Raw genomic sequence first — 55,823 nt, 5'->3', positions numbered from 1 at the left:
TCGCGGAGTTGGTGGCCGAGCTGGGGGACCTGGTGCGCGTGGTGGCGTGCGATGTCGCGGATCGTGAGGGGCTCGCGGCGCTCCTGGGGACGATTCCGGATCTGCGTACCGTGGTGCATGCGGCGGGTGTCCTCGACGACGGTGTGCTCGAATCGCTGACCCCGGAGCGGATCCGGGAGGTGATGCGGGTCAAGGCCGACGGCGCACGCCATCTTCACGAGTTGACCCGTGACACCGGCCTCGACGCCTTCGTGTTGTTCTCGTCGGCTGCGGGGACCGTGGGCAATGCGGGCCAGGGGAGCTATGCGGCGGCCAACGCCGTTCTGGACGGACTGGCCCAGCGGCGCCGGGCCGAGGGGCTGGTGGCCACATCGGTGGCCTGGGGCGCCTGGGTCGATTCCGGTATGGCCGCGGGAGTGGCGCGGTCGCAGGGCATGGATCCACAGTCGGCGCTCTCCGCCCTGGGGCTGGTGCTGGCGGCTGACGAGACCACCGTGATGGTGGCCGACATCGACTGGGCGACCTTCGGGGCGCGGCTCACCGTCTCACGGCCGAGCCCGCTGCTGAGTGAGTTGCTCAGGGACGTTTCCGTGCCGACCGGGTCGGCCGGCGGCGGGGCGGCCGACGCGTTCGCCACCCGCCTGGAGGCCATGGCCGAGCGGGATCGGACGGCCGCCGTGCTGGATCTCGTCCGCACGCATGTGGCCGCCGTACTGGGGCACGCGGCGTCCGCGGCGATCGACCCGGCCCGGCCCTTCCAGGAAATCGGCTTCGATTCGCTCACCGCGGTGGAGCTGCGGAACCGGCTCACCGCGGCCACCGGCGCACGCTTCCCGGCTTCCGTGATCTACGACTACCCGACCCCGGCGGCGCTCGCCGAGCATGTGTGCCGGGAGGCGCTGGGCCTCACCGGCCGGACACCGGTCCCGGTGGCGCCACGCCCGGTGGACGACGAACCGATCGCCATCATCGGGATGAGCTGTCGCTTCCCCGGCGGGGTGAGCTCGCCGGAGGACCTGTGGGGGCTGCTGGCCGACGGCCGCGACGCCGTGTCGGAGTTCCCGGCGGATCGTGGCTGGAACCTGGCCGCGCTGTACGACCCGGACCCCGACCACCCTGGCTCCTCCTACGTCCGGGCGGGCGGCTTCCTTGATGACGCGGCCGCGTTCGACCCCGGGTTCTTCGGGATCTCGCCGCGTGAGGCGATCGCCATGGATCCGCAGCAGCGGCTGCTGCTGGAGGTCGCCTGGGAGGCGTTCGAGCGCGCCCATATGTCCCCCGCCACGCTCAAGGGCAGCCGGACCGGCGTGTTCATCGGGACCAACGGCCAGGACTACGCCGCTCTGGCGAGCGGGGCCCCGGAGAGCGCGGAGGGCTATCTGGGCACGGGCAGCGCCGCCAGTGTCGCCTCGGGCCGGCTGGCGTACACCTTCGGCCTCGAGGGCCCGGCGGTCACCGTGGACACCGCCTGTTCGTCGTCGCTGGTCGCGCTGCATCTCGCCGCACAGGCCCTGCGCTCCGGCGAATGCTCCTTGGCCCTGGCCGGTGGTGCGACCGTCATGGCCACCCCGGCGGCCTTCCTGGAATTCTCCCGCCAGCGCGCACTGGCGGCCGATGGACGCTGCAAGGCGTTCGCGGCGGCGGCGGACGGCACCGGCTGGGGCGAAGGCGCCGGCATGCTCCTGGTGGAGCGGCTGTCCGACGCCGAGCGGAACGGCCACCGGGTGCTGGCGGTGGTGCGTGGTTCCGCCGTCAACCAGGACGGGGCCTCCAACGGACTGACGGCGCCGAACGGCCCGTCGCAGCAGCGGGTGATCCGCCAGGCGCTGGCGAACGCCCGCCTGTCCGCCGCCGACATCGACGTAGTGGAGGCGCACGGCACTGGCACCAGCCTCGGCGATCCGATCGAGGCACATGCGCTGCTCGCCACGTACGGTCAGGAACGGCCCGAGGACCAGCCACTGTGGCTCGGCTCGGTGAAGTCGAACATCGGGCACACCCAGGCGGCCGCCGGTGTGGCCGGTGTGATCAAGATGGTCATGGCCATGCGGCACGGCGTACTGCCGCGGACCCTGCATGTCGACGAGCCCTCGCCCCATGTGGACTGGACGGCGGGCCAGGTCGCGTTGCTCGTCGAAGCGAGGGAGTGGCCACGGGGCGGCGCTCCGCGCCGGGCGGGCGTGTCCTCGTTCGGGGTCAGCGGCACCAACGCCCATGTGATCGTCGAGCAGGGGCCGGTGGCGGCCCGGCCCGATGCGGTGGACGCGCGGGAGCCGGTGCCCGGGCTGTTGCCGGAGGTGGCGTCCGAGCTGTTGCCGGAGTCGGGGCCCGAGCCGCTGTCCGACCAGCACCGGAGGGCGCTGCCCCTGCCGTGGGTGCTGTCAGGCGCCGGCGAGGCCGGGCTGAGGGGCCAGGTCGAACGCCTCACGTCCTTCATCGATGCCCATCCGGGGCTGGATCCCGCCGATGTCGGATGGACGCTGGTGGCCGGCCGTTCGCTTCAGTCGCACCGTGCCGTGGTGGTGGGCGCGGACCTCGCGGAGCTACGACGGGGGCTGGACGCCGTCGAGACCGGCGGTGCCGCCCAGCCCGGTCGCGAGGTGGTGTTCGTCTTCCCGGGGCAGGGGTCGCAGTGGGCCGGGATGGCGTTGGAGTTGATGGAGTCCTCGCCGGTGTTCGCGGGGCGGATGGGCGAGTGCGCCGATGCACTGGCTCCGCTGGTGGAGTGGTCGCTGTTCGATGTGCTGGGTGATGAGGCGGCGCTGGCTCGTGTCGATGTGGTGCAGCCGGTGTTGTGGGCGGTGATGGTGTCCCTGGCCGAGCTGTGGCGTTCGTACGGTGTGGTGCCGTCGGCGGTGGTGGGTCACTCGCAGGGTGAGATCGCGGCGGCGTGTGTGGCGGGCGCTCTGTCCCTGGCGGACGGAGCGCGGGTCGTGGCCCTGCGGAGCAAGGCGCTGCTGGCTCTGTCGGGCCGGGGTGGGATGGTGTCCGTCCCGGTGTCTGCCGATCGGCTGCGGGATCGTCCGGGGTTGTCGGTGGCGGCGGTGAATGGTCCGGCGTCGACGGTGGTGTCCGGGTCGGTTGAGGTGCTGGACGCGGTGCTCGCGGAGTTCCCGAAGGCCAAGCGGGTCCCGGTGGACTATGCCTCGCACTCCCCACAGGTGGAGAAGATACGGGCGGAGTTGGCGGAGGCGCTGGCGCCGGTCCAGCCGGGCGTCGGGCAGATCGCGTTCCACTCGACGGTGACGGGACGGCTCACCGACCCCCGCGCACTCGACGCCGACTACTGGTACCGCAACCTTCGGCACACGGTGGAATTCCAGAGCACCCTCGAAGCCCTGATGGGCCAGGGCCACACCGTGTTCGTCGAGGTGAGCCCGCACCCCGTGCTGACCGTCGGCATCCAGGACACCGCCGACGCCGTCGACACCGACATCGTCGTGACCGGATCGCTGCGCCGCGACGACGGCGGTCCCGCCCGGTTTCTCACCGCCCTTGCCGACCTCCACACCCACGGCGTCGACGTGGACTGGCGTCCGCTCTTCGCGGGCGCCCGGACGGTCGACCTCCCCACCTACGCCTTCCAGCGGGAACGCTTCTGGCTCGAACCCGTGCGGGCGGTGACCCAGGCGTCCGGTCTGGGGCTCGGCGATATCGAGCACCCCCTGCTGGGCGCGGTGCTGCCGCTGCCCGGGACCGAAGGCGGTGTGCTGACCGGGCTGCTCTCCCTGGCCGGACAGCCCTGGCTGGCGGACCACAGGGTGCGGGGCACGGTGGTCTTCCCCGGCACGGGCTTCGTCGAGCTCGCCCTGCAGGCCGGTCAGCACTTCGGTCACCCGGTGGTGGAGGAACTGACCCTCCAGGCCCCGCTGGTGGTGCCGGATCAGGACGGCGTCCAGGTGCAGGTGGCCGTCTCCGCGGCGGACGAGTGGGGCCGCAGGCCGGTCACGGTGCACTCGTGCCGCGCCGGGGAGTGGCTGCTGCACGCCTCGGGCACCCTCGGCGTCACAGACGCCCGGGGGGCCGGCGAGCAGCCCACCGCGCCGGCCCGGTCCCTGGAGGTGTGGCCGCCCGAGGGCGCTCGGCCCGTCGATGTCTCGGGAATGTACGAGGCGATGGCGGAGCGCGGTCACGGATACGGCCCCGCTTTCCAAGGGCTGCGTGCCGCGTGGACACGCGACGACGAGGTCTACGCCGAGGTGACGTTGGAGCCGACGGCACAGGACGTGGCGGCGCGGTGCGGTGCGCATCCCGCCCTGCTCGACGCCGCCCTGCACGGAGTGGGGCTCGGCCGTTTCCTCACCGAACCCGGCCAGGCGTATCTGCCGTTCTCCTGGGGCAAAGTGGCGTTGCACGCGGTCGGTGCCTCCGCCATCCGCGTGGTGCTGTCCCCGGCCGGTCCGGACGCGGTGTCGCTGGAGGTGGCCGATCCGGCGGGCGCGCCGGTGTTGTCCGTGGCATCGCTGGCGCTGCGCCCGCTGTCCGGCCGGCAGATCGCGGACACCCGGGGCATGGACCAGGACGCGCTGTACCGCGTGGACTGGGCCGAGACGCCGCTGCCGACCGCCACGGCCGCCGAGGCGCCGGTGGACTTCGACGACCTGGGAGACGACCCGGGAGACGACCTGGGACCGGGCACCGCCGTGCCCGAGGTCGTGGTGCTGCCCTGCGAGTCGGCCGGTGACACGGTGTCCACCGTCGTCGGCCGGGTGCTGACGGCGATACGGCGGTGGCTCGCCGACGAGCGCTGCGCCCGGTCGCGGCTGGCCGTGCTGACACGCGGCGCGGTGTCGACCGCTCCCGGCGAGAACGTCGAAGACCTCGGCGCGGCGGCGGTCTGGGGCCTGCTCCGCAGCGCACAGGCTGAGCATCCGGACCGCTTCGTCCTCGTCGACCACGACGGTCACCAGGATTCCGGTACGGTGCTGGCCGCCGCGGTGGCAACCGGTCATCCGCATCTCGCGCTGCGCCGTGGCCGTGCCCTGACGCCACGGCTGGCTCCGCTCACCCCTTCCGTCACCACCCCGGCCCCCGGTGACGGGACGCCGTGGCGGATGGACGTCACCAGCCAGGGCACGCTGGAGAATCTGGCCGCCGTCCCCTGCCCGGAAGCCGCCGGTGCCCTCGGCGCCGGACAGGTGCGGGTGGCGATGCACGCGGCCGGGGTGAACTTCCGGGACGTCGTGGTCGCCCTCGGCATGATCCCCGGCCAGGACGTCATCGGCAGCGAGGGCGCCGGGGTGGTGCTCGACATCGGTCCCGGTGTGTCCGGCCTGACGCCCGGTGACCGGGTGATGGGCCTGTTCTCCGGCGCGTTCGGCCCCGTGGCGCTGACCGATCACCGGTTGCTCGCGCGGCTGCCGGAAAGCTGGTCGTTCACCGACGCGGCCGCCACGCCGGTGGTGTTCCTGACCGCCCTGTACGGGCTGATGGACCTGGCCGGTCTCCGGTCCGGTGAATCGGTGCTGGTGCACTCGGCCGCGGGCGGGGTGGGCATGGCCGCGACGCAGGTGGCCCGCTGGCTCGGCGCGGAGGTGTACGCCACCGCGAGCCCGGGGAAGTGGGACACACTGCGCGCCGGCCAAGTGGCCGACGACCGGATCGCCTCCTCCCGCACTCTGGAGTTCGCCGAACGCTTCGACCGGGTGGACGTGGTGCTGAACTCGCTCGCGGGTGAGTACGTGGACGCGTCGCTCGGTCTGCTCGCCGACGGCGGCCGGTTCCTGGAGATGGGGAAGACCGACATCCGCGACGGTGAGCGCGTCGCCGCCGAGCACGGGGTGCGCTATCAGGCGTTCGATCTCATGGACGCGGGCCCCGACCGGATCGGCGAACTGCTCCAGTTGCTGGTGCCGCTCTTCGAGCAGGGGGTCTTCACCGCGTTGCCGACCCGGTCCTGGGACGTCCGGCGGGCGGGCGACGCGCTGCGTTTCCTCTCTCAAGCACGCCACATCGGCAAGCTGGTGCTGTCCGTTCCGCAGCCGCTGCGGGAGCGGGACACCGTGCTCATCACGGGCGGCACCGGCACCCTGGGCGGGCTGGTCGCCCGTCACCTGGTCGAACGGCACGGGGTACGGGACGTCGTCCTGGCCGGACGGCGAGGGCCGGACGCCCCTGGCGCGGCCGAACTCACCGCCGCCCTGCGGGGATCGGGTGCCCAGGTGCGAGTGGTCGCCTGTGACGTGGCCGATCGGGACGAGCTGGCCCGGCTGCTGGACACCGTGCCCGAGCTGCGGATGGTGGTGCACACCGCGGGCGTGCTCGACGACGGGGTGGTGGAGTCGCTCACCCCGCAGCGGGTGCGCGAGGTCCTGCGGCCGAAGGCGGACGCCGCATGGCATCTGCATGAGCTGACGGCCGGTCGTGAGCTGACGGAATTCGTGGTGTTCTCCTCGGCCGCGGGTGTCCTGGGCAGCCCGGGACAGGGCGCCTACGCGGCGGCGAACGCCTGGCTGGACGCGCTGATGGCGCATCGCCGGGCCGCCGGGCTGCCGGGGGTCTCCGTGGCATGGGGACTGTGGGCCGAGCGCAGCGGGATGACCGGCCATCTGTCGGACCGGGATCTCGCCCGGATGGCCCGGGCCGGTGCCACGCCCCTCGCCACCGATCAGGGGCTCCGCCTCCTGGACAGCGCCAGGGCGGCCACCGAGGCGGTCGTGCTGGCGACACCGCTGGACGCCGCCGCGTTGCGGGCACAGGCCGATGCCGGTGCGCTGCCCGCGCTCTTCCACGGTCTGGTCCGCGCCCCGATCCGCCGCGCGACCGGAGCGGGTTCGGGCGAAGACGCGTCGTCACTGCGCGACCGGATGACCGTGATGCCGGTCGCCGAGCGCGAAGAGCATGTGCTCGACCTGGTCCGTACGCATGTGGCGACCGTGCTGGGGCACGGCACCCCCGCCGATGTCGGCATGGCGCGTACCTTCGCGGAGACCGGATTCGACTCGCTCACGGCCGTCGAGTTGCGCAACCGGCTGCGCACCGCCACCGGGGTCAGGCTGCCGGCCACCGCGATCTTCGACTACCCGACACCGGCGGTCCTGGCCGGTCATCTCCTGCGGGAACTGAACGGCACCGTCGACGAGGCCGTGCCGCCGCCCGCCACCCCGGCGGCCACCGGCCACGACCCCGTCGTGATCGTCGGGATGGCCTGCCGCTATCCGGGCGGGGTGACCTCGCCCGAGGAGCTGTGGGAACTGCTCGACACCGGGCGTGACGCGGTCTCGGATCTGCCCGACGACCGGGGCTGGGACCTGGACGGCCTGTACAGCGCCGATGCGGACAGCTCGGGCACCTCGTATGTCCGCGCCGGTGGCTTTGTGTACGACGCGGGGGAGTTCGACGCCGGGTTCTTCGGGATCTCACCGCGTGAGGCGCTCGCGATGGACCCCCAGCAGCGGCTGCTGCTGGAGGTGGCCTGGGAGGCGGTGGAGCGGGCCGGTATCCCGGCGGCGTCGCTGAAGGGAAGCCAGACCGGGGTGTTCGTCGGCGCCGCATCGCAGGGCTACGGCACGGGAGCCGGCCAGGCGGCCGAGGGGTCCGAGGGCTATTTCCTGACCGGTGGCGCCGGCAGCGTGGTCTCCGGCCGGCTCTCGTACACCTTCGGTCTGGAAGGGCCGGCGGTCACCGTGGACACCGCCTGCTCGTCGTCGCTGGTCGCGTTGCACCTGGCGGCTCAGGCCCTGCGGTCCGGCGAGTGCTCCCTCGCCCTGGCCGGCGGGGTGACGGTGATGGCGAACCCGGGCATCTTCGTGGAGTTCTCCCGGCAGCGCGGACTGGCCGCCGACGGGCGCTGCAAGGCGTTCGCCGACGCGGCGGACGGCACCGGCTGGGGCGAAGGCGTCGGTCTGCTGCTGCTGGAACGGCTGTCCGACGCCCGCCGCAACGGCCATCAAGTCCTGGCGGTCGTACGAGGCTCCGCCGTCAACCAGGACGGCGCCTCGAACGGCCTGACCGCGCCGAACGGACCCTCGCAGCAGCGAGTGATCCGGGCCGCGCTGGCCGGCGCCGGGCTGGCCGCCTCGGACGTGGACGCGGTGGAGGCACACGGCACCGGCACCAGCCTGGGCGACCCGATCGAGGCACAGGCGCTGCTGGCCACCTACGGGCAGGAGCGCGAACGCCCGCTGCTGCTGGGTTCGATCAAGTCGAACATCGGGCACACCCAGTCGGCCGCGGGGGTGGCCGGTGTGATCAAGATGGTGCTGGCGATGCGGCACGAGGTGCTGCCCCGGACCCTCCACCTGGACCAGCCGTCGACCCATGTGGACTGGTCGGCCGGTGCGGTGGAGCTGCTGACCGAGCCCGTGGAGTGGACGTCCCGCACCCGGCGGGCCGGGGTGTCCTCGTTCGGAGTGAGCGGGACCAACGCCCATGTGATCCTCGAACAGGCCCCCGCGGAGCCGGGGGCCGATCCGGAGCCGGCCCCCGAGCCCGCCCCGGCGGTGCTGCCATGGGTGCTGTCCGGCCGGGGCGAGCACGGACTGCGGGCACAGGCGGCCCGGTTGCGGTCCTTCCTGGCCGCGCACCCCGGACCCGTCCCGGTGGACGTGGGCTGGTCGCTGGCCACCACCCGTTCGGCGCTCTCGCACCGCGCCGCGGTGGTCGGCGCGGACCGGGCGGAGCTGCTGGACGGACTGGCCGCGCTGGCGGCCGGCGAGCCCACGCCGGGCGTGGTCCTGGGCAGCGCGGGCCCCGGCCGGGTGGGCCTGCTGTTCGCGGGCCAGGGTGCGCAACGGGCCGGTATGGGCCGTGAGTTGTACGAGACGTTCCCGGTGTTCGCGGCGGCGTGGGACGAGGTCTGCGCCGCGCTCGACCCGTATCTGGACCATCCGCTCGACGAGGTGGTGTCCGACCCCACCGGCGCGCTGGACGCCACCGCGTATGCGCAGGCGGGTCTGTTCGCCCTCGAGGTGGCGATGTTCCGGTTGGTGTCCTCCTGGGGTGTGCGCCCTGACTATCTGCTGGGGCACTCCGTCGGAGAGCTGGCCGCCGCGTATGTGGCCGGCCTCTGGTCGCTGGAGGACGCCGCCAAGGTGGTCGCGGCCCGGGGCCGGCTCATGGGCGCGCTGCCCCCGGGCGGCACGATGGTGGCCCTGGCCGTACCGGAGGACCAGGTACGGCCGTTCCTGACCGACCGGGTCGCCCTCGCGGCCGTGAACGGACCGTCGTCGGTCGTGGTGTCCGGGGACGAGGACGCGGTGAACGGTGTGGCCGACGCACTGGCCGACCGTGGGGTGAAGACGCGGCGGCTGCGGGTCAGCCACGCCTTCCACTCGCCGCTGATGGACGAGATGCTCACCGCGTTCGCCGAGGTGCTCGCCACCGTGGACTTCCGCACCCCGCGGATACCGGTGGTCTCGAACCTCACGGGTTCGGTGGCGGGGGAGGAGCTGTGTTCTCCCGCGTACTGGGTGCGGCAGGTGCGTGAGACGGTGCGGTTCTCCGACGGGCTGGACCGGCTGCGGAAGCTCGGCACCGGTACCTTCCTCGAACTCGGACCGGACGGCACCCTCACCGCCCTGGCGCAGGCCCAGGTCACCGGGGCCGACGCCGAGTTCATCCCCACCCTGCGCGCCGACCGGCCCGAGCCGGTCACGGTCACCACCGCCCTCGCCCAACTGCACACCCACGGCGTGGAGCTGGACTGGGCCGCCGTCTTCCCCGGCGCCCGGCGGATCGAGCTGCCGACCTACGCCTTCCAGCGCTCCCGCTACTGGCTGGAGCCCTCCCGTACCCCCGGCGACGTGGCCGGTCTCGGGCTCGGCACGCTGGACCATCCGCTGGTCGGTGCGACGGTGCCGCTGCCGGACGTGGACGGTGTCCTCCTCACCGGCCGTATCTCCGCCGACGCGCATTCCTCGTCGACCGGTCAGCGGGGTCTGGGCGTGCCCCTGTTCCCGGCGACCGGCTTCCTGGAGCTGGTGCTCCAGGCGGGGCTTCAGTTCGACTGCCGGACGGTGGACGAACTCACCCTCCATGAGCCACTTGTCCTCCCCGAACGGGGCGGGGCCGAGGTGCAGGTGTCCGTCCGTGACGCGGACGAGTCCGGCCGCCGCCCGGTCACCGTCTACTGCCGCCGGGACCAGCGGTGGGTCCGCCACGCCACTGCCGTCCTCGGCGCGGACCGGCCGCCCGCGCCGGTGCCGCACACCGAGACCTGGCCGCCCAGCGGCGCCCGCCCGCTGGAGTCCACCGGGACACCGGCGTGGCGCCGCGGCGACGAGATCTTCCTCGACATCGAGCTGCCCGAGACGTCCGGGGCCGAGGCCGGGCGGTGGACCCTGCACCCCGCCCTGCTCGACCGGGCCTTGTGCGCGGAGGCGCTGGCCGGGCTGGTCACCGAGCCCGAGCGGACCCATCTGCCGTTCTCCTGGACGGGGATCGCCCTGCACACGGCGGGCGCCACGAGACTGCGGGTCACCCTCGCGCCCACCGGCCCGGACACGGTCTCACTCCAGGCGGCCGACGCAGCCGGTGCGCCCGTGCTGTCGGTGGACTCGCTGGTGCTGCGCCCGGTGTCCGGGCAGCGGCTGCGGCAGGCCAACGCCTCGCTGTTCAGGACGGCGTGGGCGGTGTGCGCTACGCCGTCCGAACCGGACCTCGGCCATGTCCGATGGGGGCTCGTCGGCGACCCGGACGGCTGGAAACCGGACACGCTCGGCGCGCCGGTCGCGGTCTATCCGGATCTGGCGGCCATTGAGGACGTGCCGGACGTCGTGCTCCTCCCGTGCGTGTCCGAGGGCGCGACGGCGTCCGAGGTGGCGCTCCGCGCCGCCGCTGCCGTACGGACGTGGCTGTCCGACGAACGCTTCACCCCCTCGCGTCTGGTGCTGGTGACCCGGCGCGCGCTCGCCGTGGCCTCCGGTGAGGAGGTCGAGGACCTGGCCGCGGCCGCGGTGTGGTCGCTGGTCGAGGGCAGCCAGGCGGCCCACGCGGGACGGATGACACTCGTCGACACCGATGCGTCCGATCTGCGCCTGCTGCCCGCCGCGGTGGCCGTGGGGAAGGGCCGGATCGCGATCCGGGCGTCGGCGGTGCTGGTACCCGACCTGTCCGCGGCGGCGGTCATCGAGCAGAACCGGCCCGCCTGGGGTCCGGGCACGGTGCTGGTGACCGGCGGGTCGGCCACGGACGTGGCCCGGCACCTGATCGTCGAGCGAGGCGTGAACGACCTGGTCCTGGCCGGGGACGGCGACACGGCCCCGAACGGCGACACGGCCGAGCTGGAAGCCCTCGGCGCTACCGTCCGGCTCGCCCCGTACGATCCGGCGGACCGTCAGGCGCTGGCAGGGCTGCTGGAGACGATTCCGCGACTGCGGAGCGTGGTGCACACCGTGGCCGAGGACTCGGAGCGGACACCGGCTCACGCGCTCTCCCCGGAAACCCTGCGGGCACGGCTGCGGTCGGGGCCGGAGGCGGCCTGGAGTCTGCACATGGCCACGCGGGACCTGGAGCTGGACCGCTTTGTGCTGCTCACCTCCGCCGACGGGACACCGGGCCCCGCGTACGCCGACGCGCTGGCCGCATACCGGCGGGCCCTCGGGCTGCCCGCGGTCTCCGTCTCCACCGACCTGGGCCTCGCCCTGTTCGACGCGGCATGCGCCGGGCCCGGGGAGGCGGTCCGGGTCACCACCGCGACACCGGTCCCGGCACGCCCCGAGCCGGCCCGGCAGCCGGTGGATCAACCCGCGGCGGCCGAGGCGTCCGCGACCACGCTGCTGGAGCGGCTGGCCGGGCGGTCGGAGGACGAGCAGGAGGAAATCCTGCTGGAGCTGGTCCGCGACCAGGTCGCGATGGTCCTCGGCCATCCGGACGCCGCCATGGTCGACCCGGACCGGGGTTTCGTCGATATGGGCTTCGACTCGGTGGCGGCCGTGAAGCTGCGCAACCAGCTGGCCCGGGCCACCCGGCTCGAACTGCCCGCCAGCCTCACCTTCGACCACCCCACGGCCGTCGAGCTCGCCCGCCATCTGCGCGCCGAAATGCTGCCCGACGACGCGGCGGCCGCCATTCTCGTGCTCGAAGAGCTCAACAAACTCGACGATTCGATCCTCGACCTCGACCCGGCAAGCGCGGCACGGGTGCGGATCTCGACCCTGCTCCAGGATCTGTCCGCGAAATGGATCGAGCGGACGGATCATCCATGACCACATACGAGCGGACCCACCGCATCGTTCCTGACGCACCATCCGCCCCTGAGGCACATACGAGGGAGTCAACAGTGACCGAGACCTTGCCCCTTCCCGGGACCGTGAAGGCCGAACGGCGTTGCCCGTACGACCCTCCGGAGGACCACCGCCGACTGCGGGACGCGGGAGAGCTGGGCAAACTGGAGCTGCCCGGCGGTCTGGTGATGTGGTTTCTGACCAAGCACGACGACATCAGGGCCATGCTGGCGGACTCCCGGTTCAGCGGCTCCAGGGTGCCGTTCCCGGCGATGAGCCCGGAGATACCGGCGGGCTTCTTCTTCTCCATGGACCCACCGGACCACACCCGCTACCGCCGCACGCTCACCGCCGAGTTCTCGGTGCGCGGCGCGCGAGAACTGACCGGCCGGATCGAGCGGCTGGCCGACCAGCACCTCGACGCGATGGAGGCGATGGGCACGAGCGCCGATCTCGTGGCGGCCTATGCCAACCCGGTGCCCGCGATGGTGATCTCCGAAATTCTCGGAGTGCCCTACACCTACCACCAGAAGTTCGACCACGAGGTACGCACGCTCAGGGAGACCGGCGGCGACGACCAGGCCGTCGGCGCGATGGCGACCGCGTGGTGGGACGAGATGCGGGGATTCGTACGCGCCAAGCGGGCCGAGCCCGCGGACGACATGATCAGCAGGCTGCTGCACGGCGAGGTCGAGGGCGGGGCGCTGACCGACGAGGAGGTGGTCGGCATCGCCATGACCATCATTTTCGCCGGTCATGAACCGGTGGAGAACCTGATCGGTCTCGGCATGCTGGCGCTGTTCCAGGACCGTGAGAAGCTGACCCGGTTGCGTGAGAATCCCGACCTGCTCGACGACGCCGTGGAGGAGTTCCTCCGCTACTTTCCCGTCAACAACTTCGGCACCGTGCGCACCGCCACCGAGGACGCCGTGATCAACGGTCATCCCATCGCGAAGGGCGAGATGGTGGCCGGTCTGGTGTCCACCGCCAATCGCGACCCCGAGCGCTTCGCCGACCCCGACCGCCTCGCCCTCGACCGGCCGCACACGTCCCATCTCGCGTTCGGACACGGCGTGCATCAGTGCCTGGGCCAGCAGTTGGCGAGGGTGGAACTGAAGGTGCTCCTGCAGCGGTTGCTCGCCAGGTTCCCCGGCCTGCGTCTGGCGGTGGCCCCGGAGGAGATCCGGTACCGGGAGAACACCTCGTTCTACGGTGTCCACGAGCTGCCGGTGACCTGGGCGGCCGAGTAGCCCCAAGCCGGTGGCCGGAAGGCCAGGGGCGGGCGGCGGTGGCCGGCGCGCAAGGGAAGAGGCCGCGTACGCCGACGGCGGACCTCAGACGCCGAGCCGGCCACCGGTCAGCCGTGCGAGCGGGCGGCGGCGACGCGCGGCGCGCCTGCGCAGGACCACCGCGGTGGCGCCCGCCGCGGCGGCTCCCGCGCCGGCGACGGCGGCCTGGACCTTCCGCGTCTTGAGCGCGACCCAGGCCGAACCCGCCGCCGCGGCCGCCTTCTTGGGGGCCTGGGCCGCCACAGTACGACCGGTGGCCACGGCCTTCTCGGCAGCCACATGGGCCTTGTCGGCGGCGATATGAGCGGTGTGCGCGGCCGTCGTCGCGGCGCTCGCGGCGGCGGTCTTCGCCGTGGTCTCCGCCTCGCCCGCGGTGTCCTTGGCCTTTGCCGTCGTCTCCTTGGCCTTGGTGGTGGTGGCCTTCGCGTGCGCGTTGGCGCTCCTGACACTTGTGTGTGCGTTCTTCTTCTCGGTCATGTCCACCGCGTTACCACTCGGCCCGGCAGCAAACCCGGGGCGCGGGGCCGTGGGCGCGGCGGGACGCCCCTCGGCTCATTCGGTGCCCGCGCCGCGCCGCTGCTGGAACAGCACGAAACCTCCGGCCAGGGCGACCAGGCAGACGCCGATGATGACTCCCACGGCGGGCCACGGGGACCCGTCGTCCGACGTCGCAGCCTTCAAGGGCGACTTGCCGTCCGAATCCGGCGTATGGTTCTCCGGCCGCGGGGAGGCCGAGGGTGAGGCGGACGGGGCGGCGCCGGCGGCCGCGGGCTTCAGCAGCGGGGCGGGATTCTCCGACTCCGACTCGAACGTCAGTGTCACGTTCTTCGCCAGGGCGTGCGAGTCGGAGTCGCTCACTTCGGTGTGGGCCAGGGCGGGGGAGGCCGTGGCGAGGACGAGCGCCGACGCGGCGATGGCCAGGGCGCCGAACCGCCGCGTCCGCGGGCGGAACGACGGATGATCTGCGTTCATGGTATCTCTCCTCGTCATGAGGGGCACCCAAGCCCTCCGCACCCGGCACCGGGTGCGTTCATCAGGTGCGCCACACTCCCGATACGTACGGCCCGGACACGATGTTCACCGTGTCCGGGCCGGGCAACCACCGGCCGGGGGGAAGGAAGAAAGTTCCGGCGAGTGGTCAGCCGGTGGCCATGTCGAGGGCCGTTCCGTACAGACGGGACACCCGGATCCTGATCACCACCCGCCGGTCCGCCACCAGCTGCTCCAGGAAGGCCGCTTCGTCGGGCGGATCGGCGAAGCCGGGCGTCATGGACAGCAGTTCCCGCCCGACGGCGTCCCCAGGGACGGCCGTCACCTCCGATACCTCCGCCTCGCCCTCGGCGACGGCGAACGACCAGCCGTCCGGTGCGCCCACATGCACGGCGACATGGGGATCGCGCCGCAGCTGACGCACCTTGAGCCGGTCGGCGGTGGAGGAGATGCGCAGCACCCGCTCCTCGGGACTCCAGTGGTGGATCACGGTCGACAGATGGGGATGGCCGCTGCGCTTGACCGTCGAGAGCACCCCGAGCCGCTGGTCCCGCAGCATCAGCAACAGCTCGTCCTCGGTGAGCGGCCGGGGCGCGGGTCCGGCCCCTGGTGTCGTCCCGGCGTCGTTCGTCGGGCTGGTGGTTTCGGTCGTCGCCATGAGGGCGCGCCTTTCGCTCGGAAGGGGAGGAGAGGGGGGTCAGACGGAGGTGACGGGCGCGACGGGCGGGTTGGCCTTCCGCGGCGTGGCGGGGTGCTTCGGCGCGGGTCCTCGCAGCACGGTGAACGCCACGGCGAAGGCCGTCACGACAAGCCCCGCTCCGACGGCGAAGGCCAGGTGGTAGCCGCCGGTCAGCGCCTCGGCCCGGCCCTTGCCCCGGGCGAGCAGCGCGTCGGTGCGGGAGGCCGCCAGGGTGGACAGCACCGCGACGCCCAGCGCCATGCCGATCTGCTGAGTGGTGTTGAACAGCCCGGAGACGAGCCCGGCCTCGTCCTCCTTCGCACCGGACATCCCGAGGCTGGTCAACGCGGGGAGGGCCAGTCCGAAACCGGCGGCGAGCAGCATGACCGGGAGGAGGTCGGGGAGGTACCGGGCGTGCACGGGGACGCGGACGAGCAGCCCGAGGACGCCGGCCAGCAGCGCCAGCCCGGCCAGCAGCACCGCGCGGTCGCCGAAGCGGGCGCTGAGCCGCGCGGAGACGCCGAGCGACACCGCGCCGATGGCGAGGGCGGCCGGGAGCATGGCCAGGCCGGTCCTGGTGGCGCCGTATCCCAGCACATTCCGCAGATAGAGGGCGACGAGGATCTGGAACGAGAAGAGCGCGGCCACCATCAGGACCTGGACCAGATTGGCCCCCGCGACACCGCGTGACCGCAGGATCCGCAGGGGCATCAGCGGGATGCGGACGGTGGCCTGGCGGACCAGGAACAGGGCGAGCAGGAGGAGCGAGACGGCGCCGAGGCCGAGCGTGTGCGCCGCCGCCCATCCGTAGTCCGCCACCTTGACGACGGTGTAGATGCCCAGCATCAGCCCGGCCGTGACGAGCAGGGCACCGAGGACGTCGGCGCCGGCCGCGAGACCGGGCCCGCGGTCGGCGGGCAGGACGGGTATGGCGACCGCGAGGGTCAGCAGTCCGATCGGCAGATTGATCAGGAAGATCCAGTGCCAGCTGAGCGCGTCGGTGAGAAGGCCCCCGAGCACCTGGCCGATCGAGGCTCCGGCGGCGCCGGTGAAGCTGAACACGGCGATGGCCTTCGCGCGTTCGGCGGGTTCGGTGAAGAGCGTGACGAGAATGCCCAGGCTGACCGCGGACGCCAGCGCGCTGCCGACCCCCTGCAGAAACCGGGCGGCGATCAGTGCCGCGGGGGAGGTGGCCACGGCCGCCAGAAGCGAGGCCGCGGTGAACGCCGCGGTGCCGGTCAGGAACATGCGCTTGCGGCCGATGAGATCGCCGATTCGGCCCGCGAGCAGCAGCAGACCGCCGAACGCGATCAGATAGGCGTTGACGACCCAGCTCAGCCCGGCGGGGGAGAACCGCAGATCGCTCTGGATGGCGGGCATGGCCACGGTCACGATGCTGCCGTCGAGGATGACCATCAACATCCCGGTGGCGATGACCCCGAGGGCCAGTTGGCGTGATGGGGGGACGCGGGAAGAGGGCGGGGCGGACTCGGACGTGGTGGCGGACATGCGGTCACTCCTGTCGGTAGACGCGACAGGAGTGACCGTAGCAGATGGTTTTGTTGTAGACTATTTGTTTCGGCTCTGCTCGTGGCTCCAGGTGTGGCTCGGGGTGCGGCTCTGGATGCGGTGCTACTTCTCGCTCTGGCGCGCCCGCCGGGCCGGACGGGGGCTCTCGGCGGGTGTGGCGAGATGGCCCTCGGTCAGCCGGGTCAAGGCCCGCAGCAGGGCGGCGCGTTGAGTCTCGGGGAGCGTTTCCAGTGCCTCCCGGTGGACGCCGTCCACGATGTTCTGGCTCTGCTCGGCGATCCGCGCGCCCTTCTCGGTCACCGCGATGATCCGGGCCCGGCGATCCTGGGTCGAGGCGCGCCGCTCCGCGAGACCCGCCTTCTCCAGGGCGTCCACCGTCACCACCATCGTGGTCTTGTCCATGTCGCCGATCTCGGCGAGCTGTGCCTGGGTGCGCTCCTCCTCCAGGGCGTGCACCAGCACGCAGTGCATCCGTGCCGTCAGTCCGATCTCGGCGAGCGCGGCCGACATCTGCGTGCGCAGGACGTGGCTGGTGTGGTCGAGGAGGAAGGACAGGTCCGGTTCGTTCTGGGTGGGCGCCATCGCGGTCATGTGGCCCAGGGTAACAATTCGATCCGTACTGGATCATCCGGAACAGTCCTTACCCGGGCCGGAGTCAGCCGTTGCGGTAGAGGGTGGTGAGCAGCTCGATCGCGGTTTGGGTGGCGGGGTGCGGGTCGTCCCGCCACCAGGCGAGGCGTACCGCGATCGGCTCGGCGTCGCGGACCGGCCGGTAGGCGATTCCGGGCCTCGGGTACTGGTTGGCGGTGGACTCCGCTGTCATGCCGACGCAGCGGCCCGCGGAGATCACCGTGAGCCAGTCCTCCACGTCGTGGGTCTCCTCCGTGGCCGGGCGGGAGTCGGGCGGCCACAGCTCCGCGGTGGTGGTGCCGGTCCGCCGGTCGACCAGCAGGGTGCGTCCGCTGAGGTCGGCCAGCCGGACCGAGCGGCGCCTGGCGAGGGGGTCGTCGGCGGCCACGGCGCACAGCCGCCTCTCCAGCCCGACGATGGCGGAATCGAAGCGGCGCTCGTCGAGGGGTCTGCGCACGACGGCCAGGTCGCAGACGCCCTCCGCCAGCCCGGCGGTGGCGGAATGCACACGGACGAGGTGCAGATCCGTCTCGGGGTACGCCTGGGCCCAGCGGCGCTGGAAGGCGGGGGTGTGGCGGCCGAGCGCGGACCAGGCGTAGCCGATCCGCAGATGGGCGTGGCCCGATATGGCCTCCCGGATCAGGCCGTCCACCTCGGCCAGCACCCGCCGGGCGTGTGCCACCACGCGCAGCCCGGTGCCAGTCGGGGTCACCTCGCGGGAGGTCCGTCGCAACAGCCTTGTCCCCAGGGCGCGTTCGAGCGAGGCCAGGGTCCGGGAGACGGCCGCCTGCGAGACGCCGAGCGCGATGGCGGCGTCGGTGAAGGTGCCCTCGTCGACAATCGCCACGAGGCAGCGCAGTTGCCGCAGCTCCACATCCATACGTCCAGCGTATAGATAAGGCACCAAACGCATTATGTGCATGCGTGGGCCCGGCGCACGATCGACGCATGCGACCAGCTCCCGCGTCACGTATGGCCACCGCACGATCGACGGGAACCGCACACCGGATCCCGTCGACCCCCGCCGACTCCGGCCCGGGCCCCGGTCTGGATACGGGCCCGGGACCGAGCCGGGACCTGGACCCGGACCCGGACCCGCGCCCGGACCCGGACCCGGATCAGCCGCCGACCGGGCGGCGGTTCGCCGGTGTGGCCACGATGATCGGCAGCGGACTGTCCAACCAGACCGGCGCCGCGATCGGATCCCACGCCTTCCCCGTCCTCGGCCCGGTCGGGGTCGTCGCCGTCCGCCAGTACGTCGCCGCGATCGTCCTGCTGGCCGTCGGCAGGCCCCGGCTACGGAGCTTCACCTGGTGGCAGTGGCGGCCCGTGGTGGGGCTTGCCGTGGTGTTCGGCACCATGAACCTCTCCCTGTACACCGCCATCGACCGCATCGGCCTCGGGCTGGCGGTGACCCTGGAGTTCCTCGGCCCGCTCTGCATCGCGCTGGCCACCTCACGGCGCCGGGCGGACGCGTGCTGCGCGCTGGTCGCGGCGGCCGCCGTGGTGACACTCATGCGCCCGCGGCCCTCGGCCGACTACCTCGGCATGGGGCTCGGGCTGCTGGCCGCCGTGTGCTGGGCGTCGTACATCCTGCTCAACCGCACCGTGGGCCGACGGGTCCCCGGCGCTCAGGGGTCGGCGGCGGCCGCGGGGCTCTCCGCCCTGATGTTCCTGCCGGTCGGGATCGCCGTCGCCGTCCATCAGCCGCCGACCGCGAGCGCCGTGGCGTACGCCGTCACCGCGGGCGTCCTCTCCTCGGCCGTACCGTACCTCGCGGACCTGTTCACCCTGCGCCGTGTGCCCGCCCAGGCGTTCGGGCTCTTCATGAGCGTCAATCCCGTCCTCGCCGCTCTGGTCGGCTGGGTCGGCCTCGGGCAGAACCTGGGCTGGACGGAGTGGACGAGCATAGGCGCCATCGTCGCGGCCAACACACTGAGCATCCTCACCCGGCGCGGCTGAAGGACCGCGTACCGCCGCGGACGGCCGGTGCGCGACACGGCTGACGGCCCCGTCCCGGCGGGCAGGACGCCACCGCTCACAGCGCGATGCTCGGGTGTGGGTGGAGGCTCATGTCCACCCGGGGTGGACCTGTGGGTTGACGTGTGTGGCGGGGGCTCCGGCCGAGCATGGCGGCATGGATATCAAGGACTGGCTGATCGATGTCGCCCTCGTGGGCATGGTGCTGCTGCAACTGCGTGGCCGACGGTTGACGGCGAGGACGCTGCTGCTCCCGGTGGCGCTCGTCGCATGGGCGGCGACGAAGTACCTGCACGAGATCCCGACGTCGGGCAACGATCTCCTTCTGATCGTGGCCACGACGCTGATCGGGCTCGCTCTGGGCGCGGGGGCCGGAATGCTGACCCGGGTGTACCACAACGACGACGGTGAGGTCATCGCGCGCGCCACGGCCACGGCGGCCGTGCTGTGGGTGGTGGGCTGCGGCTTCCGTATGGCCTTCCAGCTGTTCGCCACACAGGGCGGCGACGAAGCGATCGGCCGCTTCTCGACCGACTACCACCTTGATCCGACGGCCTGGGCCCCGGCGATTCTCCTGATGGCGCTCGCCGAGGTGATCGCCCGCACCGCCATCGTGGCCTGGCGTGCACGGGAGGCGCTCCTCGGGTCGGACCGGGCCCGGCTGGGCATCCAGTGAGCGACGGGCCACGGTGTGAGCGGTGGCCCCTGGGGCTGGGCAGGTCACGGGCGCGGCATGCTGGTCGGATGAGTACTGGTGATCGCCCGTCGGGCCCCGGCGGACCGTCCGGCAGGTTGGATGTCAATGAGCCGACCGCGGAATGGGCCGTGGGCCTGCTCGCCTTGGGCGGCTTGATCTACGGGGCGGTGCAGGCGACACATCCCGGCCTCGACGCCCGCGGCCTCGTCGCGCTGGTGGTCACCGTGGGCCTGGGCCTGGGCTGGGTCGGCTGGCTGGTGGGGCTGCGGAGAGGCCGGCCGACGGTCGGTGTGTGCTCGGTGGCCCTGGTGGCGGTCTGCGGTGGGGTGGCGGGGGCGTGGGCGTCGTTCGGTGCGGTGGTCGTGGGGGTGGCGGCGATGTGCGCCGTCATGCTGGTGGGGCTGCTCCCCGCCACAGCGCTGGCCGGCCTCGGCATCGCGGCCGCCGCCGTCGCCCTCGCCATCGACGGGCAGGACGTCACGAAGCTCGCCGCCGTGGGGGTGGGCGCGCTGTTCGGCCTGCTGCTGGGCGTCGTACGCCGCCAGCGCCGGGACCGGCTGCGGTCCGAGGCCGAGCTGGCGGTCGCGTGGGAACGCGGCGCCGTCGAGCACGAGCGCGCGGAGCTGTTCGCCGAGCGCAACCGGATCGCCCGGGAGGTGCACGATGTGCTGGCCCACACGCTGTCGGCGCTGTCGGTGCAGATCACCGCTCTTGATTCCATCGTCGAGGACGGCGCCGGCACCGACGAGGTGCGCGCCGCGATCGGCCGGTCCCGCCGCCTGGTCGTGGAGGGCCTGGACGAGACCCGCCGGGCGGTGCGGGCGCTGCGCGAGGAGCCCGTCGCCCTCGACGAACAGCTCACCGCCCTCGCCACGGACGAAGGCGCCGACTTCCGGATCACCGGGTCCGTACGGCCGCTGCCGTCGGCGGCCGGAATAGCCCTGCTGCGCGTCGCCCAGGAGGCACTCACCAACACGCGCAAGCACGCACCGGGCGCCGCCGTTACCGTCATCCTCGCCTTCGGTGAATCGTCCACCCGCCTGACGGTCACCAATGAGGCGACGGTACGATCTGGGGTCGATCCGGCCGGAGAGCTTGCCAAGACCGGCGGCGGCTTCGGCCTCACCGGTATGCGCGAGCGCGTGGAACTGCTCGGCGGCACACTCGACGCAGGTCCGGAAGACGCAGGTCCCAAGGACGCAGGTCGCCAAGCCGGTGGCTGGAGTGTGGAAGCGGAGGTCCCGGCGTGAAGGTGGTCATCGTGGACGACCAGACCATCGTCCGCGACGGACTGGTCACCATCTGCGAGCGCCTGGCCGACGTCGAGGTGGTCGCCGCCGTCGGCGACGGTCGGCAGGCCCTGGCCGCGGTCGCCGAGCATTCCCCGGACGTGGTGCTGATGGACCTGCGCATGCCACACATGGACGGCATCGAAGCCACGCGGCACATCACCATGGACCATCCCGGGACGCATGTCGTCGTGCTGACCACCTTCATCGACGATGAATCGATCAACGCGGCGCTCACCGCCGGAGCCCTGGGCTACCTCACCAAGGAAGCCGGGCGCGAGGACGTCGATCGGGCACTGCGGGCGGCCGCCCGTGGGCAGGCCCTCCTGGACCCCGCCGTACACGCCCGCCTCGTCGCACTCGCCCGGCAGCAGCCCGCCGCCGGGTCGCGGGAGCTGCCCGCCGGGCTGACCGCACGCGAGGCCGAAGTGCTCATCTGCATGGCCAAGGGCCTGTCCAACCGCGAGATCGCCCGATCGCTGTTCGTCAGCGAAGCCACCGTCAAAACCCATGTCAACCGTGTCTTCGCCAAGACCGGCAGCCGTGACCGCGGCCAGGCCATCGCCTACGCGCACCGGCACGGACTCGGCTGAGCCCAGGAGCGTGCCGGTGTGCGGGTGCAGCGCGGCGTTGCCGAGGCGCCCCGCTGCACCCGGACGACACCGCTCAGCCGGCGGCCGCGAACAACGCCTCCGCCTCGGCGACCGCCTCGGCCAGGACGGCGGGCTCCGCCCGCAGCCCCGCCATGATCGTGTCGATGCCGCGCAGGCCCGCCCGCTGGAGGAGGCGTTTCTCGTTGGTGGCCCACTCACCGCGCGCCGCCAGCACCGCGTGCGCCGTCTGCAGGGCGGCGGTCGCCACCGCCCCCGCCACTTCGGTGGCCTGGCCACGTCCGACGTACGCGGCCGAGGCGTACCGCAGTGTCAGAGCCGCGCGCCCTCGCCACACCGGGGGCGCCGCCTCGCGCAGCGCCTCCGGGTACTCGGGGCGGGGCAGGGCACCCCGCAGCACTTGGTTGAGGGCGAGTTCGGCCACCACCAGATAGCTGGGGATGCCCGCGAGGTGGAACATCAGCGGCTCCCACCGGAAGCGGCCCAGCCGCGACTCGGCGAGTTCGTGTTCCACCACCTCGAGGTCGCGGTAGTGGACGTCCACGCGACGTCCGTCGATCGTCAGCCAGGCGCCCCCGTTGAAGACACCACCGCCCCACTCGCCGATCTCGGAGACCTCGCCTTCCCAGCCGACGGCCCGCAGATCGGCCGGGTCGAAACCGCCCCGGTAGTACACGGCCAGGTCCCAGTCGCTCTCCGGGGTGTGGGTGCCCTGCGCACGCGAGCCCCCGAGGGTGACGGCGCGCACGGCGGGCAGGGCGGCGAGCCGCTCGGCGACCTCGTCGAGGAACATGTCGTCGGTCATGTCGGTCATACGGATCCGATCGTGTGAAGTGGATGACGGATGCGGCGGGCACACCGACCAGACGCCGGAGCACAGGCTCGGACGGCGTTCATGCGAATCCGCGATCGGCGCGCCGGGTCATCACTTCATGACGCCGACCTTACCGCCCCGCCGGTACCCGAGTCCGGCGCGCCGGAACACCGACGGACGGTGGGGGCGGCGCGGGCCAGGGCGGTTCAGCCCTTCACCAAGCCCAGGCGGAACAGGCTCTCCGCGGTGTCGAGGATCGTCGTCACCGGGTCGCGCGGGGTCCAGCCGAAGGTGGAACGCGCCTTCTCGGTGCGCAGGGCCGGTACCTTCTCCGCCTGCCCGGCCGCTTCCCGCAGTGCCGGGTCGGAGCGGGCGGCCTCCCGCAGCTCTTCGTCGCTCACCTCATGCGTGGGTACCCGGGCGGCGCGCTCTCCGAGGTGCTCGGCCAGTACCCGGGCGATCCACAGAAAGCTGACGGCCCGTTCGCCGCTGGCGAGGAAGCGCTGTCCGGCCGCGGCGGGGTGGGTCATGGCCCGCAGATGGAGGTCGGCGACATCGCGTACGTCCACCATGCCGAAGTGCATGCGGGGGGCGGCCTCCATCGTCCCCTCCAGCATCGCCTTCACGAGCTCCGTCGAGGCGGACAGCCGGGGGCCGAGCGTCGGACCGAAAATGCCGCTCGGGTTGATCACCGTCAGTTCGAGGCCGTCTCCCTCCTTCGCCACGAAATCCCAGGCGGCCAGCTCCGCGATGGTCTTCGACCGGACGTAGGGCGGGTTGTCGTCCGCGGGGTCCGTCCAGTCGCTCTCGTCGTATGTATCACCGTCCTTGGGGCTGTATCCCACCGCGGCGAACGAGGACGTCATCACGAGCCTGCGCACACCGTGGTCCCGTGCGGCCCTCAGCACCCGCAGGGTGCCGTCCCGTGCGGGGACGATCAGCTCGTCCTCGTTTTCCGGCTGGACGGAGGGGAACGGCGACGCGACATGCAGGACGTGGGTGCACCCCGCCACCGCGTCGTCCCAGCCGTCGTCCGAGGTCAGGTCGGCGCCGACGATGTCGAGCCGCCTGCCCGGATCGATCCCGGAGGCCGCGATGGCCGACCGGACGCTCGCGGCGGCGCTCGCCGCCCGGCCGTGCGAACGGACCGTGGTACGGACCCGATGGCCGCTCCGCAGCAGGCCGCTGATCACATGGGTGCCGACATAGCCGTTGCCTCCGGTCACCAGGACGAGTTCGCCACCACCGGCGTCGACGTCGGTGTCGGCGTCAGCGGACACCGGGACAGTCTTGCCTTCCATGAATTCCTTTGCATCCTTTCCGAAAAGCACTTCTCACAGCGCGTCGATGACGCCCGTGATCTCGTCGATCGCCCGGCGCTCCGCATCGGCGTCGGCGCGCTCCCGCGCGTCCCACATCTCCGCCTTGAGCTGCAGATAGCGCAGGCGGACCGCCATGAGCGCCATCTCCCGCTCCAGGCGCTCCGCATTGCGCCGGAAGAGGTCGCGCAGGGGAACGGCGCCCCGTGCACCCTCGTCGAGGTGGCGGAGGTAGGCACGCATGTCCTGCACGCTCATTCCGGTCGACCTCAGACACCCCAGCGCCTTGATCGTCTCCACCACGGTGGGGTGGTAGCGCCGGTGGCCACTGTCCCGGTCGCGGTCCACCGCGGGGATCAGGCCGATCTTCTCGTAGTAGCGCAGCGTCGGCTCCGAGAGGCCGCTCAGTCTCGACACCTGCTGGATGGTCATCGGGGAGCCCCGGACCTCTGTCCCTGTCGTTGTCATATGACGAGCATCCGACACTTGAAGCGCTTGAGGTCAAGTGCGATCGACAGGCCGTGCCGCAAGCGCCCGGCCGATGGCTACCGGGACGTCCGGGGCGTGCCGACGGCGGACGGGGGAGTGGGCGCGCCGGGGCTCCGTCCGGGCGTGGCGATGGGAATGTCGCGCATCAGGAGCAGCGCCCCGAGGGCGAGGAGCCCGGCGGCGCTTCCGCTCCAGGCGATGGTGGAGCCGATGGCCCTCGCGGTGGGCGCGACCGTGCCGGAGTGGCCGATCAGGGACTGGGCACAGGCCAGGCCGACCGCGCCCCCGAGCTGCTTGGTGAGGGCGGAGCCCGCGGTGGCGGTGCCCATGTCGGCACGCGGGACGGAGTTCTGGGTGGCGATGGTGAGCCCGCCCATGGCCGGTCCGGTGCCGAGCCCGACGAGCAGCAGCAGAACGGACGTCAGCGCGAGCGGTGTGGTGGCCCTCAGGGCGACGAAGGCGGCGGTGCCGGCGGTGAGCAGCCCCGCTCCGGTCAGCAGGACCGGTTTGACGTGCCCGCTGCGCAGGACAGTGGCGGCGGTGAGCCGGTTGCCGAGGGTCATGCCGATGAGCAGGGGGAGCAGCAGCAGACCGGAGGCGGTGGCCGAGTGGCCGCGGATGTGCTGGAAGTACAGCGGCAGGAAGATCCCCACCGGCAGGGCGGCGACCTGGAAGAAGAAACCGGCGGTCAGCAGGGCCGTGTAGGTGCGGTGCCGGAACAGCCGCAGGGGCAGGACGGGGACGGCGGCCCGCCGCTCGACCGGTATGAGCGACGCGAGCAGCGCCAGACCTCCGAGCAGACAGCCCATGACGGCCGGGTCCGTCCAGGAGGGGGCGTGTCCAGCGGTCGCGTTGCCCTTTACGCTGAGGCCGGTCAGCGCGAGGGAGAGCCCGGCGGCGAGGAGGAGGATCCCCGCCGCGTCGAGCCGTCCGGACGGCGGGGTGGCGGGACGCCGGTCGGGCAGGGCCAGGGCGATGACGGCGATGGCGGCCAGCCCGAGGGGGAGATTGAGCCAGAACGCCCAGCGCCAGCCGACATGATCGGCGAGCAGCCCACCGAGGAGCGGGCCGCTGATCATGCCCATGATCATCATGGTGGCCATCACCGTCTGCATCCGGATCAGGCCCTGGGGGCGCGACGGTGGGTGGAGGTCGCGGACCAGCGCCATGCCGAGGGTCAGCAGGGCTCCCGCGCCCAGGCCCTGGAGCGCGCGGGAGAGGATCAGCGCCGGCATGGAGGCGGACAGGCCGCAGGCGACGGAGCCGACCAGGAAGACGGTGAGTCCGCCGATCAGCAGCCGGCGGCGGCCGTAGAGGTCGGAGAAGCGGCCGTAGACCGGCACGCTGACGGAGGAGGTCAGCAGATAGGCGGTGACGAGCCAGACGTACCAGGCGTCCCCTCCGCCGATCTGCTCGACGATGCGGGGCAGCGCGGTGCCGACCACGGTGCCGTCCAGCATGGCCAGGAAGGCGCAGCCCAGCAGGGCGAGGGTGATCAGGGTCCGGCGGCGGTGCGGGAGTTCCTCGTACGCGTCGGGTCCGGTCACCTGGCCTCCCCGGGTGCCGCGAGCGCGCCGTGCAGGAAGAGGTCCACGACTTCCTCGGTGGTCAGCGGGTCGGGGGCGCCCAGCCGCCCGGCCGACATCAGCGTCAGCTGGAAGGCGTCCGCGAGCCGTTCCGGGGCGAGCCGCAGGCTGTCCCGGTCGGGCTCGAAAAGCGCGGCCAGCGCCGCGCGCGGCCGGGCCAGGCTCGCCTCGCGGTCCGGGAGACGTCCGTCCTTATCGGGTTTGGGGGCGGCGCGTTCAAGCCGCCCGGCCGCCGCGAGCGCTCCGGCGACCGCGCCGATGCGGGCCATGTGTCCGCGCACCACATCGGCCGCCTCGGCGAGCCGGTCCGCCAGCGGCTGGTCCAGGGCGATCGACTCCAGATGGGCCACGGTGTCATCGGGCCGCACGGCCTCGGCCATACAGGCCGCGAGCAGGGCGTCCTTGTCCTCGAAGACACGGAAGATCGTGCCTTCCCCGATGCCCGCGGCTCGGGCGATCTTCGCCGTCGTCACGGAGGCGCCGTATTCGACGACGAGGGGCAGCGCGGCGGCGACGATCATCGCGCGGCGCTGGTCGGGATCCATGGCCGGCGCACGGCGCCGGGGCGGGGTGGAGGAGTTCTCTGGCATGCCGGTACCGTACGGAGTGAGTACTCACTCCGTCAATGCGTCGCGACGAGTCACGAGGGGAGTGCCTGTGGGGCGGGATTCCGTCGGACGACCGCGCGGCCGGCGCGCGGCGAGGAGAGTGCGACGCAGCGCGCGGCCCCGCCCTGCTCGTCCGCCCCGACGGCTACATCGCCTGGGCGGGACCCGACGTCCGTACGGACGGTCCCGACGGCTGGCACACCGCGTGGCGGTCCTGGACCTGCCCGTCGGCCGAAGCGGTGCACACCCGGCGCTGAGCGGGGCATGCGGAGATGCCACGGCGTCGGGCGGACGGCCCGGCGCCGATGGTCTCATCCGTTGACGTCGTGCCGACACCTTCCTACGGAGTGTCCCCGCGGCCGCGACGTCATCTTCAGGGTCCGATCACACGAGCCGCCACAGATGGTCATCGGTTCCGTTGTCGTCGTACTGCACCACCTGGGCGCTGTTGGCGGTGGACATGCCGTCGACGCCGAGCACCTTCTGGCTGTTCTTGTTGAGGACGCGGAACCAGCCGTCGCCGTTGTCCACCTTCCTCCAGAGGTGATCGGCCGTGCCGTTGTCCTCGTACTGGACGACGATGGCGCTGTCGGCGGTCGACATCCGGTCGACGCCCAGGACCTTGCCGCTGTGTCCGTTGCGGATCAGGAACCAGCCCTCGCCCCGGTCGATCCACTGCCAGGCGTGGTCTCCCGTCGGCGTGTTGTCGAACTGCACCACACGGGCGCTGTTGGCCGTGGACATCTCGTCGACCGCGAGCACCTTGCCGCTGTGCTTGTTCTGCAGGCGGCGGAAGGGCGGCTCCGGGGTCCATGCCCGGCCGTCCGGCGAGGCCGTCGGAAAGCAGGTGATGCGCAGCCGGGCGGCGCCCATGGGGATGAGGGTGACCGTCTCGGCCGGTGTGTCGGCCCGGGCCGGGCTCTGCTGCAGCGGGGTGACCACCTGCTCGTCGTCGGAGACCCACTCGGGGATGCGACGCGCCTGCGCGGTCATGCGGACCGGGGTGCCCTCGTGGGTGAAGGGGTTGGCGGCGAGCGGACCGTCGTCGCGGGTGAGGACGGGGACGACGCCGGGGGTGAGGCCGTAGTTCCACGGCGTGGTGGCGTGCACTTCGTACTCGGGGAAGGTGTCGGTGCCGGCGTAGCGCACGAAATCCTCCCCGATGCGCAGGGAGTATGTCAGCGGGCCGTGGTCGACGCTGACCGCGTCGTGCTGCGCGGACCAGGCCCGCAGGGTGGTGCGCTGGGGTAGGCGGATCGTCACCACATCGCCGTCCGTCCAGCTCCGGTCGACCTTGACGAAGACCGGACCGCCGCCCGCGGCCACCGGCCGGCCGTTGACCTCGATAAGGGGGTTCTCGCACCAGCCGGGGACACGCAGATGGAGTGGGAAGGCCACCTTCTCACGGGTGGACAGGGTGAGCCTGATGGTCTCGTCGAACGGATAGTCGGTGTCCTCGGTGAAGGTGACCGCCGTACCGCCGGCGACCTTCGCGCTCACCTGGCACGCGGCGTAGAGGGAAGCGGCGAGCCCCTTGTCGGGAGTGGCCAGCCACAGCTCCTCGGCGAAGTACGGCCACCCCATGCCGTAGTTGTGCGGGCAGCAGCGGTACTGGTCGACGCCCGGCTGGTACGACTGCATCGCGAAGCCGTTCTGGAACTGCCCCTGGGACTTCACCGCGTTGTTCAGGTCGATACTGTTCGCGCTGGTGACGTAGTGGGTGCCGGTGCCCTGGGGGTCGAGGGCGGCGGGCAGCATGTTGAAGGCCAGGTCCTCGCAGCGGTCCGCCCAGACCGGGTCGCCGGTGATCCGGGTCAGCAGCTCATGGCTGGCCATGAACTCGACGATGCCGCAGGTCTCGAACCCCTGCCGGGGGTCCGCGAAACCCGGGCGGTAGTTCTCGTCGCCGGCGATGCCGCCGCCCGGGAACTGGCCGTATGCGCCGAGCACCGACGCGTAGGTGCGGTAGGTCGCCTGTCTGAGCTCGGCGGACCCGGTCACTTGCGCGTACTGGGCGGGCTCGCGGAAGCCCTGGGCGATATTGACGTTGTGCGGGCTCGGGAGGTCGTCGACCCAATTGGCGCCGTAGATATGCATCTTGTGGACGAGGTCGAGGAGGAACGCCTCGCCGGTGCGGCGATACAGCCACATCGCGGTGTCGAGCCCGTCGCCCCAGCGGTAGGAGACCCAGCTGGAGTCGAAGGCGCTGGGCCCCTGCGCGTTCATGAAGCTCAGGAAGCGGGTCAGGAAGGGGACGACGCGCTGGTCGCCGGTGAACTCCTCATGGGTGCGCAGGGCCATGAGGAGGGGGAGGAACGGCCAGAAGTCGGGGCCGCCGTTCAGCTTTGTCCGCAGGGAGCGCGGCCCGAAGAAGCCGTCGCTCTGCTGGGTGGCGAGGATGGCGTCGATCCACTTACGGGAGTTCGCGAGCGCTGCCTGGTCACGGGTGGCCACGGCCAGCGGGACATAGCCACGCAGCCAGTAGGGCACCTCTTCCCAGCCGTCCTGGTCCGGATGGGTCCACCCGGTGGCGTTGACGTCGAGGAAGTGCGAGCGCTCCTCGTACCGGCCGCAGAGCCCATGGAGTTGGAGACGGAGCTGCTCGGCCAGCCATCCGCGCGGGGTGACGCTCCCGGACGGGAGCCGGTCGAAGGCGTCGGCCAGCGGGGCCCTCGGCCGCTGGGCCGGGGATGCCACGGCGGCCGGGGCCAGGTGGGCGGCGAGCGCGGGGGCACCGAGGGTGAGGGCGCTGGTGCGGAGGAAGCGGCGTCGGTCGAGGGGCATCGTGCGGCTCCTGTCGGTGGAGTGCCGAGGAAGTGCCGGAGAAGTGCCGAGGGATGGTCAAGGACGACACGTCGTGCCTGACATCGTTGTCGGGCATCACAGCACGCCACCGGCGCCCTGTCCAGGTGCATGACAGGCCGGGAGTACGACCAGCCGCGCGTGTGACAAGCCGGGCGTACGACCGTCCTGCCCCGGTGGGGCTCTATGCTGAGCGTGATGTCCGCACCCCAGGGCCCCACCTTCCGTGAGCTCGTCGTCCAGGCGCTGTCCTCCGTCGAGCACGGCTACGACCTGCTGGCCCCGAAGTTCGACCACACCGGGTACCGGACCCCGGCGTCGGTGCTGGACTCGGTGACCGGCGCCCTGCGCGGGCTCGGGCCCTTCGACAGCGGCCTCGATGTGTGCTGCGGAACCGGCGCGGGCATGGGCGTGCTGCGGCAGGTGTGCCGGGAGCGGATCACCGGCGTCGACTTCAGCGCGGGCATGCTGGCCGCGGGCCGGGCCCGTACGCCGGCGATGCCGGACGCCCCGCGCACGGACTGGGTACGCGCCGACGTGCGCGCCCTTCCGTTCGGGCCGGTCTTCGACGTGGTGGTGAGCTTCGGGGCGTTCGGCCACTTCCTGCCGCGGGAGCTGCCGGGGCTCTTCGCCCAGGTCCACTCCGTGCTCCGCCCGGGCGGCCGGTTCGCCTTCCCGATCGGGGCACCGGCCCGTCCGGGATCCCGGCACTACTGGGAGCTCCTGGCGTTCGACACCGTGATGCGGGTGCGCAACGCGGTGTGGCGGCCGCGCTTTGTGATGTACTACCGGACCTTCCGGCTCGCGGAGGTGCGGGAAGAGCTGCTCCGGGCCGGGTTCGAGGTCGAGCTGCGGGCACTGGAGGAGCTCGGGCGGCGGGCGGACGGCAGCCCTCGCTGCCGACTGGTCGTGGCCACCCGGTCGGTCTGAGCGGGCCTGTCGGCCGCCGGCCGACGTGAGCGGGACCCACGCGTACGCGGCGATCGCAGCGCCATCTGAAGAGCCGCTACGGCCTCTGAGCGGACGTGTCCGCAGTCGCTCACCATGGCCCCTGGCTCCGTCATCCGAGCCGTACCGGGCCTTCGGCGATGTCCCCTGCCAGGCCGGGCAGGGGACGTTTGCCCGTTCAGTCGTCGCATTCGCCGCGCCAGGTGAGGCTGGTCAGGGTGGCCTCGTCCCCGATGATCGACTTGTAGTCGCCGGGGCCGGGGTTGACGTGGAGGCACCTGCCGAACGTCTGTCCGTTGAAGACCCAGGTGGCCTGGATGTGATCGTGGCCCGGCTGACGAGTGCCGTTGTTGAAGATCGTGCTGCCGACGACGCCGGTCGGGTGGGAGCCCCTCCAGTTGCCGGTCGTCTTGATCACGGCCGGACCGTCGGTGCCCACGTTGCTGTCGAAGACACAGACGTTCCCTGAGGGACAGTCGGGCGGACTGGGCTCGGCCGACGCGGTGGGCGCACTGGCGAGCACGGCGACGAGGGCCGCGGACAGGGCTGCCGTGACGGCGATGCGCTGGTGCATGGTGTTCCTCCCGGCTTCCGCTGGGGCCCTCCTCGGCGCCCCTTCTGCCGACAGGGCACCACGAACCGGCGGGGACTGGTCCCGAAGGCCCGTCCCCGGCCATCTACGGGGAAATCGGTCCCATCCGGAACCAGTCGAACTCCGCCACACCGCCCCTACCGCCGGTCGCCGGACCGGTGGCGAAGGGTCCCACGGTGGCCCCGATCCACTTGCCCGCGGTCGCCGGGAACGGCGCACCGAGCGGTGTGAACCCCCGCCCGTCCACCTCGGCCGCGAATTGGCACACCGCTCCCGGCCGCACACTCACCCGGAGCCGTACGGCAGAGCACCCCCTCCGCAACGGCACCGGCGTGACGGCATCCACCTCGGCGGCGTCCTGGGCCGCGGTGCGGCATACGAGGACGATCCGGTCGCCGTCGTGGCGCAGGCCCACCCAGGCGTAGGTCTCACCCAGGACCACCAGCCCGGCCCGGGAGCCCGCCGTCATGGTGGACACGCTCATCGAGGTCGTCGCGGTGAACGATTCGGCGGGCAGCCGCTGGGTCAGCACCTGGGGCAGCAGCCGTAAGTCGTCGGCGGCCGGGCTCGGTTGGCAGACCAGGGCGAGTCGGCCCGGGGAACGGCGCAGCGACCACCACGCCGGGTCGGCGTTCGCCTGCCACATCCACTGCCCGCCCAGCTCCGCCCCACTGAAGTCGTCGCTACTGGCGGGCGCGGTGACCTCCGTCCGGCCGTTCACGCGGGGCTTGGTGTGCACCAGCACCGGCGTACCGCGGCCGCTGCCGTCGTCGGTGCCCATCACCGGCCAGCCATCGGTGCGCCACCGCATCGGCTGGAGGTGCACCACCCGCCCGTAGGCATCGCGGTCCTGGAAGTGCAGAAACCAGTCCTCACCGCTCTCGGTGGTCACCCACGCCCCTTGGTGCGGCCCGTTGACGGGGGTGTCGCCCTGGGCGAGGACGATGCGGTTCTCGTACGGGCCCCAGATGGAGTGGGAGCGGAACGCCGACTGCCAGCCGTTGGTGACGCCGCCGGCCGGAGCGAAGATCCAGTACCAGCCGTCCCGTTTGTAGAGTTTCGGGCCCTCCAGCGTGGTGTAGCCGGGGAGGTCATCGCCGTTGACCACGATCCGGCCCGCGTCGAGCAGTTCGGTCCCTTCCGGGCTCATGCGGTGCAGCGTGAGCCGGTTGTTGATGCCGCTGCGGCTCTTCGCCCAGGCGTGGATCAGATACGCCTGCCCGTCGTCGTCCCACAGCGGACACGGGTCGATCAGCCCCTTGCCCGGTTTGACCGGACGCGGTGTGCTCCATGGCCCTCGCGGGTCGGTGGCGGTCACCATGAAGATCCCGAAGTCGGGGTCGGGATAGAAGATCCAGAACTTGCCGTCGTGATGGCGCAGGGCCGGGGCCCACACCCCCTCGCCGTGCCTCGGCTCGCTGAAGTGGTCCTTGGGCTCCAGCTCGGTCAGGGCGTGGCCGATGACGCTCCAGTTGACCAGGTCGACCGACCGCAGGACGGGCAGTCCGGGAACGCGGTTGAAGGTGGAGGCGACCAGATAGAAGTACGGGCCCACCCGGATCACGTCGGGGTCGGACCAGTCGGCGTTGAGCACCGGGTTCTGATAGCGGCCGTCCCCCAGGTCGGCCACCCATGGCAGATGTGCCCGGGCGGAGGCCGGTTCACTTGCCGTCACCGCGTCACCCGCCTCGATCGGCCGGCCTGGCCCTGGCACCGCCGAAGCCGGTGTGGTGGCGCCGACTCCGCCGAGCACCGTCGATCCGGCGACCGCGCCGAGGCCGGTCCGTAATACCTGTCTGCGACCGTGTTCGCTCACTGTTCCCTCCGGGGCGACTCATGGGGGTGCGTCCGTCGGTTGGGTGGTGCGTCCGTCGGTAAGCGCTTTCTGTCTTCCGCCGGAGTCTGTCAGCGCGTCATGGCCCGGGCAAGACCGGCGAGATTCCGCCACCGGACTATCCGCGGCCCCGGCAACCTCCTGGCGCGCGGTGGCGACAGTCGCACGGCAGATGTCGTCGAGCAGTGGGAGTGGTGGGCCATGGAAGCCGAACGTCGGGCGGTGGGGCGCGGCAGGCGTCGTGGGCTGGCAGCGGTCGTCGGGGCCCTGACGCTGGCGGGCGCGGTCGCTCTGCCGGGGGAGGGCGCATTCGCCGAGGACGGGCGGGGACCGGCCGCCGCGCCTTGGAGCGCCGAGGTCGCCGACGGGTTCGCGTCCGTCAGCGCGCTGGGGCAGAACGGTACGTACGGGGGCCGGGACGGCCGTACGGTCACCGTGCGGACACTCGCCGATCTCGAGAAGTACGCGACGGCATCCGAGCCGTACGTCATCGTCGTGGCCGCGGCGATCACGATGGATCCCAAGGGCAAGGAGATCAAGGTCGCCTCCGACAAGACCATCGTGGGCTCGGGCACATCGGGCCAGATCGTCGGTGGCGGCTTCTTCCTGGGCCAGGGCGTGCACAACGTCATCATCAGGAATCTGACGATCCGTGACTCCTACGAGGGCACATGGAACGACAAGGAGCATGACTGGGACGCCATCCAGATGGACGGCGCCCACCATGTGTGGATCGATCACAACGAACTGCGGCATATGGCGGACGGGCTGATCGACAGCCGTAAGGACACCACCTACCTCACGGTGTCCTGGAACCGGCTGCGGCAGAACAACAAGAGCTTCGGGATCGGCTGGACGGAGAACACCACGGCCGACATCACGATCCACCACAACTGGTTCCGCGAGAGCGAGCAGCGCAACCCGTCCGCCGACAACATCGCCCATGCGCATCTGTACAACAACTACCTGCAGGACGACCCCGGCACGGACATCAGTTCCTCCTACGGCAACTACGCCCGGGGGAACACCAAGATGGTGCTGGAGAACAGCTATTTCCGGGGCTTCGAGAACCCCGTCATCAAGGACGCCACCGCCACTCTGGTCCAGCGCGGCAATGTCTTCGTCAACACCACCGGCCGCAACGAGAGCGGCGGTACCGCGTTCGACCCGAAGGCTTATTACTCCTACTCCCTCGACCCCGCCGACCGGGTGCCGTCCGTCGTGACCTCCGGCTCGGGCCCCACCCAGGCCATCGGCACCACCGGCTGACCCGGCCGGCGCCGATATCGGCGTGACCTGCCCTTACGCGACGTCGTAGCCGGGGAGGGTCAGGGCCGAGTGCGCGTGCCGGCCCGTGCTGTTGAGCACGGGGGACGGGTCGCGCAGCGCCTCGTTGCGCCGGGCCAGGTCCTCGGGGGTACGGGGAGACAGGCCCGCGCTCCCTTCGGTGGCGAGTGCCTGGTTCATCTCCACGAACGACCGCACAGCGCGCTCGTACCTCGCGTAGGCGTCGGCGTGGTCGGGGCCTGCGGCCAGCTCGCCGGCGAGGACGTACGCGCCGACCAGCGCCAGGCTCGAGCCCTGGCCGGAGAAGAACGACGGCGCGTAGGCGGCGTCGCCGACCAGGGCGACCCGGCCGGTGGACCACCGGGGCATATGGATCTGGCTGACCACGTCGAAGAAGAGGTCGTCGCTGTCGCGCAGGGCGGCGACCATGCGCGGGATCTCCCATGCGTACCCGGCGAACGTCCCGGCCACGAGGTCGCGCTGGGCGGCGGGGTCGCGGAAGGCGTCGAGGGGCGGGTCGGGGCGCAGGAAGCTGAGGAAGGCGTGGACGCGGTCGCCGTCGCGGGGTGCGTAGAGGACGGCGGTCCTGCCCGGCACGTTCCAGGTGAGACCCTCGTGGGCGAGCCCCAGATGGTTGGGCATGGTGAATCCGGCGAAGCTGTGGCCGAGATAGCGGTGGTAGGGCTCCTCGGGGCCGAAGGTCAGGCCCCTGGTGTGCGAGTGGATGCCGTCGGCGCCGATGACCAGGTCGAAGGTGCGCCGGGCTCCGCCGCGGAAGGTCACGTCCACACCGCCGTCGTGGTCGTGGAGGGTGGCGATGGAGTCGTTGAAGAGGAGTTCGACATCGTCGCGGATCTCCCCGTAGAGGATCTCGGCCAGCTCTCCGCGGGGGATTTCGAGGTCATGGCCTTCCTCGCCGCCGGAGAGGGCTTCGGGCCGGATGTCGGCTATCGGACGGCCTTCCGCGTCGACGAAGGAGATCCGGCGGACGGCGACGTGGGCGTCCCGGAGCCGGGGGAGCACCCCCATGCGCCGGACGACCTCGACCGCGGTGCCGCGGATGTCGATGGGGTAGCCGCCACCGCGTAGTGCGGCGGCCTTCTCGACGACGGTGACCGCGAAGCCGTACCGGTGGAGCCAGTAGGCCAGTGCGGGACCGGCGATGCTGGCGCCGGAGACCAGGATCGTGCGCTTCGGCGCGGTGTTCATGCCGCCCATGGGCACTCCTCTCCGGCCCTCCTGCGGGGAGGGCCTGGCGTATACCTAACTCAGGTATCCTTTTTAGTGGCGTGAAAGGGCCCCGGGCGTGGGGCCGATGAGATGACTATATACCTAACTTAGGTAGATGTGGAGGGCGGGATGACCGCCGAGGAACCGGAGGCCGGGCAGGGCGGCGACGGTGAACACGACCTGCTGGCCATGCTGCCCCGTCTGACGCAGCTCAGCGGTGCCGTGAACCGGGGCCGCCTGACCGAGCGCGCCATGGAGGCCGCCGGTGTATCCGTGGACCGGCCCGCGATGTCGGTGCTGATCACCCTGCACGTGGCGGGGGTTCCACTGCGCGTGGGGGAGATCGCCGCACGGATGCAGGTCGTCGGGCCCCATGTGACCCGGCAGGTGAACGAGCTGGCGCGGCGCGGACTGGTCCACCGGGTCACCGATCCGGACGATCAGCGCGCTCGGCTCATCGAGCCGACCGCCGAGGGAGCGGCGGCGACCGACCGCTATATGCGGACCGTCCTCGGATGGTTCGGCGACGCCCTCGCGGGCTGGAGCCCGCACGACCGCGAGGTCTTCGGCCGGCTTCTGGCGCGCTTCGTCGACGACCTCACCGCCCATCTGGACTCCTTCGACGACGATGGGCCCGCGTGAGCGACCACGATCGGCCCGCCTGAGCGGCGACGATCGGCTCGCATCGGCGGGAACGCCTGCCCGGGTGGGAACGGCGCCCGGCCGGAGGTCCTCCTAGCCGGGCGCCCGGCCCGTCTCGACGAGTTCGGCCAGCTTGTCCAGGCTCATACGGGTGCCCAGCTCGTTGTCGGCGGCCGGTACGGCGTCGGGGAGCCCCTCGTGCAGGATGTGGACGTCCGTGCCGCCGCCCTCCGCGTCGGTGAGCGTGGTCGTGATCGTCATCGTGGTGTGCAGGGCGGGATCCGTGGCCTCGAACTCGGACACCTCGACCACCTGCTCGTCCGGCACCAGCCGGCTGAAGCGGCCGTGGTAGGTGTCCGTCTGGCCGCCCGACTTGCCGGTGCTCGCCGGGTCGTCGTAGATGAGCGAGATGCGGAAGGTCCCCCCTTCGCGGGGGTCGAACTCATGCACCCGGCAGGTCATGCCGTCGGGCACCCGCCAGGCCGCGACGGCGCTCGCGTCGAGAAGCGCCCGGTAGACGACCGAGCGCGGAGCGTTCACACGTCGGGAGACTCGAGTGGCATACATCCGCCCAACCTAGCGGCCGGGCACCGGGCACATGAGCCGATTGCCCGGCGCCCGGCCGCTGGGTTGAGTGGCGGCGGAGGTCTTGCGTCCGGAAAGACCTCCGCCGCCGGGACACCCCATCCACGGAGCGTTGTCGAGGGGTGCCGTTTTCGGGGGAGTGCGGGTCAGCGCTTGACCTTGCGGGTCGCCCGCAGCCACTCCTTGTTCATCGCGGTGATGGAGAACAGGGGGATGCCCTTGGGACAGGCCGTGGCGCACTCACCGGTGAGGGTGCAGCCGCCGAAGCCCTCGGCGTCCATCTGGGACACCATGTCCAGCACCCGGGTCTCCCGCTCGGGAGAGCCCTGGGGCAGCACATTGAGGTGGTTGACCTTGGCCGAGGTGAACAGCATCGCGGCACCGTTGGGACAGGCCGCCACGCAGGCGCCGCAGCCGATGCACTCGGCGTGCTCGAACGCGAAGTCCGCGTCCGCCTTGGGCACCGGAGTGGCGTGTGCCTCCGGCGCGGCCCCGGTCGGGGCGGTGATGAAGCCACCGGCCTGGATCACCCGGTCGAAGGCGGAGCGGTCCACCACCAGGTCCTTGATGACCGGGAAGGCGGAGGCACGCCAGGGCTCGATGTCGATGGTGTCGCCGTCCTGGAAGGACCGCATATGGAGCTGGCAGGTGGTGGTGCGCTCCGGACCGTGGGCGTCACCGTTGATCACGAGGCTGCACGCACCGCAGATGCCCTCACGGCAGTCGTGGTCGAAGGCCACCGGCTCCTCACCCTTGACGATGAGTTCCTCGTTGAGGATGTCGAGCATCTCCAGGAAGGACATGTCCTGGGAGACACCGTCGAGCTGGTAAGTGGCCATGGCACCGGGGGTGTCGGCGTTCTTCTGGCGCCAGACGCGCAGGGTGAGCTTCATGCGTAGCTCCGCTGAGTGGGGTGGACGTACTCAAAGGTCAGCTGCTCCTTGTGGAGCACGGGGGCGGCGCCGGTGTCGGTGAACTCCCAGGCCGCGGCGTAGGTGAACTCCTCGTCCCGGCGGGCGGCCTCGCCGTCGGGGGTCTGGGACTCCTCACGGAAGTGGCCACCGCAGGACTCGGCCCGGTGCAGGGCGTCCAGGCACATCAGCTCGGCCAGCTCCAGATAGTCCACGACCCGGTTGGCCTTCTCCAGCGACTGGTTGAACTCCTCGCCGGTGCCCGGCACCTTGATCCGCCGCCAGAACTCCTCGCGGATCTGCGGGATGCGGTCCAGTGCCTTGCGCAGCCCCTCGTCGGTGCGGGCCATGCCGCAGAACTCCCACACCAGCTCGCCGATCTCGCGGTGGAAGGAGTCGGGGGTGCGGTCGCCGTCGACGGCCAGCAGCTTGGCCAGCCGGTCCTCGGTCTCTCGCACCGCCTCCACGGCCGCGGGGTGCCCGGCATCCACCTCTTCCTTGTGCGGGTGGCGGGCCAGATAGTCGTTGATCGTCGACGGCAGGACGAAGTAGCCGTCGGCCAGGCCCTGCATCAGCGCGGAGGCGCCTAGCCGGTTGGCACCGTGGTCGGAGAAGTTGGCCTCGCCGATCGCGAACAGACCCGGCACGGTGGTCTGCAGGTCGTAGTCGACCCACAGCCCGCCCATCGTGTAGTGGATCGCGGGGTAGATGCGCATCGGGACCTCGTACGGATTCTCCGCCGTGATCCGCTCGTACATGTCGAAGAGGTTGCCGTACTTCTCCTCGACCGCCTTGCGGCCCATCCGGGCGATGGCGTCGGCGAAGTCCAGATAGACGCCCTGGCCGCCGGGTCCGACGCCGCGACCCTCGTCACAGACGTTCTTCGCGGCGCGGGAGGCGATGTCGCGCGGCACCAGATTGCCGAACGACGGATAGATCCGCTCCAGGTAGTAGTCGCGCTCGTCCTCGGGGATCTCGGCGGCCGGACGGGTGTCGCCCTTCGCCTTGGGCACCCAGATCCGGCCGTCGTTGCGCAGCGACTCGCTCATCAGGGTCAGCTTGGACTGGTGGTCCCCGGAGCGCGGGATGCAGGTCGGGTGGATCTGGGTGAAGCAGGGGTTGGCGAAGTACGCGCCGCGCCGGTGCGCCCGCCAGATGGCGGTCGCGTTGGAGTTCATGGCGTTCGTCGACAGATAGAAGACGTTGCCGTAGCCGCCGCTGGCCAGCACCACCGCGTCGGCGAAGTACGTGGAGATCTTGCCGGTCACCAGATCACGGGCGACGATGCCGCGTGCCCGCCCGTCGACCACGATCAGGTCCAGCATCTCGGTGCGGGCGTGCATCTCCACATTGCCCGCCGCGATCTGGCGGGACAGCGCCTGGTAGGCGCCGAGCAGCAGCTGCTGGCCCGTCTGACCGCGGGCGTAGAAGGTACGGGAGACCTGCACACCGCCGAACGAGCGGGTGTCCAGCAGACCGCCGTACTCCCGGGCGAACGGCACGCCCTGGGCCACGCACTGGTCGATGATCTCCACCGAGATCTGCGCCAGGCGGTGGACATTGGACTCGCGGGCGCGGAAGTCGCCGCCCTTGACGGTGTCGTAGAACAGCCGGTGGATCGAGTCGCCGTCGTTGCGGTAGTTCTTCGCCGCGTTGATCCCGCCCTGGGCGGCGATGGAGTGGGCCCGGCGCGGCGAGTCCTGGTAGCAGAACTGCACCACGTGGTAGCCCTGCTCGGCCAGGGTGGCCCCGGCGGCGCCACCGGCCAGGCCGGTGCCCACCACGATGATGGTGTGCTTGCGGCGGTTGGCGGGGTTGACCAGCTTGGCCTGGAAGCGGCGGGTGTCCCAGCGCTCGCTCACCGGCCCGGAGGGGGCCTGCTCGTCCTCGATCGGCTCGCCGACGGTGTACTCGGTGTATTCGCTGTACGAGGTCATGGTCAGCTCACCACTCCGGTCATGACACCGACGGGTATCGAGATGAACCCGGCGGTGAGAACGATCGCCAGCCCATTGGCAGTGGCCTTGAGGGCACGGTCACGGGTACGGCTGCCCGCGCCGAGGGTCTGCGCGGCGCTCCAGAAGCCGTGCTGGACGTGCATGCCCATGGCCAGCATCGCCACGATGTAGATGACGTTCCCGTACCAGGTGGAGAAGGTGTCCACCACGTTCTGGTACGGATGGCCCTCCTGGAATCCGCCACTGTGCGTGGTGCCGGTGGTGAGGTCCAGGATGTGCCACACGATGAACAGGGCCAGGATCACCCCGCCCCAGCGCATGGTCCGGGTGGCATAGCTCATCCGTGGCTTGGCGTGGACGTAGCTCTGCGGGCGGGCCTTGATGTCGCGCCTGCTCAGCTGGTAAGCGGAAACACCGTGCAGGATCACCGCTGCGACGAGGACGATACGGGCGATCCACAGGCCCCACTGATGGTGCAGGACGGGCGCCCCCATGACGCGCAGCCAGTGTCCGTAGCCGTTGAACTCCCCGGGACCGAAGAAGATCTTCATGTTCCCGAGCAGGTGAGCGCAGAGGTAACCGATCATGATCAGACCGGTCACGCCCATGACGATCTTCTTGCCGAGCGTCGATTGCCAGAATGTGAGCGCCATGGACGGCCGTCGCTCCGCCCGCGTCGGACGCTGCTCCGGCCGCGTTGTCAATGCCATGAACACGACGGTAGAACCGGGCGGGTCGAAAGGGCCAAGATATGATTCTGATCATCTCGATAGCCAGTGCCTATCGAGAGTCGTTCAGATCCGGCCACGCTTGGCCCAGCCGTCCCCCCGGCCGGGGAAAAACGGTCAGCGGAAGCCCTCGCGGGTGATGCCGATGGCCTGCCGGAGCAGGTCCACGACATCGTGCTCACGGCGTTCGAGAGCCGTCTGTCCGACGACGCGGAAGGTGGCGAGAAGGGTCGCGGCGAGGACCTGGGCCCGCAGCGGGGTGTCCGGTCCGGCGGGAAGGCGCTCTTCGGCGGCCTCGGCGAGATCGCGCTCGGCGGCGGCGTAGGTGGCGACCAGCTCCGGGAGCAGCGCCGGATGCAGGCGCAGGGTCCGGTAGTGCTCCTCCTGCGCCGGGTCGTCGGTGAACTCGGTGGAGTGCTGCTCGGCGGCGCGGATCACCGCCGTCATCAGGGATTCCCCCGCCGGGCGGGCGCGGATCAGCTCGACCAGCCGGACCGTGCGCGCCCTGTCGTGATGCAGCAGCGCCTGTTCCTTGCTGGCGAAGTAATTGGAGAAGGTGCGCCGGGAGACGGTGGCGGCATCGGCGATGGCCTCCACCGTGAGGTGCTCGACGCCGTGCTCGGCGGCGAGGCGCACGGCGGCATCGTGCAGCGACTGGCGGGTCGCCGCCTTCTTGCGCTCGCGCAGGCCGGTAGTCATCGCCGGTGAGCATACGCGAGAAGGCCGATTCTTGCCCACTGGGAAACCTTGCGCAGTGGGAACGTTTTCTGTGAGGCTGAGCCCGCGCCGCCGATCAACGGACCCTTGCGGCGCCCGAGCCCCGCAGACCTTCCGACGCCAGAGGCACGAGGACCCCCTATGTCCACCCCCCACCATCCGCCCACCGCCGCCCCCTCCATGGACGCCGACGAGCTGGGATTCGACCCGGACGCCCTGCGGGCGAAGTACCGGGCCGAGCGTGACCGCCGGATCCGCCCCGACGGCAGGAAGCAGTACCGGCGCATCGCCGGCGACTTCGGCTCCTACGCCCAGGACCCGTACGTGGAACCGGAGTTCACCCGGGAGCCACTGCACGACCGCGTCGAGGTCCTGATCATCGGGGGCGGATTCGGCGGTCTGCTCGCCGGTGCGCGGCTGCGACAGGCGGGTGTGCGGGAGATCCGCATGATCGAACAGGGCGGGGACTTCGGCGGCACCTGGTACTGGAACCGCTATCCGGGTGTCCAGTGCGACATCGAGTCCTATGTCTATCTGCCCCTGCTCGAGGAGATCGGCTACGTACCGCAGTGGCGATACGCGCCGGGCGAGGAGATCAGACAGCACGCGCGGGCGATCGGGCGCCACTTCGACCTCTACCGCGATGTCTGCTTCCGGACCCAGGTGACCGAACTCCGCTGGGACGACGCCGGGTTGGAGTGGACCGTCCACACCGACCGGGACGACCGCATCCGGGCACGCCATGTGGTGATCTCCAGTGGAACACTCAGCCGGGCGAAGCTCCCCGGCATCCCCGGCATCGAGACCTTCAAGGGGCATGCGTTCCACACCAGCCGCTGGGACTACGACTACACCGGCGGCGACGCGAGCGGCGGACTGCACGGACTCGCCGACAAGCGCGTGGCCCTCATCGGCACCGGCGCCACCGCCATCCAGGTCGTGCCCCATCTGGGACGGGACGCCGAGCACCTGTATGTGTTCCAGCGCACGCCGTCCTCGGTCGATGTGCGCGGCAACCGCCCCACCGATCCGGGGTGGGCCGCATCGCTGACGCCCGGCTGGCAGCGGCGCCGCAGGGACAACTTCCTCGCCGTCGTCACCGGCGGCCAGGCGGCCGAGGACCTGGTGAACGACGGTTGGACGAGCACCGCGCGGCTGCAGCAGAAGCTCATCCCGACCGACAGCTACGCGGGCCTGCCACCCCAGGAGCGCGAACGCCTCTACGAGATCGCCGACTTCCAGAAGATGAACGGGATCCGCGACCGAGTGGACTCCATCGTCGAGAACACCGCGACGGCCGAGGCCCTCAAGCCCTGGTACCGCTACATGTGCAAGCGCCCCACGTTCAGCGACAGCTATCTGGACACCTTCAACCGGCCCAACGTCACACTCGTGGACACGGCCGACCACGGGGGTGTCGAGCGCATCACCGAGAACGCCGTCGTGGTCGGCGGGGTCGAGTACGAGGTCGACTGCGTCATCTTCGCCACCGGCTTCGAGGTCGGCGTCTCCGGCGTCACCTCCGGACTCCTCCCGGTGCACGGCCGGGGCGGTGTCACCCTGACCGAAGCCTGGAGCGACGGACCGAAGACACTGCATGGCTTCTACAGCCACGGCTTCCCGAACCTCTTCCAGCTCGGCCCGCTGCAGAACGCCAGCGCCGTCAACTATGTGCACATCCTCGACGAGCAGGCGATCCATGTCGCCGAGGTGCTCGCCGAGGCGCGCAAGCGCCGGGCCCGGTATGTCGAGCCGACCGCCGAGGCCGAGGCGGCCTGGCGCGCCACGATCCGTGAGAAGGCGGCGGACCTGTACGCCTTCCAAGCCGAGTGCACCCCCGGCTACTACAACAACGAGGGCATGCCCAGGGAGCGCAGCGAATCCTTCGGCGACGGGCCGATCGCCTTCCATGACCTGCTCAGGCGCTGGCGCGCGGACGGCGGCATGAACGACGTGCTGGTGGTCTGACACCGATGGATGTCACCTACCCCCAAGGAGCGACGATGCACCCCAGCCGGTTCGACGGCACCGGCCGCGGCCAGGCCACGAGCGACCGCATGGAGGTGCGTCGACTCACCAGGGCGAACCGGCTGTGGGGTTCCAACGGCGTCACGTTCGGCCCCGACGGGCGGCTGTACGTGGCGCAGTTCCTCGCCGGGCAGATCAGCGCTGTGGACCCCGCCTCGGGTGACGTCGAGGTGGTGGTGCCGCTCGACGGCCCGGTGGAGGCGCCGGACGACCTGGCCTTCGGGGCGGACGGCTCGATGTACATCGCCGATCTGACCCCCGGCCGGGTGTGGCGGCGCAGCCCGGAGGGCGCGTACACCCTCGTCTCCGACCAGGTGTCGGTGCCCAACGGCATCACCTGCGTCGGCGACCGCCTCTTCGTCAACGAGATGAAGATGAACGGCCGCCTGATGGAGCTGTTCCCCGGCGGCGGGGACCCCGCGGTGCTGACCGACGGGCTGGCCCTGGGCAACGCGATGCAGCTCGGCCCCGACGGCTGCCTGTACTACCCGCAGATGATGCGCAACCAGGTCTGGCGGATCCGGCCCGACGGCGGGGTGCCCGAGCTGGTCGCCGAGGAGGTGGACGACCCGGTCGCGGTGCGGTTCGACCGGGGCGGCGTGCTCGTCGTCCTGTCCCGTGGCGTGGCCGGTCTGGTGACCCGGATCGATCTGAACACCGGGGCCCGGACGGTCGTCGCCAGCGGCATCGTCGGGCTGGACAACGCCGCGTTCGACCACGAGAACCGGATGTTCGTCTCCAGCTTCGCCAGTGGCGGGATCGCGGAGATGCACACGGACGGCAGGACGCGGGTGGTGGTGCCGCAGGGGTTCGACGGGCCGTTCGGCATCACGGTCGACCTCGGTGGCACGGTGTACGCGGCCGATCACTTCCGCCTGGCGAGCCCGGACGTCTCCGGCTCCGGCTCCGGCTCCGGTGAGGACGGAGATGAGCCCGGTGTCGTCACCCACGAGCTGATGTACGCCGTGCACAATGTCACCGCCGACGACGGCCTGCTGCACCTCACCTCACAACTCGGCGATGTGCGCACCCACGACCCCGTCAACAAGACCACGCGAGTACGGGCCACCGGGCTGGACCAGCCCACCGGAATCGCCGTCGCGCCGGACGGCTCCCTGGTGGTCGCCGAGACCGGTGCGGGCCGTATTCTGCGCATCGACGACACCGACACCGTGAGCGTGCTCGCCCAGGGACTCGACCACCCCCTGGACGTCGCCTTCGACGGCGAACAGCGCTGCTACGTCAGCGACGACCGGCGCGGCGCGGTGCTCCGGCTGGAGGACGGCGAGGCGGTGGTCGTCGCGGACGGGCTCGGCGCACCGCAGGGCCTGGCCGCGAGCGGTGACGAGCTGTTCACGGTGGAGGTCGCGCACCGGCGGCTGCGGGCGATCTCGCCGGCCACGGGAGAGAGCAGGATCGACGCCGAGAACCTGGCGGTCGGCCTGCCGCCCGGGATCACGCGCACCGAACCCGAGCCGATTCCCGGAGTCCCCGGCCGCCCGCGCCAGTTCGCCGGGCTCGTCGTCGCCCCGGACGGAGCCCTCCTCGTATCGGCCAACGGGGAGGGGAGTGTGCTGCGTTTGACCGGGCCCGCCGAGTGAGGTTCGCCGCCGGGCGGCTGGGCCGGAGCCGCCGCTCAGGAGAGGTCGACCCACACCTTTCCCGCCGCGGTGTACGCCGCGGTGAACGCCTCCTGGACGTCCACCAGGGCATAGCCGTCGCTGACCACCGCCCCGAGCCGGGGTGGTGTCCGCGACTCCAGGGCGCTGACGGTCTGTGCGAAGTCCACCGGATGGTCGTAGATCATGCTGCCGATGAGGGTGATCTGTCCCGCCACCAGATCGCGGGGCGAGACCCCGAGAGGGGAGGTGTTCATCCCGATCAGAACGGCGGTGCCGGGTTTGGCGAGCCGTCGCAGCCCCTGCTCGATGACTCCGGGGGCGCCGGAGGTCTCGAAGAGACAGGGGAGCCCGTCCGCGTCCGGTGGCAGGGGCGTGGCACCCAGGGAACACGCGCGGTCGAGCCGGGCCTCGTTGGGCTCCTGGACGAACACCGTCACACCGTGGTCGACCAGTGCCTGACACAGCAGCAGGCCCTGGGAACCGGCCCCGATCACCAGGCAGCTCTGCCCCGGAGCGATGCCCGAGCGCCGCATCGCCGCCCGGGCCACGGTCGCGGGTTCCACACAGACCAGGTCCTCGAGCGGCAGCCGCGGGGCGACCGGCCAGACGAACGCGCCCGGCGCCACGACGTAGTCACTCAGCAGACCGGGAACGGTCAGTCCCACAGCGGCCCGGCCGGCGCAGGCCGACGTCCGCCCGGCCCGGCAGGGGGCGCAGGTCAGACAGCAGTAGTCCGGTTCGATGACCACGTCCTGGCCGGTGCGCAGACCGCTGACCGCACTGCCCAGCTCGACGATCCGCCCCGTCCCCTCGTGGCCCAGGATCCAGGGCAGACGCGGTGGCCGCCGATGTCCCGCGTGCACCGCGAGATCGGAGCCGCACAGCCCCGTGCCCCGCATACGGATCAGCACGTCCCCGGGGCCGCAGGACGGCTCCGGCACGGACACCACGGACAGCGCACCGGGCTCCGTCAGCACGGCGGCCCTCAAGGGAATGCCTGCTTTCCAGAAAGACGCGCCGCCAGCATCATGCCAAGAGCGTGCCACACATGATCCGCGCGGGATAGACCACATCACCGCCACACCTGACCAAGTCTCAGCCGCCGCACATCACCTACGCGTACGCTGTGGACGCGATTGCCAGACCGTGAGCAAGGAGTGGAACGGCCATGTCGGACAGCACCCTGGCCCCCGATATCGATCAGGCCCTGTACGCACTTTCCCCCGAGGGGCGGAAACTTCTCTTCACCGAGGCCAAGACGGCGTATGACTTCAGCGACAAGCCGGTGGGCGACGACCGTCTGCAGGCCATCTACGAACTGTTCAAATGGGCCCCGACCTCGGCGAATATCAATCCGCTGCGCATTGCGTACGTGCGTACCGAGGAAGGAAAGCAGCGGCTGCTGACCGGAGTGGCGCAGCCCAACCAGGAGCAGACCGCCTCGGCCCCGGTCACCGCGGTGCTCGCCGCGGACACCCGGTACCCGGAGTATGTGCCGTTCCTCGCGCCGTCCAACCCGCAGTTACAGCAGATGCTGGAGGCCAACCAGGAGCTGCGCGAGTCCCACATGGACTTCAACGCGGTACTCCAGGCAGGATACTTCGTGTTGGCCGTCCGCGCGGCGGGGCTCGCCGCCGGGCCGATGAAGGGCTTCAACGCCGCGGCGGTGGACAAGGAGTTCTTCCCCGATGGCCGGTGGCGGTCGATCCTGCTGGTCAACATCGGCTACCCGGGCGCCGAAGCCTACCGGGACCGGCTGCCGCGCCCTTCGTACGAACAGGCGGTACAGCTGGTCTGACAGCAGTGAGGTGATGTAAGGCGCACACACCCAGGGGATCAGGCCACTTCATACGCGGTGACCTGATCCCTCTTCGCGTCGGGCGGCGATCCCCTCGCCGTGCCGGCCTCGTTCGGCGACGGTACGCCGAGCCACGTACGCGGGACCCCTCGAGGACCGTCGACTTTCGGCCCAATCACCGGCCCCCACCGCTCGTCCACACCGCCCGTACGGTGCCCTCCCGTAGGGACGAGGGGGACGCCGAGGCGGCCGAAAAGAGCGGCGTGATCGTTTCGTGATGTACGACTCACTCGCTTGACAGCGCAGCGCGCCGGGACCTACGCATAGGACCCGAGAGTGCCCCTATCCGATGCATGTCGCAGCCACACGCTGTTTACATGCTGTTGAAACATAAGACTCCGGTCCGGCTCGCGTATTCCCCTCACCCATTCTCTTCCCCGGTGGTACGCCGCGGGCATCGAGGGTGGGCGACGCGCTGGTGCCGCTGAGGAGTTCTGCCTGCTCGTCATGCGCTTTCGCGCGGACATGCCCTATGAGTGGCCGCGCGGATTGAGGAATTTCAGAAAGCTGGGGTGCCTGTGAGCTTGATGGAATGCCACGATTCCACGGCCGACGCCGGTCGGCCGGCGATCGGTTTCCGGAGGGACCAGGAGGGCCAGGGAAACGAGGGGGACCGCGGGCCCGGCGGCGGACCCCCCGACCTGGTCGAGCGCGACGACATCCTGGCCGGCCTGGGCGGGCTGCTCGCCGATGCCTCCGGGGGCAAGGGGCAGCTGGCCGTCGTGGACGGGCCGCTGGGCAGTGGCAAGAGCAGGCTGGTGCACGAGTTCCTCGAAACCCTTGAACCGGACGGCGCCTTGGTCCTGAGGGCGACCGCCTCGCTCCGGGAACACCTTCTGCCGTTCGGCGTGGTGACCCAGCTCTTCCACGGTATGACGATCCCGCCGCCCAGCCGGGACCGGGTACGCGCCCTGCTCACCTCGGCGATCGAACACACCGTCACCGACGGGGAGTTAGCGGGGGGCGGCTGGGAGGTCCAGGTCGTCGACGTCTTCCAGAAGCTCACCATGGAGTTGGCCCAGCTGGCCGAGACCACCCCCTTGGTGATCTGGGTCGACAACGCCCACTACCTGGACCCGCCCTCCCTGCACTTCCTCACCGGCATCGTCCCGTGGCTTCATTCCGCCCGCATCCTGGTGCTGCTCACCGATGACCACACGCTGCGGTGGCCGCGCTCGCCCCTGCTGGCCGGACTGCTTTCGCAGAGCCCCAACGCACACCGGATCCCCCTGAGCCTCCTGAGCCGCGGCGCGGTCGACGCCCTGGCCGTCCGGCTGCTCGGACCGCACATCGCCTCCCCCCGGCTGACCGCGGAGCTCCACCGCATCAGCGGCGGCAACCCCCTGGCCCTCCAGGCCCTGATCATCGATCAGCAGGCCGGGGGCGCATGCTATCCGGACGGCTACGGACGGGCACTGCTCGACCTCGTGACGCATTCCCGGCCGTCGATGCTGTCCGTGGTGCGCGCCCTCGCCGTACTCGGCGGTGCGGCGTCGGTGACGGACGTGGCCCGGCTGGCCGGGGTGGATGCCACAGTGACCAGCTGGGCCCTGCACGCCCTGGTCAGCGCCGGACTGCTCACCAAGAGCCATGCGTTCCGCCATCCGGTCGCCGCCACCGCCGTGCTGGACGACATGCCCGCCGACAGCCGGGCCGCACTGCACCGCGCGGCCGCCGACCTGCTGCACGAGGCGGGCGCGCCCGCGCTGACCGTGGCCGGGCAATTGATGAGTGCCGGGGACCCCCATGCGGACTGCGCCACCGAGGTGCTGGTGACGGCCTCCGACGAGGCGCTGGCGACCGGCGATGTGGGCACCGCGCTCGGCTGCCTGGACCTCGCCCAGCGCACCCGGACCGACGACCTCACCGCAGCGCGCATCCGCGCCCGGCTCAGCCGCCTGGAGTGGCAGCTGAAACCGCAGGTCGCCGTCCGTCATCTCCGCCCCCAGTTGCGCGACTTCACCGCGGGCCACCTGGATCGGCGGGCGGTCTCCGAACTGGTGCTCGGCCTGGCCAACGCCGGTGCGCTCAATGAGCTGACCGCCCTGCTGGACGCCCTGCGCACCCGGGCCCACCAGGGCGCCGGCCCCGGGACGGAGGACCTGCGCCCCCTGACGAACTGGGCGGCGATGGCGTACCCCCTCCACACCGGGCTGCGGAAACTGGCCCAGTCCGTCGCCGCGGCCACTCCCGAGGCCGCCCCCTGCCACGACCCCTGGCTGCCCTCGGCGATCACCCTGGCCGACGACCTGATCCGCGGACGCAACGATCAGCTGGTGCACCGCGCCGAACTGCTGCTGCGCACCTTCCACCTCGACCACGGCTCACTGTGGAACGCCGAGGCCGGAGCGCTCGCCCTGCGCGCGCTGCTCTACGCGGGTCGCCTGGACGAGGTCGTGGCCTGGTGCGAAAAGCTCGAGGCCGAGGCCGCCGCTCGCCACGCCGTCGCCTGGCAGGGGAAGTTCCTCGCCATCCGCGCCGAGGCCCACCTGCGGCAGGGAGACCTGATCTGCGCCCACGACCTGGCTGCCCGCGCCATGGCCCTCGTAGCGCCCCAGGGCTGGGGGATCGGCCTGGCCGGGGTGCTGGGCTGCGCCATCCTGGCCGCCACCCGGTCCGGCAGGCTGGAGCAGGCGGAGAAGTACGTGGCACAGCCGATACCCGAACCGGTCCTGCACAGCCGCCACGGCGCACACTATCTGCACGCCCGGGGTCACTACCGGCTGGCCACCCACCACCCACAGGCCGCGCTCGCGGACTTCCTCGCCTGCGGCAGATTCGCCGAGACCTGGAACGCGCCAGGCGCCGACGCGGTCTCATGGCGGACCAGCGCGGCCGAGGCATGGCTGGCGCAGGACGACCAGGACCAGGCCAAACGTCTGGTACGGGAACAGATAGCCCGGCTGTTCCCCGGCCCCTCCCGGGCCCGCGGGCTGTGCCTGCGCACCCTGGCAGCGGTCAGCCGGGTCACCCGCCGCCCGCAACTGCTCACCGAGGCGGTCGACATGCTCAAGGACAGTGGCGACGACTACGAACTGGCCCGTGCGCTGATCGACCTCAGCATCGCCTTCAAGGACACCGGGGACCAGCGCAACGCCCGCCGGGTGGCCCACCGCGCCTGGCATCTCGCGAAGCAGACCGGGGCCGAGCACCTGTGCCGGGAGGCCGCTCTCGACCCCATCGACCCCGAGGCCGAGCTGGCCGCGAAACAGCGCCAGGACGGGCTGTCCGCGCTCACCACGCAGGAGCGCAGGATCGCGCTACTGGCGGCCAAGGGCTATACCAACCGCGAGATCGCCGCCAAGCTCTACATCACCGCCAGCACGGTCGAGCAGCACCTCACCCGGGTGTTCCGTAAAGTCAACGTCAAGCGGCGGCAGGATCTCCCGCATTTCCTCTAGTCTTGTCACTCCAGCAGCCCGGACCTGAACTGGTCGACCAGCGCGGTGAGTTCACGGGAGGTGCGGGCCGCGCCGTAGATGTGGTGGTCCGGGCGCACCAGCAGGAACCGCGCCCGCGCCGCTCTCAGCAGCGGCAGATACACCTCGTCGACATCGACGACGGCGCCCGGTGCCGCCTCGGCGTCTCCCGCCACCATGCGCACCAGAGGTGTGCCGAGGCCGGTGAGGAAGGTGAGCTGCGACTCCTCCAGCGCGGCGGCCGGATCCGCCGACCCCAGCAGCACCGGACCGGTGCCCACCACCTCGTCGAACAGCCCGGTCGCGCCCTCATGCCGCACCCGGCCCTGCGGCATCACCTCCCCGGCCGGCGGCACCGGCGCCGTGCCGATCCCGGTGTACAGCAGGCCGGTCCGCAGTGGCGGACCCGCGCCGTGCTGCCTGCCCCGGCCGGTGTCCGCGCTCACGCCCGCCAGCAGCGAGGCGTCCCGGCTCGCGGCGGTGGCGGCGTCGGTCACACACAGCACCCTGCCCAGCCGTACCGAGGTGTCGATGGCCTCCCGCACATGGTCGATGCGCTCACGCGGATAGGTGTCCAGCAGCCCCTCACCGGCGGCGCCCCGCAGCACCAGGTCCAGTTTCCAGGACAGATTGAGCACATCCCGGATGCCCGCGCACATACCCTGCCCGGTGAACGGCGGCATCAGATGGGCGGCGTCCCCGGCCAGCAGCACCCGCCCCCGCCGCCATTCGTCGGCCCAGGCCGCCTGGAAGCTGTAGACGGTGTGCCGCTGCAGCGTGGCGTTCTCCGGGGTGACATCGAAGCGTTCCAGCAGGCGCCAGGCCGTCTCCGCCCGGTTCAGCTCGGCCACGCTCTCCCCGGGCAGCCGCATGAACTCCCAGCGCCGGCGCCCCGGTCCGCTGCCCACCGCCGTCGTCGGCCGGTCCGGATCGCAGTGCTGCACATTGAGCGGGGAGAACTCCCGATGTTCATGGAGCACCACATCGCACAGCAGCCAGTCGAAGGAGAAGCCGAGATCCGTGGTGCGCACCCCGATGTGGTCACGGACGAAGCTGTTCGCCCCATCGCAACCGACCACCCAGGAGGCGGCGCACCGCAGCCGCCTACCCGCCGTATCCGTCGCCGTGAGCTCGACCCCGGTGCCATGGTCCACCAGGTCCGTCGCGCCGTAACCGCGCAGCACCCGCAGATTGGGCAGCCGCTCGGCGCGGGCACACAGCACCGCCTCCAGCGCCGGCTGGTGCATCGTGGTCGTCTCCGGCCAGCCGTGCACACCCCGCTCGGCGAGCTGGACCCGCAGCAGGGACCTGCCCTCGGCGTTGCGCCAGTCGTAGGCGTCGGCCGGCAGCCCGATCTCCGCGAACGAACCGGCCACCCCCAGCGACGCCAGGGTCCGGGCCGTCTCACCGTCGAAGCTGGTCGCCCGGGGCAGCGTGTACGGGTTCTCCCACCGCTCCACGACCAGCACGCGCCAGCCTCGGGTGGCCAGCAGGATGGACAGCGCCTGACCGATGGGTCCGTAGCCGACGATGAGCACGTCTGCTTCCGGCCTGTCTGCTTCTGGTGTGTCCGCTTCCGGCACGTCCGTTTCCGGCGTGTCTTCTTCGGGCGTGTCCGGCCCCCGCCCAGAGCCCGCAGGGCGCATCCGCCCCTCCCTCCTCCGGTGCGGTGAACCTATCAGCGGGTGCCGCGCGGACTACGGGGAGCGGCCGAACCGACCACGGATAAGGGGGGCTTGGCGATCACCAAGTAAGGGGGGATGAGGGGGGTGAATCAGGGGATTCTTCTAGTTTTCCGGTGTGAAGCTGGAGTGGGTGAAGCCGCTGACGCATTACCTGCAACCCTGACCGCAGGGAGGGGAGAGGTGCATGCTGCGCACCGAACTGATCCGCCCGATCCAGGACCTCCTCACCGAGCAGAGCCGCCGCTTCGGCGACAAAACCGCCTACATCGACGCTCGTCGCGCCATCAGTTACGCCGAACTGGAGGTGCGCACCCGTCGGCTCGCCGGCCATCTGGCCGGACTGAGTCTGCTGCCGGGTGACCGCGTGGCCATGTACCTCGGCAATCGCGTCGAGATGGTGGAGAGCTACTTCGCCGTCGTCCGCGCCGGTGGCATCGGCGTCCCGGTCAATCCGCATGTCTCCCAGGCCGAACTGGAGCATCTGCTCGCCGCCAGCGGTAGCCAGGTCGTCATCACCGACACCGCCCACCTACCGTTACTGCGCCGGTTGTCACCCGGGGCGAGTCCGCCGACCGTGCTGGTCGTGGGGGAGGATCCGGTCCCCCCGGGCTGTCTGTCCTACGAGCGGTTCGCCACCAGCGAGCCGGGCACACCGGCTCGCGACGACCACGGGCTCGACGACATCGCCTGGATGCTCTTCACCTCCGGCACCACCAGCAAGCCCAAGGGCGTGCTCGCCACCCAGCGCAACTGCCTCTGGTCGGTGGCCGCGTCGTACGTACCCGCGCTCGGCCTCACCGCCGAGGACCGTGTGCTCTGGCCGCTGCCCCTGTTCCACAGCCTCTCCCACATCGTGTGCGTGCTGGCCGTGACGGCTGTCGGAGCGACCGCCCGGATCACCGACGGACACTCCGCCGAGGACGTGCTGGAGCAGTGGGGCCGGGAGCGCTCCACGGTCATCGCCGGTGTCCCCACGCTGTACCACTTCCTCGTCCGCGCCTCCAAGGCGCCCGGGTTCACCGCCCCGGAGCTGCGGGTGGGCCTGGTCGGCGGCGCCGTGACCACCGCGGCGCTGCGGCGTTCGGTCGAGGACGCCTTCGGGGCCCCGCTCATCGACGCGTACGGCAGCACCGAGACCTCGGGTTCGATCGCCATCAACTGGCCGACCGGAGCCCGGGTCGAGGGCTCCTGCGGACTCCCCGTCCCCGGCCTCGCCCTGCGGGTGGTCGACCACCGCACCGGCCTCGACGTGCCCGACGGGACCGAGGGCGAGGTGTGGGTCCGCGGCCCGAACATCATGGCCGGCTACCACAACCAGCCCGAAGCCACCGCCGAGGCGCTGCGAGACGGCTGGTTCCACACCGGCGACCTCGCCCGCCGCGACCGGGACGGCTATCTGACGGTCACCGGGCGGCTCAAGGAACTCATCATCCGCGCCGGGGAGAACATCCACCCCGTCGAGGTGGAGGACGTCCTGCGGACGGCGCCCGGCGTGGCCGACGCCGCCGTGGTCGGCAAGCCGCACGAGGTGTTCGGCGAAGTCCCCGTGGCCTTCATCATCCCGGCGCCCGGTGGCTTCGACCCGGCCCAGGCGCTCGCCCTGTGCCGGGAGAGGCTGTCGTACTTCAAGGTCCCCGAGGAGCTGTACGAGATCGCGCGGATCCCGCGCACCGCGACCGGCAAGGTCACCCGGCACCGGCTGCTGGACGGCCCGGCACGGCTGCGCGCGGTCGGCAACGCCTACCATGACGCGCTCTTCCGCACGAACTGGATCCCCCAGCCGACCGCACCCCAGCCCCGGCCCGGCCGTTGGGCCCTGCTCGGACAGCCCGATGCCGGGCTTGTCGGCCTGTTGCGGGCCACCGGCACCGAGCCGGCCGGGCACATCGACACGGATGGGCTGAGAACGGCGGTGGCCGCAGGAAGCAGCCCCCTGCCTGCCGTGGCCCTGCTACCGGCTCCCGTGGATACCGGGGCCGACACCACTGCTCAGGGCTCCGGGCACGCCACCGCGACCGAGGTGGTTCTGAGGGAAGTCGAGACGTGGCTGGCCGCCGCCGAATTGTCCGATGCGCTGCTGGTGGTGGTGACCCACAGTGCCGTGGCCACCACCACGGGCGAGGACGTGCGGAATCCGGAACAGGCCGCGCTGTGGGGGCTGGTGCGCTCCGTGCAGGCCGCTCATCCCGGCCGTATCGCCATCGTCGACCTCGATGAGCCGGATGACGAGGCGTCCCTCTGCGCTCTGTTGGCGACGGTGTCTTCGGGCGAGCCACAAAGCGCGGTGCGCTCTGGCGTGGTGCTGCTGCCACGGCTCGAACGCGTGGCACTGGACGCGGGCTTGGGAGTGGGGCCGGACATGTGTGTGGGCCTGGGCGTGGGTCTGGAGGCCGAGCGGGAGACCTCCGTGGCCTTCGACCCGCACGGCACCGTGGTCGTCACCGGAGTGGACACCCGGCGCGGCGCCGCCATCGCCCGGCACCTGGTGGCCGGTTACGGCGTCCGCCGGCTGCTGCTGATCGCCCCACCAGGGCAGGGTGGCCGAGCCGCTGAGCTGTGCGCCCAGCTCACCGACGCCGGGGCCGATGTGCGGCTCGTCGAATGCGACCTGGACAACCGCACGAAACTGAGGCGGGCACTGGCCAAGGCGGGCAGCCCCTTGAGTGTGGTCGTGCACGCCTGGGAGGCCGTGGACGAGCCGTCCGACGCTCGCGTGGCCGCCGAGGCCAGAACGCTGCACGAGCTCACCCGGAACGCCGATCTCACCGCGTTCGTATTGTCCTCCTCGACCAAGGGGCTGCTGGGCGCGGCAGGAGAGACCACCGAGGCAGCCTCCGCCGCCTTTCTCGACGCCTACGCCCAGCATCTGCGCATGCGGGGGGTACCGGCCCAGTCCATCGCCTGGGGGCCGTGGGAGGGGGAGACCGACGAGACGACCGGTGTCCTGAACCCGCAGCAGGCGCTCGCGGCGCTGGACGCCGCCCTTGCCGTGGACCAGGCCCAACTCGTCGCCATGAAGCTTGACTCGACGGCGGTGCCCACCGGGACGTCCTCCCCGCTGCTGCAGGACCTGATCGACGTCCCGGCCCGTACCGCCACCGTGGACGAGGCCGTCGCGGTCGCCCTGCGGGAGCGGCTGACGGATGCGCACGAAGCCGACCGGGACCGGCTGCTCACCGATCTCGTCCGCGCACACCTCGCCGACCTGCTGGGCCTCGCCGACAAGCAGGCCGTCGAGCCCGAGCGGGCCTTCACCGACCTCGGCCTGACCTCGATCACCGTGGTGGAGCTGCGCAACCGGCTGAGCGAGGCCACCGGGCTCCGCCTGCCCGCCACCTCCGCCTTCGACCACCCCACACCGCTGGCGTTGGGGAGCATGCTGCGGCGGGAGCTGCTCGGCGGCGGTACGGCAGTGGCATCGGGGCCGCCGACTGCTGCGGTTCCGGATCCGGCTCCTGCTTCGGCCGTGGTCGCGGGCTCTGGCGCGGGCGACGAGCCGATCGCGATTGTGGGGATGGCGTGCCGGTTGCCGGGTGGGGTCGGCTCGCCGGAGGAGCTGTGGGAGCTGGTTCTGGCAGGGCGTGAGGGGATCGGGGAATTCCCGGCGGATCGGGGGTGGGATCTGGAGAGCCTCTTCGACCCGGATCCGGATCACGCGGGGACGAGCTATACGCGTCGGGGCGGATTTCTCTATGACGCCGGGGAGTTCGACGCGGATTTCTTCGGGATCTCGCCGCGTGAGGCGCTGGCGATGGATCCGCAGCAGAGGTTGCTGCTGGAGACGTCGTGGGAGGCGTTGGAGCGGGCCGGAATCGATCCTGGCTCGTTACGAGGCCAGGACGTAGGTGTCTTCGCCGGGATGATGCATCAGAACTACGGAGTCGGCTCCACCGAAGGAGCGGACACAGCGGCCGGTCTGGAAGGCCACCTGATGACCGGCACCTCGGCGAGCGTGCTGTCGGGTCGGGTGTCGTATGTGCTGGGGTTCGAGGGTCCTGCGGTGACGGTGGATACGGCGTGTTCGTCGTCGTTGGTGGCGTTGCATTTGGCGGCGCAGGCGTTGCGGTCGGGGGAGTGCTCGATGGCGCTGGCCGGTGGGGTGACGGTGATGGCCGGGCCGGACGCTTTTGTGGAGTTCTCCCGTCAGCGCGGGCTTGCTGTCGATGGGCGGTGCAAGTCGTTTGCGGCGTCGGCGGATGGGACGGGTTGGGCCGAGGGTGTGGGTGTGCTGGTGGTGGAGCGGTTGTCTGATGCGGAGCGTCTTGGGCATCGGGTGTTGGCGGTGGTGCGGGGTTCGGCGGT

General features: G+C 71.3%; 35 protein-coding genes and 2 pseudogenes. 15 read left to right on the top strand and 22 right to left on the bottom strand.

Annotated elements, in window-relative coordinates; all coding sequences use genetic code 11:
• Positions 1 to 11 precede the first annotated feature (11 nt).
• Both ACFYOY_RS45820 and ACFYOY_RS45815 read left to right on the top strand, forming a co-directional pair.
• Positions 12 to 12,146: pseudogene (locus ACFYOY_RS45820) on the top strand (SDR family NAD(P)-dependent oxidoreductase); the annotation flags it as partial.
• A gap of 74 nt (positions 12,147 to 12,220) precedes the next feature.
• On the top strand, positions 12,221 to 13,414 hold the full coding sequence (locus tag ACFYOY_RS45815) for a cytochrome P450 (RefSeq protein WP_351903616.1): 1,194 nt from the start codon (positions 12,221 to 12,223) through the stop codon (positions 13,412 to 13,414).
• A gap of 84 nt (positions 13,415 to 13,498) precedes the next feature.
• Here the strand turns inward: ACFYOY_RS45815 and ACFYOY_RS45810 are convergent, their stop codons facing one another.
• The 6 genes from ACFYOY_RS45810 to ACFYOY_RS45785 form a co-directional block, all read right to left on the bottom strand.
• Positions 13,499 to 13,930: a hypothetical protein gene (locus ACFYOY_RS45810; RefSeq protein WP_351903613.1), complete on the bottom strand. Its 432-nt coding sequence runs from the start codon at positions 13,928 to 13,930 to the stop codon at positions 13,499 to 13,501.
• Between the two features lie 75 nt (positions 13,931 to 14,005).
• Entirely contained in the window at positions 14,006 to 14,425 is a 420-nt protein-coding gene (locus ACFYOY_RS45805) for a hypothetical protein (RefSeq protein ID WP_351903610.1), read from the bottom strand.
• Positions 14,426 to 14,591: 166 nt separating this feature from the next.
• Positions 14,592 to 15,101, bottom strand: a complete 510-nt coding sequence (locus ACFYOY_RS45800; RefSeq protein ID WP_351903608.1) for a TIGR03618 family F420-dependent PPOX class oxidoreductase — start codon at positions 15,099 to 15,101, stop codon at positions 14,592 to 14,594.
• Between the two features lie 39 nt (positions 15,102 to 15,140).
• A complete protein-coding gene (locus tag ACFYOY_RS45795) occupies positions 15,141 to 16,631 on the bottom strand; it encodes an MFS transporter (RefSeq protein WP_351903606.1) in 1,491 nt (496 codons plus the stop codon).
• A 123-nt stretch (positions 16,632 to 16,754) separates the two neighbouring features.
• Positions 16,755 to 17,243 carry a MarR family winged helix-turn-helix transcriptional regulator gene (locus ACFYOY_RS45790; protein ID WP_351903603.1) on the bottom strand — a complete coding sequence of 163 codons (489 nt, stop codon included), beginning with the start codon at positions 17,241 to 17,243 and terminating at the stop codon, positions 16,755 to 16,757.
• 64 nt (positions 17,244 to 17,307) lie between these two features.
• Positions 17,308 to 18,162 (bottom strand): LysR family transcriptional regulator, encoded by an 855-nt coding sequence (locus ACFYOY_RS45785; protein WP_093469260.1) that lies wholly within the window; start codon positions 18,160 to 18,162, stop codon positions 17,308 to 17,310.
• Between the two features lie 68 nt (positions 18,163 to 18,230).
• On the opposite strand from ACFYOY_RS45785, the gene ACFYOY_RS45780 reads away from it, so the two are divergent.
• From ACFYOY_RS45780 to ACFYOY_RS45765, 4 genes are all read left to right on the top strand, one after another.
• Positions 18,231 to 19,244: an EamA family transporter gene (locus tag ACFYOY_RS45780; protein ID WP_351903600.1), complete on the top strand. Its 1,014-nt coding sequence runs from the start codon at positions 18,231 to 18,233 to the stop codon at positions 19,242 to 19,244.
• A 175-nt stretch (positions 19,245 to 19,419) separates the two neighbouring features.
• Positions 19,420 to 19,938, top strand: coding sequence for a hypothetical protein (locus ACFYOY_RS45775; protein ID WP_388593847.1), 519 nt, complete (start codon positions 19,420 to 19,422; stop codon positions 19,936 to 19,938).
• 68 nt (positions 19,939 to 20,006) lie between these two features.
• Positions 20,007 to 21,209, top strand: coding sequence for a sensor histidine kinase (locus tag ACFYOY_RS45770; protein WP_388593844.1), 1,203 nt, complete (start codon positions 20,007 to 20,009; stop codon positions 21,207 to 21,209).
• An 11-nt stretch (positions 21,210 to 21,220) separates the two neighbouring features.
• Positions 21,221 to 21,841 carry a response regulator transcription factor gene (locus tag ACFYOY_RS45765; protein ID WP_351903591.1) on the top strand — a complete coding sequence of 207 codons (621 nt, stop codon included), beginning with the start codon at positions 21,221 to 21,223 and terminating at the stop codon, positions 21,839 to 21,841.
• Positions 21,842 to 21,914: 73 nt separating this feature from the next.
• Here the strand turns inward: ACFYOY_RS45765 and ACFYOY_RS45760 are convergent, their stop codons facing one another.
• The 5 genes from ACFYOY_RS45760 to ACFYOY_RS45740 form a co-directional block, all read right to left on the bottom strand.
• A complete protein-coding gene (locus tag ACFYOY_RS45760) occupies positions 21,915 to 22,673 on the bottom strand; it encodes a nucleotidyltransferase domain-containing protein (RefSeq protein WP_388593841.1) in 759 nt (252 codons plus the stop codon).
• Positions 22,674 to 22,879: 206 nt separating this feature from the next.
• On the bottom strand, positions 22,880 to 23,974 hold the full coding sequence (locus ACFYOY_RS45755) for an NAD-dependent epimerase/dehydratase family protein (RefSeq protein WP_351903585.1): 1,095 nt from the start codon (positions 23,972 to 23,974) through the stop codon (positions 22,880 to 22,882).
• A gap of 33 nt (positions 23,975 to 24,007) precedes the next feature.
• On the bottom strand, positions 24,008 to 24,460 hold the full coding sequence (locus ACFYOY_RS45750; protein WP_351903582.1) for a MerR family transcriptional regulator: 453 nt from the start codon (positions 24,458 to 24,460) through the stop codon (positions 24,008 to 24,010).
• A 77-nt stretch (positions 24,461 to 24,537) separates the two neighbouring features.
• The gene (locus tag ACFYOY_RS45745; protein WP_388593836.1) at positions 24,538 to 26,028 is read right to left on the bottom strand and encodes an MFS transporter; all 1,491 of its coding nucleotides are present in this window, start codon (positions 26,026 to 26,028) and stop codon (positions 24,538 to 24,540) included.
• On the bottom strand, positions 26,025 to 26,657 hold the full coding sequence (locus ACFYOY_RS45740) for a TetR/AcrR family transcriptional regulator (RefSeq protein WP_351903577.1): 633 nt from the start codon (positions 26,655 to 26,657) through the stop codon (positions 26,025 to 26,027). The genes ACFYOY_RS45745 and ACFYOY_RS45740 overlap by 4 nt, the downstream gene beginning before the upstream one ends.
• A gap of 35 nt (positions 26,658 to 26,692) precedes the next feature.
• On the opposite strand from ACFYOY_RS45740, the gene ACFYOY_RS45735 reads away from it, so the two are divergent.
• Positions 26,693 to 26,932 (top strand): hypothetical protein, encoded by a 240-nt coding sequence (locus ACFYOY_RS45735; protein ID WP_388593833.1) that lies wholly within the window; start codon positions 26,693 to 26,695, stop codon positions 26,930 to 26,932.
• A gap of 127 nt (positions 26,933 to 27,059) precedes the next feature.
• On the opposite strand, the gene ACFYOY_RS45730 is transcribed toward ACFYOY_RS45735, so the two are convergent.
• Positions 27,060 to 29,459, bottom strand: a complete 2,400-nt coding sequence (locus tag ACFYOY_RS45730; RefSeq protein ID WP_351903572.1) for a beta-L-arabinofuranosidase domain-containing protein — start codon at positions 29,457 to 29,459, stop codon at positions 27,060 to 27,062.
• 216 nt (positions 29,460 to 29,675) lie between these two features.
• Here ACFYOY_RS45730 and ACFYOY_RS45725 point away from each other — a divergent pair, with 216 nt between their 5' ends.
• Positions 29,676 to 30,407 carry a class I SAM-dependent methyltransferase gene (locus ACFYOY_RS45725; protein WP_351903569.1) on the top strand — a complete coding sequence of 244 codons (732 nt, stop codon included), beginning with the start codon at positions 29,676 to 29,678 and terminating at the stop codon, positions 30,405 to 30,407.
• 196 nt (positions 30,408 to 30,603) lie between these two features.
• On the opposite strand, the gene ACFYOY_RS45720 is transcribed toward ACFYOY_RS45725, so the two are convergent.
• Both ACFYOY_RS45720 and ACFYOY_RS45715 read right to left on the bottom strand, forming a co-directional pair.
• Positions 30,604 to 30,999 (bottom strand): hypothetical protein, encoded by a 396-nt coding sequence (locus tag ACFYOY_RS45720; RefSeq protein ID WP_351903566.1) that lies wholly within the window; start codon positions 30,997 to 30,999, stop codon positions 30,604 to 30,606.
• A 103-nt stretch (positions 31,000 to 31,102) separates the two neighbouring features.
• On the bottom strand, positions 31,103 to 32,833 hold the full coding sequence (locus ACFYOY_RS45715; protein ID WP_351903563.1) for a glycoside hydrolase 43 family protein: 1,731 nt from the start codon (positions 32,831 to 32,833) through the stop codon (positions 31,103 to 31,105).
• Between the two features lie 219 nt (positions 32,834 to 33,052).
• On the opposite strand from ACFYOY_RS45715, the pseudogene ACFYOY_RS45710 reads away from it, so the two are divergent.
• Positions 33,053 to 34,114: pseudogene (locus tag ACFYOY_RS45710) on the top strand (polysaccharide lyase family 1 protein); the annotation flags it as partial.
• Positions 34,115 to 34,153: 39 nt separating this feature from the next.
• On the opposite strand, the gene ACFYOY_RS45705 reads toward ACFYOY_RS45710, so the two are convergent.
• Positions 34,154 to 35,347, bottom strand: a complete 1,194-nt coding sequence (locus ACFYOY_RS45705) for an FAD-dependent monooxygenase (protein WP_351903622.1) — start codon at positions 35,345 to 35,347, stop codon at positions 34,154 to 34,156.
• Positions 35,348 to 35,497: 150 nt separating this feature from the next.
• Between ACFYOY_RS45705 and ACFYOY_RS45700 the strand changes: the two genes are divergently transcribed.
• A complete protein-coding gene (locus tag ACFYOY_RS45700) occupies positions 35,498 to 36,010 on the top strand; it encodes a MarR family transcriptional regulator (protein ID WP_351903560.1) in 513 nt (170 codons plus the stop codon).
• 93 nt (positions 36,011 to 36,103) lie between these two features.
• Here the strand turns inward: ACFYOY_RS45700 and ACFYOY_RS45695 are convergent, their stop codons facing one another.
• The 5 genes from ACFYOY_RS45695 to ACFYOY_RS45675 form a co-directional block, all read right to left on the bottom strand.
• A complete protein-coding gene (locus ACFYOY_RS45695) occupies positions 36,104 to 36,577 on the bottom strand; it encodes an SRPBCC domain-containing protein (RefSeq protein ID WP_388593828.1) in 474 nt (157 codons plus the stop codon).
• Positions 36,578 to 36,741: 164 nt separating this feature from the next.
• Complete coding sequence (locus ACFYOY_RS45690; protein ID WP_059142553.1) at positions 36,742 to 37,488, bottom strand: succinate dehydrogenase/fumarate reductase iron-sulfur subunit; 747 nt, start codon at positions 37,486 to 37,488, stop codon at positions 36,742 to 36,744.
• Positions 37,485 to 39,443: a fumarate reductase/succinate dehydrogenase flavoprotein subunit gene (locus ACFYOY_RS45685; protein WP_059142554.1), complete on the bottom strand. Its 1,959-nt coding sequence runs from the start codon at positions 39,441 to 39,443 to the stop codon at positions 37,485 to 37,487. The genes ACFYOY_RS45690 and ACFYOY_RS45685 overlap by 4 nt, the downstream gene beginning before the upstream one ends.
• A 2-nt stretch (positions 39,444 to 39,445) precedes the next feature.
• Positions 39,446 to 40,174 carry a succinate dehydrogenase gene (locus ACFYOY_RS45680; protein ID WP_351903553.1) on the bottom strand — a complete coding sequence of 243 codons (729 nt, stop codon included), beginning with the start codon at positions 40,172 to 40,174 and terminating at the stop codon, positions 39,446 to 39,448.
• 135 nt (positions 40,175 to 40,309) lie between these two features.
• Positions 40,310 to 40,891: a helix-turn-helix domain-containing protein gene (locus tag ACFYOY_RS45675; protein ID WP_351903550.1), complete on the bottom strand. Its 582-nt coding sequence runs from the start codon at positions 40,889 to 40,891 to the stop codon at positions 40,310 to 40,312.
• A gap of 159 nt (positions 40,892 to 41,050) precedes the next feature.
• Here ACFYOY_RS45675 and ACFYOY_RS45670 point away from each other — a divergent pair, with 159 nt between their 5' ends.
• Positions 41,051 to 42,877: an NAD(P)/FAD-dependent oxidoreductase gene (locus ACFYOY_RS45670; protein ID WP_351903547.1), complete on the top strand. Its 1,827-nt coding sequence runs from the start codon at positions 41,051 to 41,053 to the stop codon at positions 42,875 to 42,877.
• A gap of 35 nt (positions 42,878 to 42,912) precedes the next feature.
• Positions 42,913 to 44,538 (top strand): hypothetical protein, encoded by a 1,626-nt coding sequence (locus ACFYOY_RS45665; protein WP_388593823.1) that lies wholly within the window; start codon positions 42,913 to 42,915, stop codon positions 44,536 to 44,538.
• A 35-nt stretch (positions 44,539 to 44,573) separates the two neighbouring features.
• Here the strand turns inward: ACFYOY_RS45665 and ACFYOY_RS45660 are convergent, their stop codons facing one another.
• Entirely contained in the window at positions 44,574 to 45,536 is a 963-nt protein-coding gene (locus ACFYOY_RS45660; RefSeq protein WP_351903541.1) for an alcohol dehydrogenase catalytic domain-containing protein, read from the bottom strand.
• A 191-nt stretch (positions 45,537 to 45,727) separates the two neighbouring features.
• Here ACFYOY_RS45660 and ACFYOY_RS45655 point away from each other — a divergent pair, with 191 nt between their 5' ends.
• On the top strand, positions 45,728 to 46,357 hold the full coding sequence (locus tag ACFYOY_RS45655) for a malonic semialdehyde reductase (protein WP_014058407.1): 630 nt from the start codon (positions 45,728 to 45,730) through the stop codon (positions 46,355 to 46,357).
• 587 nt (positions 46,358 to 46,944) lie between these two features.
• The gene (locus ACFYOY_RS45650; RefSeq protein ID WP_388593819.1) at positions 46,945 to 49,818 is read left to right on the top strand and encodes an AAA family ATPase; all 2,874 of its coding nucleotides are present in this window, start codon (positions 46,945 to 46,947) and stop codon (positions 49,816 to 49,818) included.
• Positions 49,819 to 49,823: 5 nt separating this feature from the next.
• Here ACFYOY_RS45650 and ACFYOY_RS45645 read toward each other — a convergent pair whose 3' ends face one another.
• The gene (locus tag ACFYOY_RS45645; RefSeq protein ID WP_351903534.1) at positions 49,824 to 51,482 is read right to left on the bottom strand and encodes a bifunctional 3-(3-hydroxy-phenyl)propionate/3-hydroxycinnamic acid hydroxylase; all 1,659 of its coding nucleotides are present in this window, start codon (positions 51,480 to 51,482) and stop codon (positions 49,824 to 49,826) included.
• A gap of 223 nt (positions 51,483 to 51,705) precedes the next feature.
• Between ACFYOY_RS45645 and ACFYOY_RS45640 the strand changes: the two genes are divergently transcribed.
• Positions 51,706 to 55,823 (top strand): beta-ketoacyl synthase N-terminal-like domain-containing protein (locus tag ACFYOY_RS45640; protein ID WP_388593816.1); only part of this gene is annotated, 4,118 nt, incomplete at its 3' end.

This window comes from Streptomyces sp. NPDC007875 (assembly GCF_042868035.1).
Taxonomy (GTDB): Bacteria; Actinomycetota; Actinomycetes; order Streptomycetales; family Streptomycetaceae; genus Streptomyces; species Streptomyces antimycoticus.
The sequence above is the reverse complement of the archived record's forward strand: the minus strand, read 5'-3'. Positions and strand labels throughout refer to the sequence as shown.

Coding starts and splice junctions, on each gene's coding strand:
- ACFYOY_RS45810 (WP_351903613.1), bottom strand. CDS start 13,930: ATGACCGAGAAGAAGAACGCACACACAAGTGTCAGGAGCGCCAACGCG.
- ACFYOY_RS45805 (WP_351903610.1), bottom strand. CDS start 14,425: ATGAACGCAGATCATCCGTCGTTCCGCCCGCGGACGCGGCGGTTCGGC.
- ACFYOY_RS45800 (WP_351903608.1), bottom strand. CDS start 15,101: ATGGCGACGACCGAAACCACCAGCCCGACGAACGACGCCGGGACGACA.
- ACFYOY_RS45795 (WP_351903606.1), bottom strand. CDS start 16,631: ATGTCCGCCACCACGTCCGAGTCCGCCCCGCCCTCTTCCCGCGTCCCC.
- ACFYOY_RS45790 (WP_351903603.1), bottom strand. CDS start 17,243: ATGACCGCGATGGCGCCCACCCAGAACGAACCGGACCTGTCCTTCCTC.
- ACFYOY_RS45785 (WP_093469260.1), bottom strand. CDS start 18,162: ATGGATGTGGAGCTGCGGCAACTGCGCTGCCTCGTGGCGATTGTCGAC.
- ACFYOY_RS45780 (WP_351903600.1), top strand. CDS start 18,231: ATGCGACCAGCTCCCGCGTCACGTATGGCCACCGCACGATCGACGGGA.
- ACFYOY_RS45775 (WP_388593847.1), top strand. CDS start 19,420: ATGGATATCAAGGACTGGCTGATCGATGTCGCCCTCGTGGGCATGGTG.
- ACFYOY_RS45770 (WP_388593844.1), top strand. CDS start 20,007: ATGAGTACTGGTGATCGCCCGTCGGGCCCCGGCGGACCGTCCGGCAGG.
- ACFYOY_RS45760 (WP_388593841.1), bottom strand. CDS start 22,673: ATGACCGACATGACCGACGACATGTTCCTCGACGAGGTCGCCGAGCGG.
- ACFYOY_RS45755 (WP_351903585.1), bottom strand. CDS start 23,974: ATGGAAGGCAAGACTGTCCCGGTGTCCGCTGACGCCGACACCGACGTC.
- ACFYOY_RS45750 (WP_351903582.1), bottom strand. CDS start 24,460: ATGACAACGACAGGGACAGAGGTCCGGGGCTCCCCGATGACCATCCAG.
- ACFYOY_RS45740 (WP_351903577.1), bottom strand. CDS start 26,657: ATGCCAGAGAACTCCTCCACCCCGCCCCGGCGCCGTGCGCCGGCCATG.
- ACFYOY_RS45735 (WP_388593833.1), top strand. CDS start 26,693: ATGCGTCGCGACGAGTCACGAGGGGAGTGCCTGTGGGGCGGGATTCCG.
- ACFYOY_RS45730 (WP_351903572.1), bottom strand. CDS start 29,459: ATGCCCCTCGACCGACGCCGCTTCCTCCGCACCAGCGCCCTCACCCTC.
- ACFYOY_RS45725 (WP_351903569.1), top strand. CDS start 29,676: ATGTCCGCACCCCAGGGCCCCACCTTCCGTGAGCTCGTCGTCCAGGCG.
- ACFYOY_RS45720 (WP_351903566.1), bottom strand. CDS start 30,999: ATGCACCAGCGCATCGCCGTCACGGCAGCCCTGTCCGCGGCCCTCGTC.
- ACFYOY_RS45705 (WP_351903622.1), bottom strand. CDS start 35,347: ATGAACACCGCGCCGAAGCGCACGATCCTGGTCTCCGGCGCCAGCATC.
- ACFYOY_RS45700 (WP_351903560.1), top strand. CDS start 35,498: ATGACCGCCGAGGAACCGGAGGCCGGGCAGGGCGGCGACGGTGAACAC.
- ACFYOY_RS45695 (WP_388593828.1), bottom strand. CDS start 36,577: ATGTATGCCACTCGAGTCTCCCGACGTGTGAACGCTCCGCGCTCGGTC.
- ACFYOY_RS45690 (WP_059142553.1), bottom strand. CDS start 37,488: ATGAAGCTCACCCTGCGCGTCTGGCGCCAGAAGAACGCCGACACCCCC.
- ACFYOY_RS45685 (WP_059142554.1), bottom strand. CDS start 39,443: ATGACCTCGTACAGCGAATACACCGAGTACACCGTCGGCGAGCCGATC.
- ACFYOY_RS45680 (WP_351903553.1), bottom strand. CDS start 40,174: ATGGCATTGACAACGCGGCCGGAGCAGCGTCCGACGCGGGCGGAGCGA.
- ACFYOY_RS45675 (WP_351903550.1), bottom strand. CDS start 40,891: ATGACTACCGGCCTGCGCGAGCGCAAGAAGGCGGCGACCCGCCAGTCG.
- ACFYOY_RS45670 (WP_351903547.1), top strand. CDS start 41,051: ATGTCCACCCCCCACCATCCGCCCACCGCCGCCCCCTCCATGGACGCC.
- ACFYOY_RS45665 (WP_388593823.1), top strand. CDS start 42,913: ATGCACCCCAGCCGGTTCGACGGCACCGGCCGCGGCCAGGCCACGAGC.
- ACFYOY_RS45655 (WP_014058407.1), top strand. CDS start 45,728: ATGTCGGACAGCACCCTGGCCCCCGATATCGATCAGGCCCTGTACGCA.
- ACFYOY_RS45650 (WP_388593819.1), top strand. CDS start 46,945: ATGGAATGCCACGATTCCACGGCCGACGCCGGTCGGCCGGCGATCGGT.
- ACFYOY_RS45645 (WP_351903534.1), bottom strand. CDS start 51,482: ATGCGCCCTGCGGGCTCTGGGCGGGGGCCGGACACGCCCGAAGAAGAC.